Here is a 50,877-nt window from a genome sequence, read left to right on the forward strand (position 1 = left end):
GAAACGCTGGAAGAAGAGAAAGCGACCGATCTGAAGCTTTCCCAGTTCGCCGAGAGAGCGGGCAACGTGAAGGCGAAGGCCGCCTGACCACCCGACGTCGTCGGGCCGATGCCGCGCCCACGACGTCGCACGTTAATCGCAGAGGAGCTGGCTGCGGCTTCGGCAGCAGCCAGCTTGATTGCGCATGCCGGGTGGTCGCCCGTCGCAGCCGCAACTTTCCATGATGCTGGCCACACACTGATGTGCCCGGAGCCGGTGTCGCCTCCTCGATTCGATTCGATTCGCTTCGCTTCGTCCGGCCGGACGATGGCTTTGGCGAGAGCCGATTCAACGAAAAAGCCCGATCATCGGGCCGTTTTTCGCTCGAATTACCGCCCCGCATTCTTAAAGAACCCCAGACCATTGTCGTTAACCGGAAAGTCAAGGTAGTCTCGACATCAGGCACCAAGGCACTGTCCTTGCGTGCGTAGCCACCTTTCGCAGACTTTTCAGCGATTGCTACGCCCAATACAGGCAAGAATTGCCGGTAGGCCACCTTCAAAATGATGCGGTAAGCATGTCGGAGACTTCGTTTGGCCCGTCGTATCTTCAGTCGGCTCTCGCTTCCCATCCGGGTGACGTTGTTCCTCGTCGTCGTCTGTGCGCTGCTGATCGGCAGCGACGTATGGCGCGGCGTCGCGTCGCGCCAGGACCAGATGGAGGAAATGTCCGTCGCGACCGCGAACCTCGCGCGCGCCATGGCGCAGCACGCCGACGACACCATCAAGCAGGCCGACACCACGCTGGTCGACGTCGTGGAGCGCGTCGAGCATGACGGCGTGAGCACGGCCGCGCTCGACCGGCTGCACCGGCTGTTCATGCAGCGCGTGACGGAACTCCCGCAACTCAACGGCCTGTATCTCTACGACCGTGACGGCAACTGGCTTGCGAACTCGCAGCCCACGCTCGTCAAGACCTTCAACAACGCCGACCGCGAATATTTCGTCTATCACCGCACGCATGCCGATCGTGGCCCGCACATCGGCATGCCGGTGAAAAGCCGTTCGACGGGGCAATGGATCATCCCCGTATCGCGCCGCATCGACGGCCCGGACGGCCAGTTCGCCGGCGTCGCGCTCGCGACCATCGACATCGGATTCTTCACGCGCTTCTACGACAGCCTCGATATCGGCCGATACGGCGCGGTCGCGCTCGTCGCGGACAACGGCATCATGATCGTGCGCCGTCCTTTCGAAACGCGCTTCATCGGCAAGAACATCACCGATACGATGCTGTTCAAGGTGCATCAGCAATCGGGTGAAGCGGGTCGCTTCGTGTCGAAGTCGGCGCAGGACGGCGTCACGCGACTAAACAGCGTGCGCAATCTTCGCCAGTACCCGCTGTTCGTCGCCGCGGCGCTCGCGCAGGACGAGATTCTCGCGCCGTGGCTGTCGGATACGTTGTGGCACGCGGCGGGCACGACCGTGCTGGTGCTGATGCTGGCCGTGTTCGGCTGGCGGCTGGTGCGCAACGCCAACGCGCGCACGCGCATCGAGCGCAAGCTGGCTGCGAGTCTCGAAACCACCCGCGCGATTCTCGACACGGCCGTCAATCCCATCCTCACGCTCGACCGCTCGGGCGTCATCCTGACGCTCAACCCGGCGGGCGAGAAGGCCTTCGGTTATGCGGAGCGCGAGATCGCCGGCAAGGACGTGCGCGTGCTCGTGTCGGGCACGGTCAGCGAACTGTTCACCCGCTATGCGTCGCAATTCGCCGAGAACGGCGACAAGGACGCGCGCGACATCGCCAGCGAATGCGAGCTGGCCGGCTTGCGCAAGGACGGCAGCGAGTTCCCCATCCATGTGTCGACGGGCACGATGGTGACGGGCGGCGAGCGCCGTTTCGTCTGCGTGATCACCGATATGACCGAGCAGATTCGCGAGCGCGCCGAACTGTCGGAAGCGCGCGACCAGTTGCTGCTGGCCGCGGATATCGCCGAACTGGGCATCTGGTCGTGGGAATTTTCGAGCGACGCATTGCGCTGGAACGCGCGCATGTTCGAGATTTTCGGTTACACCTCGACGCCCGCCGAAGGTTTGCGTTTCGATCACTGGCTGTCGCGCGTGTACGAAGAAGACCGCGCCCTGGTCGTCGAAAAACTGGACGCCGCGCTTGCCGGCGAACTCACGGCAAAGCACATCCATCTGCCGCTCTACCGGATCGTGCTGCCCGACGGCGAAATCCGCCATATCCAGACCACCTTCACGGTTCAGCGCGACGGTTCGGGCAAACCGGTCGGCGTGACGGGCGTGAATCACGACGTCACCGAGCCGCGCAATATCGAGCTACGGCTGCGCGACGCGAAGCAGCAGGCCGACGCCGCGAACGAAGCGAAGTCGGCGTTCCTCGCAAACATGAGCCATGAAATCCGCACGCCGTTGAACGCGGTGCTCGGCATGCTCGATCTCGTGCAATCTACGGGCCTCAACGAACGGCAGGGCGGCTATGTCGTCAAGGCCGAGACGGCGGCGAAGTCGCTGCTCGGCTTGCTCAACGACATTCTCGACTACTCGAAGATCGAAGCCGGCAAGCTCCAGCTCGACACGCACACGTTCGAAATCGAGCCGCTGATGCAGGATCTCGGCGTCGTGCTGTCGGGCAACCAGTACGACAAGGAAGTCGAAGTCCTGTTCGATATCAGCCCCGACCTGCCGCCCGTCGTGATCGGCGACAGCTTGCGGCTGCAACAGGTGCTGGTGAACCTCGCGGGCAACGCGCTCAAGTTCACCATCAAAGGCCAGGTGGTCGTCAGCTTCACGCTGCTGTCGCGGCTCGATAGCGGCGTGCGTGTGCGCATCGCGGTGACGGACAGCGGCATCGGCATCAGCGAGTCGCAGCTTACGCAGATTTTCGAGGGCTTCAGTCAGGCCGAAGTGTCGACTACGCGCCGTTTCGGCGGTACCGGGCTGGGGCTGGCAATCAGCCGGCGGCTCGTCGAACTGATGGGCGGCAAGCTCGAAGTGGCGAGCGAACCCGGCAAAGGCAGCCGTTTCTGGTTCGACATCAATCTCGGCATCAGCGACGATGTGCCCGCAGACCACTTCGATCTTTATCAGCCGCGCGACCGGCGCTTGCGCGTGCTCGTCGCCGACGACAACGGCATTGCGCGCGAAGTGCTGTCGCGCACGGCGCGCGCGCTCGGCTGGGAAGCGGACGTGGTGCCGGGCGGCATGTCGGCCGTCAAGCTGACGAGCGCCGCCGAGCGCGACAACGAGGGCTACGACGTGATCCTGCTCGACTGGCGCATGCCCGATCTCGACGGCCTGGCGGCGGCGCGGCGGATCGACGAAGCGCGTGCGGGCCGCAGCACGCCCGCTATTGTGATGATCACCGCGTACGGCCAGGAAGTGCTCGCCGCCGCGCAGGAATCCGACGACATGCCGTTCGATGCCTTCGTCACGAAGCCCGTCACGCCCAGGCAGCTTGCGCAGACCGTGCAGCGCGTGCTGACGGGCCAGAAGGCCGCGCACGTGAAGCGGGCGCCCGCGCCCGTGCCGGCGGGCGCGGGACGGCTCGCGGGTCTGACGCTGCTGGTCGTCGAGGACAATCCGCTGAACCGCGAAGTGGCCGAAGGCTTGTTGAGCCGCGAGGGCGCCCAGGTGGCGCTCGCCGAAAGCGGGCTAGAAGGCGTCGAGAAGGTGCTGACGGGCACGCGCGTGTTCGACGCGGTGTTGATGGACATGCAGATGCCGGATGTCGACGGTCTCGAAGCGACGCGGCTGATTCGCGCGCACGGCCGCTTCGCGTCGCTGCCGATTATCGCGATGACGGCGAACGCGACCCGCGCGGACCGCGACGCGTGTCTCGCGGCGGGCATGAACGACCATGTCGGCAAGCCGATCGACGTCGCGCAACTGGTCAACGCGCTGTTGTCCCATACGCGAGCAGGCGCGCCAGTGGCAGCGACGGCGAACGCGCAGGCCAGCCCTGAACCCGTCGCGAGCGAGTTGCTCGAACGAAAGGAATCGATCGTCGGGCGTTTTGGCGGCAGTGAAGATCTGATCCGCAAGGCGCTCGGTGTGTTCGTGAGCGAAATGGAGCGGCATCTCGACGGCTTGCGCGACGATGCGGAGCAGGGCGGCACGGGACGCAGCGCGGCGCTGCTGCATGCGATCAAGGGCAGCGCGGGAACGATGGGCGCCAAGGCGCTCGCCGATGCCGCGGCGACGCTCGAACATCGCTTGATCGAGGCGGACGGCGAAGCACCGGCATCCGTCTCGCACGTCGATGTGAACGGCCTCGAACGTCTGCTGCTCGACAGCGTGGCGCGCCTGCGTGTCGTGTTCGGCAGCAGGCCGGGCGCGCATGCGGCGGGCGCTACGCAACTGCCGGCGGACGAATACCGCGAGCGGCTCGGCCGCCTGCTCGAACGGCTGGAGTCGTCCAATCTGGAAGCGCTCGATCTCGCCGAAACGCTCGCGCCGCATGTGCCGCCGACGTTGCAGCCGCGTTTCGACAGGCTGCTCGCCGAGATCGAAGCGCTCGATTTCGTCACGGCTGCCGCCAGCACCCGTGAGATGCTGGATAACCTGACATGCTAGAACACATTCCCGGTGACTGGGCCCACACGTTCACGCGGCGTCCGAAGGTGCTCATCGCCGACGATCAGCCCGTGAACGTTCGCGCGCTGCATGCGCTCTTCAAGGACGACTGCGACGTGTTCATGGCGACCAGCGGCCCGCAGACCATCGAGCTGTGCCACAAGGTGATGCCCGACCTGATCCTGCTCGACGTCGTGATGGACGGCATGGACGGCCATGAAGTGTGCCGCCGCCTGAAGGCCGATCCGCTGACGCACACGATTCCCGTCATCTTCGTCACCGCGCAGACCGACGAAGCCGACGAGGAGTACGGCCTGTCGCTCGGCGCCGTCGACTTCATCACGAAACCCGTCAAACCGGCCATCGTGCGCGCGCGGGTGCGCGCGCATCTGTCGTTGAAAATGCAGGGCGACGTGCTGCGCTCGATCGCGCTCGTCGACGGGCTGACGGGGGTCGGCAACCGGCGCAAGTTCGAGGAGGATTTCGACGCCAGCTGGCGGCACTGCCTGCGGGAATCGACGCCGCTGTCGCTGGTGATGGTGGACGTCGATTACTTCAAGCGCTACAACGACCGTTACGGGCATCAGGCGGGCGACCGCTGTCTGCAAACCGTCGCCAGACGGCTGACGGAAACGCTGCGCCGCCCTTACGACACGGTCGGCCGTTATGGCGGCGAGGAGTTCGCCTGCCTGTTGCCGAACACGCCGCTCGAAGCGGCAACACGTATCGCGATGCAGATGGAAGAGGGCGTGCGCGCGCTCGGGCTCGAACATCTCGATTCGGGCTGCGCGGAAACAGTCACGATCTCGGCGGGCGTCGCGACGCTGCTCCCGACTGCCGACTCGCAGCCCGCCGAGCTGATCGATGCCGCCGACCGCCAGCTCTATGAAGCGAAGCACACGGGACGCGGCCGTGTCGCTTCGCCGATGCGCATGATGGAACGCTAGTGCCGCCTTTGGCGGCGCGTCACGCTCTGTCGCGCGGCATCGCCTGCAGCGTATCGACGATCTCGCGCATCAACGCCTTGCGGTCGTCCGAGGCCCGCTGCACCATGCCGACCGTGCGCAGCGCCGGCGGGCTGGAAATGGGGATCACGCGCAATAGCGGATCGTTCAGCCAGTTGCCGCGTATCAGCAGCGGCAGCACCGCGACGCCGACCTTCTCGCGCACCAGCGCGACGATCGTTTCGATCGAATTGAGTTCGAGATACTCGTTGACCATCAAGCCTGCTTTTTCCAGCGCCTGTTCGACGACCTGGCCGGTGCGCACGCGCCGGTCGAAACGCAGGAAGCCGTGGCTGCGCAGGATGCGCTGCGGATCGTTGTCGGCGACGTCGCGGCTTACTATCAGCATCATCGGCTCGGTGTAGAGCGTGGTCCATTTCAGCGTGTCGGGCAGTGTTTCGTCGGCGCGCGCCACTACGGCTGCGACGTCCACTTCACCCACCTCCACCATGTTTGCCAGTTCGTCGGAGCGTGCCGACAGCAGACGCACGTCGAGCCGAGGATGCGCTGCCTTCAGCCGCGCCACGGCGAGCGACAGCGCACCGATTACCGACACCACTGCACCGATCGTCACTGGCCCCTCCATCGCGTCAGCCGGCTTGCCCTCGAGTTCGGCCAGCAGATCGAGAATCTGCTCGACCTTTGGCCAGATCGACTGGCCATGCTGCGTGAGGGTAATCTGCCGCCCTCGGCGATCGAACAACTGCCGCCCCAACGCCTCTTCGAGCCCGCGCATCTGCAGACTGACGGCGGCCTGCGTCAGCGCGACCTTATCGGCGGCGGCCGAAAACGAGCCGGTGCGGGCAACGGCCTTGAAGGTCTTCAGCATGCGAAGTGTCGGCATGGGCGGTTCCGGGATCTGTGATGCATGGCCGATCGTACGATCGAATCATGAGAAAAACTTAAGTATCGAAAAGAAAGTTTAATATTTTTTGTGCGAGAGCGGCCAGTATGATCGTTCGATGACGATCTGCAAGAGCGAGCAACACGATGCGGAGTACCCAGGCATGACCGGTGCTGAACGCCGGCCGGTTCTCGATGTACGCGGCTTCTCGTTGAAGTTTTCGAACGCGCCCGATGTGCCGAATGTCGTCGATGACCTCTCTTTCCCGGTTCATGCAGGCAAGACGCTGTGCATGGTCGGCGAGTCGGGTTGCGGCAAGAGCGTCACGTCGCTGGCGCTGATGGGATTGCTCGCGAGCCCGCCCGCGCGGCGCGTCGCGGGCACTGCGCATTTCGAAGGCGTGGATCTGTTCGCGTTGTCGGAGCGCGAGCTGGCCGACATTCGCGGCAACCGGATGTCGATGATCTTTCAGGAGCCGATGACCTCGCTCAATCCTGCCTATACGATCGGCGAGCAGATTGGCGAGAGTGTCCGGCGGCATCGCGGCATCGGGCGTGCCGAGGCGCGCGAAGAAGCGCTGAAGATGCTGCGACTCGTCCATATTCCCGCACCCGAAACCCGGCTCGACACGTTCCCGCATCAACTGTCGGGCGGCATGCGCCAACGCGTGATGATCGCCATGGCGCTCGCCAACCGCCCGCGTCTTCTGATCGCCGACGAGCCGACCACGGCACTCGACGTGACCATCCAGGCGCAGGTGCTGTCGCTCGTCCGTACGCTTCAGGCGGAGACGGGCACGGCGATGCTGCTGATCACGCACGACCTCGGCGTGGTGGCCGAAGTCGCGGATCACGTCGCGGTGATGTATGCGGGCAGGATCGTCGAATACGGCACGGTCGCCGATCTGTTCGATGATCCGCAGCATCCGTACACGATCGGCCTGATGGGCGCGATTCCTTCCGTCGGCAAGCGCGAAGGGTCGCTGGCGACGATTCGCGGCTCGGTGCCGTCGCCCGAGCAGATGCCGCGCGGCTGCCGCTTCGCGCCGCGTTGTCCGTTCGCCGAGCAGCGCTGTATCGACGCCGCGCCGCCCGACCGGACGCTTTCCGGCGAGCATCGCGTCGCATGCTGGCTCGCGCCCGTCGAACAGTTCGTCAAGCCGGTGCAGCAGAAGGAGCTGACATGACGAGCCTGAAGCACATCGCCACACCCATTCTCGAAGCGAGCGCGCTGACCAAACGTTTCGGCGGCGAGCGGCAGATGTTCGCGCGCACGCCCACTGTGCATGCCGTCAATGAGGTGTCGTTCGCCGTGCAGACGGGCGAGACGTTTGCGATTGTCGGCGAGTCGGGCTGCGGCAAGTCGACGCTCGGCCGTCTCCTGCTGCGCCTGATCGACGCGACGCAGGGCCGCGTGCTCTATCAGGGCGAAGACATCACGCACTGGCAGGGCGCGAAGCTGCGCCGCTTGCGGCGCGAGATGCAGATCATTTTTCAGGACCCGTTCGCGTCGCTGAATCCGGGCATGACAGTCGGGCAGATCATCGGCGAGCCGGTGGCGTTTCATGGTCTCGCGCGCAATGCCGCCGCGCGCCGCGAGCGCGTTGCGCAACTGCTGAGCAAAGTCGGCCTGCAGCCCGCCTATGCGGAGCGGTATCCGCATGAGTTTTCGGGCGGGCAGCGGCAGCGCATCGGCATCGCACGCGCGCTGGCGGGCGAGCCGAAGCTGATCGTCGGCGACGAGCCGGTCTCGGCGCTCGATGTGTCCGTGCAGGCGCAGGTCATCAATCTGCTCGAATCGCTGAAGGCGGAACTCGGTCTCACGCTCGTCATGGTCGCGCACGATCTCGCCGTGATCCGGCACATGAGCGACCGCGTCGCTGTGATGTATCTCGGCGAAATCGTCGAACTGGCGCAGGTCGATGAACTGTTCGACACGCCGCTGCATCCGTACACCCAGGCGCTGTTGCGCGCGATTCCCGCCAGCAGCCCGCACGAGCGGCGCACCAGGCCCGCCTTGCAAGGCGACTTGCCGAGCCCGACCGCGCCGCCCCCGGGCTGCCGTTTTCATACGCGCTGTCCGCATGCGAAGCCGCGCTGTTCGCAGGAGCGTCCGCTTGCCGAAACGCTGCCGGGCGGTCGCCAGGTCGCCTGTCATTTCTGGCGCGACGTGCAGAACGCGGGCGGCGGCGCGCCGCTCGCCGCGAGCGTCAGCACGAAGCTGAACGAGCGCCTTGCGATCTACCGCGAGAAGCAGGCAGCGCTGACAGCGAACGCGAACCCATAGCACAACCTCCGATGGCAACCCGAACTGCAACAAGGACATAACGCATGCGAAGAATGTTGATTGCCGCCGCGCTCGCATTGGGCGCTTCCGCCGCGATGGCCCAGAGCACCATCCGCATTGGCTTGCAGGACGATATCGGCTCGCTCGATCCCGCCCGCAGCGTGCAGTTCGTCGACCGCATCGTGTTCGCGTCGCTGTGCAATTCGCTCGTCGATGTGTCGCCCGACCTGAAGATCGTGCCGATGCTCGCCACGTCATGGACGACGAGTCCAGACGGCAAGAGCCTGACGTTCAAGCTGCGCCAGGGCGTGAAGTTCCAGAACGACGAGCCGTTCAACGCGGCCGCCGTGAAGGCGAATCTCGACCGCTATCGCAGCCTGCCGACCAGCAACCGCAAGAGCGAACTGTCGTCCGTCGATCACGTCGACGTGGTCGACGACAGCACGGTGAAGATCGTATTGAAGCAGCCGGACGCCGCGCTGCTGGCCACGCTGTCCGACCGCGCCGGCATGATGCTCGCGCCGAAGACGCTCGCGGATGCCGCTGGCGTCGGCGCGCACCCTGTGTGCTCGGGTCCGTACAAATTCGTGCAGCGCGTGCAGAACGATCGCGTCGTGCTGGAGAAGTTCGCGGGCTATTGGGACGCGGACAAGTACCCGATCCAGCGCGTGGTGTTCCAGCCGATTCCCGACAGCACCGTGCGTCTCGCGAACCTGCGCTCCGGCTCGCTCGACATGCTCGAACGTCTGGCGCCTTCCGACGTCGCGTCGGTGAAGAGCGACGCGAACATGCAGTTCAAGCCGGTGACGGGCCTCGGCTTCTACTACGTGACCTTCAACATCAACAACGGGCCGCGCGGCAACAATCCGCTGAAGGACAAGCGCGTGCGCCAGGCGTTCGAACTCTCTATCGACCGCGACGCGATCGACCAGGTGATCGGCGCGGGCATTTTCTCGCCAGCCAACCAGGGCATTCCGAAGTCGAGCCCGTACTACAACACGTCGCTGCCGACCACGAAGCGCGACGTCGCCAAGGCGAAGGCATTGCTGAAAGCAGCAGGGCAGGAGCATCCGACCGTCGAGTTCGCGTATCCGAACAACACGGTCGCGAGCCAGATCACGCAGATGCTGCAGGCCATGCTGAGCGAGTCGGGCATCACGCTGAAGCTGCGCCCGAGCGACTACGCAACGGAACTGAACGCCGGGCATAGCGGCGATTTCGAGGCGATGTACACGGGCTGGTCGGGCCGCGTCGACCCGGACGGCAACCTGCATCAGTTCAACACCTGCGCGGGCAACCTGAACTACGCGCACTACTGCAACCAGCAGGTCGACTCGCTGCTGGACGCCGCGCGCACGCGGCTCACCCCGGCCGAGCGCAAGACGGACTACGACGCCGCCGGCAAGATCCTCGCCGACGACGACCCCATCGTCTATCTGTACGCGCAACCGTGGCCGTTCGTGCTGTCGAAGAAAGTGCAGGGCTTCACGCCTTCCGCCGACGGTCTGGTGCGTCTGCGCGGCGTGTCGGTCAAGGGCTGAGCGTCATGCTGCGGATCATCGCGAATCGCATGCTGGTGGCCGTGCCGACGCTGATTCTGGTGTCGGTGCTGATCTTCGGCCTGCAAAAGCTGCTGCCGGGCGACCCGGTGCTGGCGATGGCGGGCGAAGATCAGGACGCGCAGGTCATCGCGACGCTGCGCGTCAAGTATCACCTCGATCAGCCCGTGCCGACGCAGTACGCGCTGTGGGTGCGCGACGTCGCGCACGGCGATCTGGGCGCCTCGCTGCGCACGGACGTGCCCGTGCGCTCGCTGATCGCGCAGAAGCTGCCCGTCACGCTCCAGCTCGCGGTGATGGCGATGATCCTCGCGATCGGCATCGGCATACCGGCCGGCGTGATTTCGGCGGCGAGCCGCGGCGGGCCGCTCGATTACGCCGCGAACATCTTCGCGCTGTCGGGCATGTCGATACCGAACTTCTGGCTCGGCATCATGCTGATCTTCATCGTCTCGGTGCGCTGGCATCTGCTGCCGTCGTCGGGTTATGTGTCGCCGGGCGAGGACTTCTGGCTCAGCATCAAGACCATGCTGATGCCCGCGTTCGTGCTGGGCGCGGCGCTCGGCGCGCAACTGATGCGCCACACGCGCAGTGCGATGCTCGGCGTGCTGCGCACCGACTACATCCGCACCGCGCGCGCGAAGGGCCTGTTGCGCGGCGCCGTGGTCGTCAAGCACGCATTTCGCAACGCGCTGATTCCCATCGTCACCGTGCTCGCCTTGCTGTTCGGCGAACTGCTCGCGGGCGCGGTGCTGACCGAGCAGGTGTTCACCATTCCCGGCTTCGGCAAACTGGTCGTCGACGCCGTGTTCAATCGCGACTACCCCGTCGTGCAAGGCGTCGTGCTGGTCACGGCGCTGGCGTTCATCGTCGTGAATCTGTGCGCCGACGTGCTGTATATCCTGCTCAATCCCCGACTGAGGCGCAGTTGATGGCTACTTCAATCGATGCCCGTTCCGCAGCGGCCACGCTGCCGCGCCGCAAGCGCCGCGGTGTGGTGCGCTTCATGCGCAACCGGGCGGCCGTGTTCGGCGCGGTGCTGGTCGCGCTGATCGTCGTGATGGCCGTGTTCGCGCCGTGGCTCACGCAGTACGACCCGGTGCAGGCGAGCTTCATGACCGTGCGCCAGGCGCCGTCGGCGGCGCACTGGTTCGGCACCGACGAACTCGGCCGCGACGTGTTGAGCCGACTGCTGTACGGCGCGCGCGCGTCGCTGCTGGCGGGCGTCGTGTCGGTCGGCATCGCGGTCGTGCTGGGCGTGCCGCTCGGGCTGCTTGCGGGGTACTTCGGCAAGCTCGTCGACGGCGTGATCTCGCGCATTGCCGACGCGTTGCTGTCCATTCCGTTCCTGATTCTCGCGATTGCGTTGAGCGCGTTTCTCGGCCCGAGCCTGACGAACGCGATGGCTGCGATCGGTATTTCGGCGATGCCGCGCTTCATCCGCCTCACGCGCGGCCAGGCGATCAGCGTGAAGGCCGAAGAGTACGTGGAAGGCGCGCGCGCGATCGGTCTCGATCACCCGCGCATCATTCTGCGTTACATTTTGCCGAATGTGCTGCCGCCCATCATCGTGCAGGCGAGCCTCACGGTGGCGAGCGCGATCATCGCTGAAGCGAGCCTGTCGTTTCTCGGGCTCGGGCAATTGCCGCCCGCGCCATCGTGGGGATCGATGCTCAACACCGCGAAGGACTTCGTGAGCCAGGCGCCGTGGATGTCGATCTTCCCCGGCATCGCGATCTTCCTGGCCGTGCTCGGCTTCAACCTGCTCGGCGACGGTCTGCGCGACGCGCTCGATCCGCGCGAGTCCTGATTCTTTATGCTGCAGCGTTATACAAACAAGACGCCGCCGCCGCCGAACCAGCAAAACCCTAAGAGTGACATCATGACAAGCTTCAACTGGCAGAACCCGTATCCCACGCTGCGCATGCCCGTGTTCGCGCGCAACATCGTCTCGACCTCGCAGCCGCTTGCCGCGCAGGCCGGCTTGCGCATGCTATGGAAAGGCGGCAATGCCGTCGATGCCGCGATCGCGGCGGCTGCGGCGATCACCGTCGTCGAACCGGTGTCGAACGGGCTGGGCAGCGATGCATTCGCGCTCGTGTGGGACGGCAAGAAGCTGCATGGGCTGAACGCGTCGGGCGTCGCGCCCGCAGCGTGGAATGTCGATTATTTCAAGCGCAAATACGGCGAAAACAACGGTATCGCCACGCAGCCCGTGCGCGGCTGGGACACGGTGACGGTGCCGGGCGCGGTCGCCGGCTGGGAAGCGCTCCACAAGAAGTTCGGCTCGCTGCCGTTCGCGGACCTGATGGAGCCCGCCATCGAAATCGCCGAACGCGGGCATGCGGTGGCGAGCATCGTCGCGCGCAAGTGGGCGGCCGCCGTGCCCGAACTGAAGAACCAGCCCGGTTTCGCCGATGCCTTCATGCCGCATGGCCGCGCGCCCGAGGTCAGCGAACTGATCCGGATGCCGGGCCATGCGAAGACCCTGCGCCTGCTGGCCGAAAAAGGCCCGCGTGCTTATTACGAAGGCGAGATCGCCGAGCGTATCGCGGCGTTTGCGCGCGACGCCGGCGGCGCGATGACATTCGACGACCTGCGCAACTATCGGCCCGAGTGGGTCGAGCCGATCGGCAAGGATTATCGCGGCTACACCGTGCACGAGATTCCGCCGAACGGGCAGGGCATCGCCGCGCTGATCGCGCTGGGCATACTCGAACAGTTCGACGTGGCGTCGCTGACGCTCGACGGAATCGAATCGCAGCACTTGCAGATCGAAGCGATGAAGCTGGCCTTCGCGGATGTCTACCGCTATGTGGCCGATCCGCGTTCGATGGAAGTGACACCCGAGCAGATGCTCGACGACGCGTACCTGAAATCGCGCGCGAAGCTGATCGACCCGAAGCGCGCGACGCAGTTCGACTTCGGCATGCCGAAGACGGGCGGCACGATCTACATGTCGGCGGCGGACGAGCGCGGCATGATGGTCAGCTTCATCCAGTCGAACTACATGGGTTTCGGTTCGGGCTGCGTCGTGCCCGGCATGGGCATTTCGTTGCAAAACCGCGGTTGCGGCTTTTCGATGGACCCGAAGTCGCCGAATGTGGTCGAAGGCGGCAAGCGGCCGTTCCACACCATCATCCCGGCGTTCCTCACGCAGCAGGTGAACGGCCAGCAGGAAGCGGTGATGAGCTTCGGCGTGATGGGCGGCGACATGCAGCCGCAAGGCCATTTGCAAACTGTGGTGCGGATGCTCGACTACGGCCAGCAGCCTCAGGCCGCCTGCGACGCGCCGCGCTGGAAGGTCAACCGCGACTTCTCGGTCGACCTCGAGCACACGCTCGATCCGCGCACGGCGCGCGAACTGGAAGGCCTCGGCCACACGATCAAGTCGATCGACGATCCGTATATGGATTTCGGCTCCGGCCAGTTCATCTGGAAGCTCGACCGCAACGAGCCGGATCGCGGCTATGTCGCCGCGAGCGACAGCCGTCGCGACGGTCTCGCAGCAGGGTTCTGAGCGAGCGTTCGCGGCGCGGCAAGAAGCGCCTGTCAGGCGTCGCAAGCGTACCAGCGCTTGCGACGCCTTGTTCAATCGGGCACCGTCCCTTCGCCGTCCTTGCCTTCGACGCGCCGTGCGGCCTTCTCCACCGCGAGCCAATACTCGCGCATCGCGCCGATCCGTCTCTGGTCGGCATGCACCGACGCCATCGCATGCTTCACGCGCGCCTTGAGCACGGTGGGTTGTGCGTGATTCAGCACGCTGTCGGCGAGGCCGTTCAGCAGCGCGTGTTCATAGTCGGCGTTGTCACTGGCCGTGCCGTCCGTCATCAACAGCACGGGCACGCCTTCGAGACGCGGCTCTTTCTTCAACGCCGCGCATAGCTGCACGCCGTTCGTGTCCGGCAACGCGGCGTCCACCAGGATCACGGTCGGCAGGCTGTGCAACGCAAGTTCGAGACCTTGCGCGCCCGTGGTCGCCGACGTGCAGCGGCCCAGATCGTGCAGCAGGTCCTGCAGACGGCTCAACCGTCCCGTATCGCTATCGACCACCAGAATGTTGTCCGGCAACGCGCCGAGTGTGGGTGGCAGGAACAGGCCGGCGCGAAAGCTCTCCGACTGGTTCAGGATCTTGAGCCGTCTGCGCAGTTGCGTCTCGACGCGCGCACGCAATTGGGTGGCGTTCAGCGGCTTCGTCACGTAATCGGCTGCGCCGAGCCGGAACGCGTCGATTTCGAGCGCGGGCGCGTCGTGGCTCGTGACGAAGATCACCGGGATTTTCGCGAGCTCGCTGTCGGCCTTCAGGATTTCGCAGAAGTCGAAGCCCGTCATGCCGGGCATGCTCGCGTCGAGCAGAATCAGGTCGGGCGTGGATTGCCGCGCAAGCAACAGGCCCATTTCGCCCGACAGCGCAAAACGCCGTTCGCCGTAATCGGAAAGCATATCGCTCATGATGCGCACCGTCGCGACGTCGTCGTCGACGATCAGGAGCTTGAACTTGTACGCTGACATGTGATGCGTCACGCCTCGGAATGGTGTGCCAGGCGCGGCGTTCGTCGACGCCGCTTGCGATGCGGTAGGACCGCTTGCCGAACTCAAGATTAGGCGGAGATGCATAAAACGGGCAATAGCGATTTCCCGGTAAGGTTGCGATGACATAGTGCGTCCAATCGACTCACGACCTCGCGTGACACGCGCATGTCGAAGTGTTCGGAATTTTCCGCCTATCACTTCATGCGTTTGGCGATCAGTGTCACGAAGTCTTCGGCGACACGCGGCAAGGTGCGGCCACGCTTCTTGATCAACGCGATGGGCCGCACGAAAGCAGGATCGTCGATGGGTTTTGCGATCAGGTCCCGTTCGGCCAGCACCTCGCGGGCCGTCGCGGGCAGGATCGTCACGCCGAGCCCGCCGCGCACCATCGCGACGGCCGTCATCATGTAGGTCGGCTCGCAGGCGATCTCCGGCGCGCAGCCGGCCTGTTCGAGCGCCGCATCGACGACGCTGCGAACGCTCGTGCCTTGCGCCGTCAGCACGAGCGGCGACGCGGCGACATCGCTGACCGACACGCGACGCTTGCGGGCCAGCGCGTGGTCTTTCGGGCACACCACCACGAGCCGGTCGGTGCCTTCGACCAGCACTTCGAGCGCTGCGTCGAAGGTATCGCCGCCCGTCAGCCCGATATCGGCCTCTTCATTGCGCACGAGCGCATTCACCGTGCTCGCGACGACGTCGCGAATCTGGAACTGCGCCTGCGGCACGCGCTTTCTGAACGCCTGGATCAGATCGGGCAGCGCGCTCGCCGCGAACGTCGGCAGACACGCGAGGCGCACGGTACCGCTCGATCCGTCGCCGAGCGCGCGGGCATCGCGCAGCACGCGCTCCATGTCGTCGAGCGAGCGCTGCAGGAGCGGCAGCAGTTCGCGGCCCGTCTGCGTAAGCGCGACGGTGCGGCTATTGCGGTCGAACAGACGCGCGCCGACGGTCTCTTCGAGCCGCCGGATCTGCACGGTGAGCGCCGGCTGCGACAGATGCAGCCGCGCGGCGGCGCGCGTGAAATTGCCCGCGTTAGCGACCGTGACGAACGCGCGGATGTCGCGGAGATTCAGATCCATAACAGTTTGTGATTGCTGCAATCAAATCATTTCAATTGTGTTATTGCTGCGCCGAACTTACGCTCGAAGCCATTAAAAGACAAGACTTGGAGACACGCACATGCTGCCTTTACTGGGGCTCGTCACTATCGCCGTATTGCTCGGCGCCATTCTCTCGAAGCGCATGTCGCCGCTGGTCGCGCTGATCGTCGTGCCGATTGCGGCGTCGCTGATTGGCGGCTTCGGGCTGCAGACCAGCAAGTTCGTCGTCGACGGGTTGAAGAGCCTGGCGCCCGTGGTCGGCATGTTCGTGTTCGCGATCCTGTACTTCGGCACGATCACCGACGCGGGCACGCTCGATCCCATCATCGACCGGATTCTGCGGGCGGTCGGCACGCGCCCGACGCGCATCGTGATGGGCACGACGCTGCTGGCGCTGCTGATCCATCTGGACGGCTCGGGCGCCGTCTGCTTTCTGGTCACGATCCCGGCGATGCTGCCGCTCTACGAGCGCCTGCAAATGGATAAACGCGTGCTGGCGGCGGCCGTGTCGCTGGCGGCGGGCATCAACTTCCTGCCGTGGACGGGGCCGATGATCCGCGCGTCCGCGTCGCTGCATCTGCCCGTCTCGGCGCTGTTCAATCCGTTGATTCCCGTGCAGGCAATCGGCCTCGTGTTCGTCTTCGGCACGGCGTACTGGCTGGGGCGGCGCGAAGAGAAACGGCTCGGCGTGTCGGGCGCGGCCGGCGCGGTTCCGATGCCGCAACGCAAGCTCACACCCGAGGAACAGGCGCTGCGCCGCCCGCAGAACTTCTGGTTCAACATCGTGTTGACGGTGATCGTGCTCGGCACGATGGTCGTGATGGGCGAGAAGATCCCGCCCGCGATCATGTTCATGGTGGGCCTGTGCATCGCGCTGATGGTCAACTATCCGAACGTCGACATGCAACGCAAGCGCATCGACGCCCACGCCCGCGCCGCGCTGATGATGGCGGGCATTCTGCTCGCGGCAGGCGTGTTCACGGGGATCATGCAGGGCAGCGGCATGCTGAAGGCGATGGCGCAGTCGGCCGTCGGCTTCGTGCCGCCCGGCATGGCGGGTCACATTCCCGTCGTGCTCGGCCTGTTTTCGATGCCGCTCAGCATGCTGTTCGATCCCGATTCATTCTATTTCGGCGTGCTGCCCGTGATTGCCGAAGTGGCGGGGCAGCTCGGCGTGCCGTCCGTGCAGGTCGGCCAGGCGGCGCTGCTCGGCCAGATGACGACGGGCTTTCCCGTCAGCCCGTTGACGCCCGCGACGTTTCTCGTGGTCGGCCTGTGCGGGATCGAACTCGCCGAGCATCAGAAATTCACGTTCCCGCTGCTGTTCGGCGCGTCGATCGTGATGACGCTTGCGTGCGTCGTGCTGGGTATTTTTTCGTTGTGAGTGTTAGCGGAGGGTGGTGCGGCAATGACAGCAAATCAGCGCGAACGACGTGTCAGGCTCGGAGCGGGCGCAGGGTATTCGGGCGACCGTATCGAGCCCGCCGTCGAACTGGCGGAGCACGGCCAGCTCGACTTTCTCGTGTTCGAGTGCCTGGCTGAGCGGACCATCGCGATCGCGCAGCAGGCGAAACGCAAAGATCCGCAACTCGGCTACGATCCGCTGCTCGAAGCGCGCATGCGCGCCGTGCTGCCCGTTGCCGCCCGCAACGGCGTGCGGATCATTTCGAACATGGGCGCGGCCAATCCGCACGCGGCCGCGCGCAAGACGGCGCAGATCGCGCAGTCGCTCGGTCTGGGCGGCCTGAAGATCGCGGCCGTGAGCGGCGACGACGTGCTCGACGTCGTGCTGCAAGGCCAGTTCCGTTTCGAGGAATCGGGCGACGACGTCGCGGCGTATCGCGAGCGCGTCGTATCGGCGAACGCGTATCTGGGCGCGGCGCCTATCGTCGCCGCGCTCGACGCGGGCGCCGATATCGTGCTGACCGGGCGCGTCGCCGATCCGTCCTTGTTCACCGCGCCGCTGATCCACGCGTTCGGCTGGCGCATGGACGACTGGGCGACGCTCGGCCAGGCGACCGTCGTCGGGCATCTGCTCGAATGCGCGGGGCAGATCACGGGCGGCTATTTTGCCGATCCGGGCTACAAGGACGTGCCGATGCTCGCGCGGCTCGGTTTCCCGATCGGCGAAGTCACGGCGGACGGGGCGGTCACGATCACGAAAGTGCCGCACGCAGGCGGCCGCGTCAGCGCGGCGACCTGCAAGGAACAACTGATCTACGAGATTCACGACCCCGCCCGCTATCTGCAACCGGACGTGACCGCTGATTTCACGCAAGTCGAAGTTGCGCAAGAGGCGGTGGACCGGGTGCGCGTGACGGGCGGCAAGGGCACGGCGCGCACGGAGACGCTGAAGGTGTCGGTGGCTTACGCGGACGGCTACATCGGCGAAGGGCAGATTTCGTACGGCGGGCCGGGCGCCGTCGCGCGTGCCCGGCTCGCGCTCGACATCGTGCGCGAACGGCTGGCGCTGACGGGCGTGGCCGCGAGCGAACTGCGCTTCGATCTGATCGGCATCGATTCGCTTTACGGCGAGACGGCCGCCGCCGAACGCAGCGAGCCGTACGAAGTGCGCGTGCGGGTCGCCGGACGCACGTCGACGGCGGAAGAAGCGCTGCGCATCGGCAACGAAGTCGAAACGCTTTATACGAACGGACCGGCGGGCGGCGGCGGCGTCGCGAAATCGACGCGCGAGGTGCTCGCAGTGCAATCCGTGCTGTTGCCGCGCGGCGACGTGCATCCCGCATTTGCTTTCGTGGAGGCCTGACATGCAATTACGCGAACTCGCGCACTCGCGCACGGGCGACAAGGGCAATACGCTGAACGTGTCGGTGATCTGTCACGACCCGCGTCACTACGAGCATTTGCGCGCGCATCTGAGCGCGGCGCATGTGAAGGCGTGGCTCGCCGGTTTCGTGCATGGCGAGGTGACGCGCCACGAACTGCCGCGCCTCGCGGCGTTCAATTTCGTGCTGCGCGATGCGCTCGGCGGCGGCGTCACGCGTTCGCTCGCGCTCGATGCGCACGGCAAGTCGGTCAGCTCCGTGTTGCTCGGCATGACGGTGCCCGACCCGGACTGACACGGGGCGGGAAAATCGGCTTTCACCGAAATGACCGTGAAATCCGCTACTTTTCGCATGGAAGGACAGGCGGCGCGTTGTACGGCAGGAACACGTGCTCGCGCAATCCCGTCTAGAATCGCCGGGCGTCGCTGGCCGGCCGGGTGCGTTTCCGGCTTCGGCATGGCGGCGCGCCATACCGTTTCGACGGGCGCCGTTCAGCGCGAACGCAGCCCGCTCCATGCTTGAAAGGACCGCTGTCGTGTGGCATTTCCCCACCGCTATCCCCGCTTCGCTTGGCCCGTGGGCCGTGTTTCTCAGCGTGCTGGTCACGCAACTGGGCGTGCCCGTGCCGGCCGCGCCGATGCTGATGCTCGCCGGGACGATGGCGGCGATGGGGCAGGTGTCGTACGCGGCCGTGTTCTGCGCGGCCGTCGGTGCGACGCTGCTCGCCGATTCGCTGTGGTTCTTCGTCGGGCGCGTGCGCGGCCGGCGGCTGCTGAACGGTCTCGTGCGCTTTTCGCTGTCGCTCGATACGACGCTGCGCACGGCGCGCGGCGTCTTCGAGCGCCACGGCGCGCCGATTCTCACGCTCGCCAAGTTTTTGCCCGGCGTCGGCCTGATTTCCGCGCCGCTGCTGGGCACGACGGCGATCTCGCCCAGCGTGTTCCTGCTTTGGGATGCCGTCGGCGCGTCGCTGTGGACGGGCGCGTATATGATCGGCGGCGCTGCGCTGCATGACCAGATCGTGCAGGCGATGCTGCTGGTGCGGCACAACGGCGGCACGATTTTCGACGCGTTCGCGGCCATCTGTGTGACGGTGCTGCTGTACCGCTGGGTGCGGCGCGTGCAATTCCGGCGCTTGCTCGCGAAGCGGCGTATCAGCCCCGACCAGCTCGACACGATGATGCGTTCGGACGCACCGCCGCTGATCTTCGATGCGAGACCGCGCAGCGTGCGCGACAAAGAGGCTTACCGGATCGCGGGCGCCTATCCGCTCGATCTCGATTCGCCGGACAAGCTGGACGCCATGCTGCTCGCGCATCCCATCGTCGTGTATTGCGTCTGTCCGAGCGAGGCGACGGCGCGGCGCATCATTGCGCAGTTGCATCGCAAGGGCATTCGGCACGCGCACGCGTTGAAGGGCGGTCTGGATGCGTGGGAGAAGCGCGGCTATCCCGTGGAGCCGCTGCCCGCCGATTTCTACACGTCGCTGGAACGGCTCGCGGTCGCCGTGCCGGAAGGCGAATACACGGTTCGCGCGACAATGGCGGGCTGAGGCTTGGGCGAGCCGCTGTCGTTGCCGGTTCCGTTTGCCGTTGCCGTCGCAGCGGTTTGCGCATAAACGGCACGACCGTTCACAACCCTGCGACCGCTGCAATTTTTCCCCTTCCACGGCCATTTTCCGGGACTCGCGAAAACGCCCGAAAGGCCCGTCCCGCAAGGCGCCGGGCGCCGTGACATAGGGTGAAATAACTTCCGCATAGCCTGTAACGGCGGCCATCACTACAGTGCGCATATCGGATGCGATGCACTGACTGATCCAACACCACCGCAGACGATACCTCCCGCCACAACCGTTATGGCATCGTCATGGAACACTTCGGAAAACTCCCTCTTTACGTCTCGGCCGTCATCGTCTTCGTGTCGTTGATCGAGGCCGTCGTTCTCAGCAGAAAGAACCGCAGCACCGCGACGCCGTTCGCGTGGTACGAAGTCTGGATTTCTCTGTTTGACCTGGTTGGCCGCAAGCTGCTCGCGTTGTTGCCGCTGTCGCTCGCGACGCCGGTTTTCGCGCTCGCGTGGGACCATCGTCTCTTCACGGTGTCGATCAATAGCGCGCTGATGGTGTTCGCGCTCTTCATCGGTCAGGAGTTCTGCTACTACTGGTATCACCGCGCGTCGCACCGTATGCGCTTCTTCTGGGCCACGCATGCCGTGCATCACTCGCCGAACCAGTTGACGCTGTCCACTGCCTATCGGCTCGGCGTGACAGGCAAGCTGACGGGCTCGGCGATCTTCTTCACGCCGCTCGTGTTCCTCGGCGTGCGCCCTGAAGTCGTGCTGCTGACGCTCTATATGAACCTGATGTACCAGTTCTGGCTGCATACGACGTGGGTGCCGAAGCTCGGCTGGCTCGAATACGTGTTCAATACGCCGTCCGCGCACCGTGTGCATCATGCATCGAATGTCGAGTACCTCGATGCGAACTACGGCGGCGTGCTGATCATCTTCGACCGTCTGTTCGGCACCTATGTCGAAGAACGCGCCGACGAACCCTGCCGCTACGGTCTCGTCACACCGACCACGTCGCGTAACCCGTTCGTCGTCGAGTTCGAGCACTGGGCCACGCTGATCCGCGATGTCGTGAGGGCGAAAAGCGTGTGGATCGCGATCAACCACGTGATCCAGCCGCCGGGGTGGCTGCCCGATGGCGGCGGCGAAACGACGGAAGAACTGCGCCGCAAGAGCAAGCCGGTGCGTGGCGAGGTCGAGACCGTCAACGGTTGAGGCAGGTTGGAATAGCGGGGGCGCGCAGTGCGATGCGCGCCCCGTTTGTTTTTGCCATGCGGATCAGGCGCTGCGCTTGCTGATCTCTCTCGCATACGGCTATTCATTCTGGATACCCGCATGCGTCGTCTTTCAATTGAATGACGTCGGCCGACGCGCCTGCACGCCATGGGCCAATGGAGTAGTCTATCAACCTCATCATTGCGCCCGCATCGAAGCTTGCGAGCGATCCGCATCGTTCAACCGATTCATCAACGAGGCCAACATGGAATATCGTCACCTGGGCGCGTCGGGATTCAAGGTGCCCGTGCTCAGCTTCGGCACGGGCACTTTTGGCGGCAAAGGCGAATTCTTTCAGGCGTGGGGCGCGACGGATGTCGCCGAAGCACGCAAGCTCATCGACGTCTGTCTCGACGCCGGCGTGACGATGTTCGACACCGCCGACATCTATTCGAACGGCGCGTCGGAGGCGATTCTCGGCGAGGCCCTGAAAGGGCGTCGCGACAAGACCATCATCTCGACGAAGGCCACGTTTCGCTTCGATGAAAACGATCCGAATGCCGTGGGCTCGTCGCGTTTCCATTTGATCCAGGCGGTCGATGCGGCGCTCAAGCGTCTGCAAACCGACTATATCGATCTGTTCCAGTTGCATGGCTTCGACGCGAAGACGCCCGTGGAAGAAACGCTCTCCACGTTGAACGATCTCGTGCGCGCAGGCAAGATCCGCTACACGGGCATGTCGAACTTCTCGGGCTGGCATCTGCAAAAGTCGCTCGATGTCGCGGACCGCTATGGCTATCCGCGATACGTGGCGAACCAGACTTATTACTCGCTGATCGGACGCGACTACGAATGGGAACTGATGCCGCTCGGCATCGACCAGGGCGTGGGTGCCGTCGTATGGAGTCCGCTGGGCTGGGGCCGTCTGACGGGCAAGATTCGTCGAGGCCAGCCGCTGCCGGAACAGAGCCGCTTGCACAAGACAGCCGACATGGGCCCGCCCGTGCCCGACGAGTATCTGTATCGCGTGGTGGATGCACTGGACGCGATCGCCGAAGAAACGGGCAAGACGATTCCGCAGATCGCGTTGAACTGGCTGCTGCAACGGCCCACGGTTTCGACGGTGCTGATCGGCGCACGCAACGAGGAGCAATTGCGGCAAAACCTCGGCGCGGTGGGCTGGAATCTCACGCAAGCGCAGGTCGCGAAGCTCGATGAAGCGAGCAAGGTCAGGCCGGCGTACCCGTACTGGCATCAGGAAGGTTTCGCGGAACGCAACCCGTTCCCGGTGTGAGTCGAGTTTGAGTTGCATCGCAGGGCCGGCGCATCATCGGGTTCGAGACGGAACGCGGCGCTGGCTTTTGGTTTGCTTCGACAGCAATGTATCCAGGCGCGCTCGAACGTCCCGAAGCGGACGCGAGCGCAGTGCATCGAATGGTCATGAGCGAGGCCAGATATGCCGACAGTGCTGCTTGTAGACGACGACGTTGAAACGCTGGACGCATGGCAATACGTGTGCGAAGCGCATGGCTATGCGACCTGTGTTGCCGAAGATGGGCGCGCCGCGCTGGACATGCTGCGCGAGCGCGATGTGGATATCGTCGTCGCGGACTGGCGGATGCCGGTAATGTCGGGCAGCGTGCTGTGCCATCACGTGCGCAACGAGCGGAACCTGGCGGAGATCGTGTTCATTCTGGTGTCGGGCGAGCCGAGCCCGCCCGCGTTCGTCTATTACGACGGCTTTTTGCGCAAGCCGCTCGACCCGACGGATCTGCTGTCGGCAATGGACCGGCTGTTGCTCGAACGCGCCGCCGACGGTCGTCGCAAGCGAAACGTTTCCACCGCGCCGAAGAACGGCTAGCCAGTCCATGCCAATCACGTGCAATGCGTGGTTAGCTTGCAATACGCTTATCGTTTTTGAGCACATGTCAGTGCTCACGAAAGCATGTGTATCTGTCTGAAAGCACTCCGGCATAGGACGCGTTGCTTTAGCGCCGCGCGACGGTGCGCTTGAGCGCCGGATATTTTTGACACTCCTATGATGAAGACGCTGTCGAGTCTGGCGCGCGCGAGGTTGCCAAACCATCGTCGGTTCTTTTATGATCGCGCGCCACAAAACGCTTCACCGCTACATCACGGAGCCGAACCAACATGAAGAAATCTTTACTCGCCCTCGCAACACTCGGAGTTTTTACCGCTTCCGCGCATGCGCAAAGCAGCGTGACGCTTTATGGTCTTATCGACACCGGTCTGGTGTACACCAATAACCAGCAGGGCCACAGCAACTGGCAGATGGTGAGCAGCTCGACGCAGAATACGGTGTTCGGGCTCAAGGGCTCGGAAGATCTGGGCGGCGGCTTGCATGCCGTATTCAAGCTCGAACAGGGTTTCCTGCTGAACAACGGCGCGCAGGCATTTTCGGGCAGTGCCTTCGGTTCGCAGGCGTGGGTCGGCCTGCAAAGCGATCCGTACGGCACCTTGACGTTCGGCCGCCAGTTCGACGCGATGAACGACCTCGTCGGGCCGCTGACAGCCGAGTTCAACACGTGGGGCGGTAGCATGGCCGCGCATCCGTTCGAGAACGACAACCTCGCTGCGAACTCCGTCGTCATCAACAACTCGGTCAAGTACACCAGCCCGACGTGGAGCGGCGTTACGGTCGAAACGATGTATAGCTTCAGCAACAAGGCAGGCGACTTCGCGAACAACCGCTCGTATGGCTTCGGCGTGTCGTATGCGATGGGCCCCGTCAATCTCGCCGCCGGTTACCTGCAGTTCAACAATGCGGGCAACGGCAGCGGCGCGACCACGTCGTCGGATACGAGCGCGAACTTCATCGCGGAACGGCAGCGCATCTGGTCGGTTGGCGGCAACTACACGTTTGGCCCGGCGACGGTTGGTCTCGTGTGGAGCCATTCGCAGATCGACAACGCCGCGGGCGTGTTCTCGTTCGGCACGGGCACCTATCTCGGCGCCAACGATTCATCGGCGGGCACGCTGGCCGGTTCGTTGCGACTGGATAACTACGAAGTGAATGCGAAATATGCGCTGACGCCGGCCTTGAGCGTGTCGGGCGCCTACACGTACACGCATGGCGCGTACAACGGCTCGTCGCCGGGATGGAACACGGCGATGCTGCAAACCGACTACGCACTCAGCAAGCGCACCGACTTCTACCTTGAAGGCGTTTATCAGAACGTGCATGGCGCACCGGCGGATTCGGTGCTGTCGCACGCGATGATCAACACGCTGTCGCCGTCGTCGACGGATTCGCAGGTTGCCGTGACGGTTGGCCTGCGTCACGCGTTCTGATCCGTGTGACGTAGCGAACGGGCGTCAGAACAGATGCCGCAAGCCAACGCGCACGGCAAGCTGCGAATTGGCGCCCGTTCTCGAATCGTTCGGACTGGCACATCAGTGCGTGCCCTGCATCTTCCAAAGCAGCGGCATTAAACAAAACGTATCTGCGGCGCAGACGCTATCACGGGCTTTCTCGAAGACGCAGCGGCTCGAGCCGTTGCCCGATTCTTCATATCACGCGTGTCCCGTCTACCATCCTGGTAGCGTATCCATGGCAAACTTCGGCTTTGTCATCTCCGCTCTGTCATGTCTCGCCCTCTTTCATTCGATGAGAAGGGCGAGGCCACGCACCTTATGGACGCCGACGCCTACGCCTTCGACCAGCTTCGCCCGCGCCTGCAGAAAATCGCCTACCGGATGCTCAGTTCCGTCGCCGAAGCCGAAGACATCGTGCAGGACGTCTGGTTGCGCTGGCACGCAGCCGACCACGCGAGCATCGACAACGCCGAAGCGTGGCTGGTTTCCGTCACGACGCGCATGTCCATCGACCGTCTGCGTGCAGCGAAAATCCAGCGCGAGCACTACACGGGCATCTGGCTGCCCGAGCCTGAGATCAGCGATTCGCCCGCGACGCCCGAGGAGATGACCGAGCGCGCCGACGACGTGTCCGTCGCATTCCTGATGCTGCTCGAGCGGCTCACGCCCGAAGCGCGCGCCGCCTTCCTGCTGCGTGAAGTCTTCGACGCGGACTATGACGAGGTCGCCGATGCGATCGGCAAGACGGAATCCGCATGCCGTCAGCTGGTGAGCCGTGCGAAGGCGCAACTGCGCGACGAGCGTCCGCGTTATGCCGTGCCGCGCGAGAAGCATCGCCAGTTGTTGCAGGGCTTTGCGCAGGCGCTCGCGAGCGCGGACTTCCACGCCATCAACGCGTTCCTCGCCGAGGACGCCACGCTGATCGGCGACGGCGGCGGCAAGGTGAAGAGCTTCCCGAAGCCGATGATGGGCGGCCGGCGTATTGCGCAGCTGTTCTATGCGGCATTGCGGCGTTTTCCGGGCGGGGTTCACGTCAAGCTCGTGACGCTCAACGGGCAGGGCGCGCTGTTGCGGTATATCGAAGGCAAGCTCGAATCGGCGATGTCGTTCGAAACGGACGGCGAGCGTATCGTCAGCATTCACGTTCAACGCAATCCCGACAAGCTGGCGCGCATCGCCGCCGCCTACGAACCCTGAGTGCGACGACGATCGCGGCGCCCATGACCGGCTGACAGCGGCTGACCGCGGGATTGGTGCCGGATGGGCAACACGGTGAGCCCGTCCGCAGGTCTACCGCGGCGCGCGTCACGAACTTACCATGGCTTCGTGCGGTTCACTACCGCGAACGGCATCCGTCCCGCACGGATGCTTCCGTCATCGTCGCCAGGAGAAGTCATGACTCAGCGTATCAACTACTTCCATCAATCGCCCGAGCTAGCGAAGAAGTTCATCGAGCTCAGCAATCTGCTGAAGGATTGCGCCATTGAAGAACCGATCCGCGATCTCGTCAATATCCGCGCTTCGCAGATCAACGGTTGCGGTTTTTGCCTCGACATGCACGTGAAGGAAGCGACGATTCACGGCGAGCGCGCGCTGCGTCTCCATCATGTGGCGATCTGGCGCGAGTCGACGCTGTTCTCGCCCCGCGAACGCGCCGCGCTCGCGTGGACGGAAGTGCTGACCACATTGCCCGAGCACGGCGTGCCCGACGATATCTACGAGCGTGTGCGCGGCCAGTTTTCGGAAAAGGAACTGTCGGACCTGACATTCGAAGTCATGGCCATCAACGCCTGGAACCGTGCGAACGTGGCGTTCAAGTTCGTGCCGGGATCGTCCGACAAGGCATTCGGCCTGGACAAGGCGAACCTCGCCTGAGCCGGGGCGCCGTTCCCGTTCAACCTCGGCCTGTGCGGGCCGCCATGTGAGGAGCGCATGATGTTTTGCTCGAAGAGAATTGTCGCGGCCCTGCTCGTCATGGCGGGCACGTTGACGAACCAGGCCCGCGCCGAGCCGCCCGCGGCCATCGTGACACCCGTCATGACCAGGCCGCTCGACGACTATCCCGGCAAGGAAGCGTTGATGATCCTGGTCGAATATCCGCCCGGCGCCGTGGACCCGGTGCATCGGCATCATGCGCACGGGTTCATCTACGTGCTCGAAGGGTCGATCGTGATGCAGGTCAGAGGCGGCAAGGAAGTCACGCTGACGCCGGGCCAGTCCTTCTATGAAGGCCCGAACGATGTTCACACGGTGGGCCACAACGCGAGCCAGACGAAGCCCGCAAAGTTTCTCGTGCTGCTGCTGAAGGACAAGGGCGCGCCCATTCTGGTGCCGGAGAAATAGGACGCGCGAGCGGCCTTGCGCGAGGCCGCAAAAGAAAATTCGCGGACCACGTCACAAACGCAAGCGCTGAAACGTCTAGTCGGATATGGACTTCACTCTTCGCGCTTCCATGTCAGACTACGCACCGCGCCGCTCCGTGACGGGCGCCGACGATCCGATTGCCAGCACGTTTGCAACGAGTTTCGCCGGTGTTGTTTCCTTTCTTGCCGTTGCCAACGAAGGCAGTTTCGCCAAGGCGGGCGATCGCCTCGGCATTGGCCGCTCGTCCGTCAGCAGGAACGTGCAGAAGCTGGAGGCCCAGCTGGATACGCGCCTCTTTCTGCGCACCACCCGCTGCACGTCGCTGACGCGCGAAGGCGAACTCTTCTTCGAGAACTGCCAGGCGGGCGTCAAGCGTATCGTCCAGGCGCTCGAAGAGATGCGCGAGCTGCGCAGCGGGCCGCCGCGAGGGCGGCTGCGCATCTACTCGACACCGGGCTTCGGGCGCAGGATCGTCGCGCCGTTGCTGCGCGGCTTTCATGCGCAGTACCCGGATATCTCGCTGGAACTGCTGCTCAACGACCGTCCCGCCGACTTCACGGCCGATCGCATCGACGTGTCGTTTCGCGACGGACGCATGGAAGACAGCGAGATCGTCGCGCGCCAATTGATACCCATGCAGATGATCGTCTGCGCGTCGCCCGCGTATGCGGCCGCGCACGGCTTGCCGCGCCATGTCGACGAACTGGCTGATCATCGCTGCATCAACCTGCGTACGGCGACGGGGCGCGTGAGGGAGTGGGAATTCAAGGTCGACGGCCTGCCGGTGCGCCGCCAGTTGCATGCGCCGCATACCTTCAACGACCCGGATCTGATTCTCCAGGCGGTGCTGGACGGACTAGGCATCGCGCAACTGCCCGGTTATCAGGTGTGCGATCTGCTCGGCGAAGGGCGTCTCGTCACCTGCCTCACCCAGTATGCCCCGGACGACAGCCGTCATTACATCTGCTATCTGAGCCGCAAGCATCTTCCGGCGCGCATCCGCGTGTTCGTCGACTACATGACGGAGCACACGCGCGCGCTCGACCTGCATTGCCTGACCACGATGGATGCGATGGCAACGGTCGACTGAGCGCGGCGGGGGTTCGAATCCGCGTCTTCGCACGTTGAACTCGACGCGTGCCTCTCGCAATCGCAAGCTGCGTCACCGCGACGGCATTTCACGCTCGCCGGGACATGACGACGGCACTCGCCCGTCGAACAGCACGGCCATGCCGCATTCGGATGTCAGCATGCGTCGCGCGTCGTGTCCCGCGCCGGGCACTTCGACCACGCGCTGATTCAGCCCGACGGGATAACGCCGTTGCAGATAGTCGAAGTACGCAAGCCCACGCGCGAGCCTGAACGGACCTTGCGCCATCGCCGCGCAGGAGCGGTCGATAAAATGCGTGCGCGGGTTCACGTCTTCCATTCCGAGCAGATACACGACATCGCGCTTCGCGTAGCGCGCCTCGATTTGCGCCGCGTCCTGCGAGGCGACATAAGCCGGCGGGTCGGCCATGCCGTACTTCCATTCGACCGCGCGCGGACAGGCCTGTGTATCGACGTGCTGGAAAACACCGCGCGTGACGGGACGTTCATCGTCGAAGTACAGATAGCTCGACGGATTCGCGACGACGTACCGCACATGGATGCCGTCGCGCGCCAGCGCTTCACCGGCGCGTCCCGCCACGGCATAACGCTGCACGACCTGCGCACCCGCCGAATGCCCGATCACCGTCACCGAAGATAACGCGGGATAGCGCTGCCTGTCGTCGAAATGTTCGAGCAGCGCATCGAGCGCGGCGAAGGAACTCACCGGCGCGGGGCGGCGCGCGGGCGCGCCTTCCTTCCATCCGGCTTCGGACCACGCGAGCGTGCTTTCAGGCATCGGGAACGCGCGCAGATCGCGCGTCGTCAGAAACTGCGGCGCGACAATCATGGTTCGTGTTGCATCCGGCCCGGCAGCGGCGAGCACTTGCTGCCCGGTGGCGAAGTACTGGTCGGCGTTGCGCAACGTGCCGTGAACGATGATGAATACGCGCGTGACGCCGGGTTGTGCGGCGTCGATGTTGCGATCGGCGTAGAGTGGCAACGTGCCGTCGCCTTCGGGCGTAACGACACGCATGGCCTGATCGGCGACATGCGCGACGGGCGCGTTCTGTCGCGACGATGCGGTGTCTGAGGCGGCGTGCGCGCGGTTTGCCGCCGCCAATGCCAAGGCGATCCATGCCGCGGCGAGCCACGGGCGCCGTGCCGGTTCTGAAAACATATCGAATGTCTCGTGAGGTACGTGCGTATTTAACGCGCGACGCGGCGTTATCCGTCGCATGAATCTGGCGCGTCGCGGAACGCAAATTGCTCAGTTGCAATGCCGGAATTTCGCCGACATGCGACTTTCGACACCTGCAAGGCCGACAATCTATGCGGTCGCCCGACCGCCTGGGAGACGTCCATGAACCGCTGGCAGCGTTCGTTCTCCAATCTGCGCAGTTCCCGGCATATCGCGATTTTGGGCCTCGTCGCGGCGATTTGCATATCGTGCAGCGGGGGCGGCTCGTCGAACAACGCGAGCACGAACGGCGGGAGCGGCGGCTCGGGCAGTCCGGGCGGCTCGGGGGGCTCGGGCAGTTCGGGCGGCACGGCGGCGGCAGTCACCGACGTGCTCACCTTCCACAACGATGTGGCCCGCACAGGGCAATACCTCGCGGAAACCACGCTCACGCCCGCGAACGTCAACGCGGCGAGCTTCGGCAAGGTGGGCTTTTTGTCCGTCGACGGCAAAGTGGACGCGCAACCGCTGTACGTCGGCAACGTGCAGGTGAACGGCGCGGCGCACAACGTCGTGTACGTCGCGACCGAGCACGCGAGCGTGTACGCATTCGACGCCGACAGCAACGCCCAGCTCTGGCAGCGCTCGCTGCTCGGCGCGGGCGAAACGACCAGCGATCCGCGCAACTGTGCGCAGATTTCCCCTGAGATCGGCATTACGGCGACGCCCGTCATCGATCGCGGCCGCGGGACGAACGGCGTGATGTATGCGGTGGCGATGAGCAAGGACGGCGCCGGCACGATTCATCAGCGCCTGCACGCCATCGATCTTGCCACAGGCGCCGACGCGCTCGGCGGACCCACGGACATAACGGGCCGCTATCCGGGCAGCGGCGCGAACAGCAGCAACGGCGTGACCGTCTTCGATCCACAGCAATACGCGGAGCGGCAGGCGCTGACGCTGGTCAACGGCAACGTCTATCTGGCGTGGACCTCGCACTGCGACCAGGGGGTCTACGGCGGCTGGGTGATGGCCTACAACGCCGATACGCTCGCGCAGACGGGCGCGCTGAACCTGACGCCGAACGGCAGCGGCGGCGCGGTATGGATGGGTGGCGGCGGCATGGCGTCGGACGGCACGTCGCTCTATCTGCTCGATGCCAACGGCACGTTCGACACCACGTTGAACGCGCAAGGTTTTCCATCGAATGGCAATTTCGGCAATGCGTTCATCAAACTCCAAGCCGCGCCGAACCTCAGTGTGGCGGACTATTTCGCCACTTTCGATACCGTGTCGCAATCCGCGCGCGACGCCGACCTCGGTTCCGGCGGCGCGATGGTGCTGCCCGATCTCGTCGATGCGAGCGGCGTCACCCGGCGTCTTGCGCTCGGCTCGGGCAAGGACTCGAAGATTTATGTCGTCGATCGCGACAACCTGGGCAAATTCAACGGCTCCAGCAATGCGATCTGGCAGGAGATCGACGGCCAACTGATAGGCGGCGTGTTCACGACGGCGGCGTTTTACGGCAACGTCGTGTACTACGGCGCGGTCGGCGATAACCTGAAGGCGTTCCCGGTCAGCGGCGCGCGTCTCGCCGCCACGCCCGCATCGCAAAGCGGCTTCAAGTTCCCGTATCCGGGCACGACGCCGAGCATCTCGGCGAACGGCGCGCAGAACGCGATCGTGTGGGCGGCGGAAAACGGCGCGGTGGCGGCGCTGCATGCGTTCAATGCCGCGAATCTCGCGCAGGAGCTGTACAACAGCAATCAGTCCGGCTCGCGCGATACGTTCGGCGCGGGCAACAAGTACATCACGCCGATGGTCGCGCATGGACGCGTGTATGTCGGCACGACGAATGGCGTCGCGGTGTTCGGATTGTTGAAATAGCCCGGCCGCGCGGCGCGCCCGCTAACACGCGGCCCGCGCCTCGGCCAGCAGACGATGGATCTGCGCGACCACGCCCGCGCCTTCGCCGACTGCCGACGCGACCCGCTTGGTCGACCCCGAGCGCACGTCGCCGATCGCGAAGACGCCCGGCACGCTGGTCTGCAATGACATCGATTGCAGCCCGGCGCCGGGAATGTCGGGCCCCGTCAAGACGAACTCCCTGTCGTCGAGCGCCACGCCGCATGTCTTGAGCCAGCCGGTGTTCGGCTCGGCGCCGATGAAGACGAACAGATGATGCGTCGTCATGCTGCCTTCGATGCCGCCCGCGCCGCGATAGTGCACGCGTTCGAGCCGCGCATCGCCTTGCAGCGCCGTCAGTTCGACGCGCGTGTGGAGCGTCACGTTCGGCAGCGCGAGAATCCGTTCGATCAGATAGTGCGACATGCTGTGCTCGAGGCTCGCGCCGCGTATGAACATGTGCACATGCTCGGCATGCGACGCGAGAAACACGACTGCCTGTCCCGCCGAGTTGCCGCCGCCGATCAGCAGCACGGGCTCCTTGCGGCACAGACGCGCCTCGATCGGCGTTGCCCAGTAGTAGACGCCGGAGCCTTCGAAACGCTCCAGCCCGTCGACGTCCGGGCGCCGATACTCCGCGCCGCTCGCGATCACGACGGTACGCGCAGTGATGCGCCGGGCGTCGGTGAGTTCGACGACGGGCGGCTGTTTGTCGCAATACAGGGCCTGCACCTCGCACGGAATGCCGATGTGCGCGCCGAACTTCTGCGCCTGCACAAATGCGCGGCCCGCTAGCGCGTGGCCGGTGATGCCCGTCGGAAAACCCAGATAGTTTTCGATGCGCGAACTGGTGCCGGCCTGGCCGCCGGGCGCGCGGCAATCGAGCGCGGCCACCGATAGCCCTTCCGAAGCCGCGTACACGGCCGCCGCCAGTCCCGCCGGACCCGCGCCGACAATGGCGACGTCGTACACATGCGCCGGATCGAATTCGGGAATCAGCCCGAGACACGAAGCGAGCTGTCCTTCGTCGGGATTGCGCAGCACCGTGCCGTTCGGGCACAGGACGAGCGGAAAGTCGTCGGGTTGCGGGGTCAGCCGTGCGAGCAACGCGATGGCTTCGGCGTCCTTGTCCGCGTCGAGCGTCAGGCTGGGGAACACATTGCGGCGCAGGAAGTTTTGCAGCGCGATCAGCCGCCCGTGGTTGGACGGGCCGACCAGCACCACGCCGTGTCCGCGCTCGATCACCAGAACGCGCCGCAGAATCAGCGCGCGCATGATCTTCTCGCCCAGATCGGCTTCGCTGATCATCATCGCGCTCAGTTCGTCGGGCCGTAGCAGGATCGCTTCGACGTCTTCGACCACGTGCGCGTCGACCACGGCCGGTTTGCTGGAGAGCTGCGTGACATCCGACGTGAACTCGCCGCGTTGCGTGTAGGTATGAATAATCCGCTCGTGGCCGAGACCGTCGCGCCCGACTATCCGCACCTTGCCCGACAGCAGCACGAACACGCCGGGACACAGGCTTCCCGCACGATAGAGCAGGGCGCCCGTGGTGTAGCGCGACGGCGCGCCGAAGCGGCGTATCCGATCGATTTCCGCTTCCGAGAGCACGGGAAACATCTGCTGGTGCCGCGGATGATCGCGCACGCTCGGGTCTTCGAGGAGATCGCCGTCAAAGAGGTTCGCGTCCGTGGCGGGCTCACGGGCGGGCGCTGCGTCTGACGGCGTTGACTCGTTGCTCATCGCGGACTTCCTCCGGCGCATGACGGGGTGGCGCGTGGGCGTTGCGCAAGTGTTGGCTGCCCGTCAGCCAAGCATACTTCCATCATTCGATTCTTGCGTGCGATGGGCCGGTTTGGGTGTTTCCTGGCCGCGTGTTTCATTCGACCACGTTGCGTCGCTTCGCTGATCACTATCGAAAGCGTGTGAGCGATTAAATCGTATGCGATTGACATGGCGGGGCGCTTCCATCAATATGCATCGCATGCGATCGAATCGCATGAGTTGTATAAACCGATCTCCACTTTCGACTTAGGATTCGCAATGACCAGAATTGAAAAAGTCCTGTTCACGGGCAAGACGCACACAACGGCAAGCCAGCACGCTGGCGCTTCGCGCGGCCACGAAGAGCGGCTCGACCTGAGACTGTCCGCGCCGGGCAACGACGCACATCCGCAGCATGTGTTCGAAGCCGCCGATCCGCATCCGACGGCGGAGCAACTGTTCGCGGGCGCGTGGTCGGCATGTCTGATCACCGCGATCGGGTTGGCGGCCAAGGCGAAGAAAGTCGCGCTGCCTTCCGACCTCGCGCTCGACATCGAGATCGATCTCGGCATGACGGGCAACGCGTACTTCCTCGGCGCGCGGATCGACGTGAGCATGCCGGGCGTGCCGCGCGAACTCGCCGAAGCAGTCGTGCATGCCGCAGACGAACTATGTCCGTACTCGAAGGCCACGCGCGGCAACATCGACGTCGCGATCAACGTGATCTAGGCGTTCGTCACGTGCGCGCACGCGTGCGCGCGTGCGCAAGCGGATGCCGTGCGTCTGGCCCGAAAGGGCGCGCTAGAATGAAAATCTGCGCCCTTTCATCGACGGCAGACGGCCATGAACCTGTGCATCGCCCGCTTCGTTCGCCCAACGGTGTCTGCCCTCTGTGCTGCGTCGCTCGCCGCGATTGCCGGGTGTGGCGGCAGCGTGTGCATCGGCTTCGACGGCTGCACGGGCGCAGTCGTGGTGCAGAACCTTGCGCTCGCGGGCACGGCGGCCACCGGCAAGGCCCTTGCGAGCGCGAACCTCAACGTGGCCTGCGCGCAAGGCTCGGGGGCCACGTTAACGGATGGCGGCGGACGCTACAGCCTCGCATTCAATGCGACGCCGCCATGCGTGATGACCGTGACGTCCGGCGGCACGACGCTGCATTCGCTCGCCTTCGCTGGCGGCACCTTCAACACGACGCCCGAAACCGAACTGATGCTCGTCTACCTCGCCGCGCAACTCGGCACTAGCGTGTCCAGTCTGATTGCGAATTTCGCCAGCAACGCGCCATTTCAGCAGGCGCTTGCGAACCAGAGCAATGTACTGAATGCGCAATCGGCGGTGGTCGCGAATCTGCAGCAACACTATGCCGTCACGCTCGCTGCACCCGCGTTCCTGACGACGCCATTCACGGTCGGGCAGGCAGGCGTCGATAGCGACCTCGATGCGCTCGCGAAAGCGGGCGCCATCGACGCCAACGGCATGCCCGATTCAGCCGCCGTTGCGCTGATGGCGCAAGCGGGTGCCGCGCATCCGCTTGCGAAAGCATCCGCGCCTTTACCGGGCGGTATGTAAGTCGCGCGTCACGCGATCGGTTCTGTCGTCAGCGCGCGTGTCAGGCCGTGCATCGGACGGCGCATCGCGACATCGAACGGATTCACCTGCGGGCCGATCAGATCGGCCTGGCGCTTGAGAAGCTCGACGACCATCGGCAAACGGTCTTCGCCCAGACGCGCCGACAGTGTGCCGACGCTCAGCGCCGCCACCGCGCAGCCCGTCCGGTCGATGATCGGCACGGCCACGCCCGCCATGCCTTCCAGCACGCCGCTATTGCGCCCCGCGTAGCCGAGTTGCCGGACGCGTTCGATTTCTGTGCGCAAATAGACTTCGTCGAGCACGCCATAACTGCGCAGCCGCGGCACGTTGAAGCGGATGATCTCTTCGCGCTCGGCTTCAGGCAGGAACGCGAGAATCGCAAGGCTGCCTTGGCCGACGCCCAGTGCGACGCGGCCGCCGATATCGCCTGTGAACGAGCGGATCGGAAACGGGCCTTCGCACATGTCGAGACACACGGCATCGAAGCTGCTTTTGACGAGCAGGAAGATCGTGTCGCCGAGACTCGCGCACAGTCGCAGCAAGGCAGGGCGGCACAGTTCGCGCATGCCGCTCGGATTGCCTGCCTGCGAGGCCAGCGCAAAAAAGTCGACGCTCAGCCGATAAAGCTTCGTACTCTGATCCTGCTCGACGACCCCTTCGGCAATCAGCGCATGCAGGATGCGATGCACGGTGGCCTGCGTCAGCCCGACGGCTTTCGCGATGCGCGTGACGCGGCCGCCTTCGGGTTGAATTTCTCCGAGCGCCCGGATCACCGCGAATGCGCGCTGCAACATGCCGGTGCCGGGAGCTTCGGCTTCTTTCGAAGAAATCATTGGCGATCTCGATTCGGATTCCATTGAACGGAATACTAGCTGATGTTCTTCCTGAAAAACAAACTGTTGTCTCCAAACGCCTTGAAAGCGACAGTACACGCGCGCTTCAGTATTTTCACTGACGGCACGCAGCGGAACATAACGCATGAGCATGGGACAAATATTCCACTCAACGGAAGAAATAGAATCTTTATATCGTTGATTGGAATTTGACATTGACGCTCTGGAATTTGGCTAGCTAGAGTCGGCTCAACAGACACCCGTCGATTCAGCCGGTGCCGTGCACCGAAAGGCCAGACCATGTCGTTCCTCACATTGACTGACGTTTCGAAGACGTTCGGCGATCTGCACGCCGTGACGGGCGTCAACCTCGCGGTGGAAAAGGGCGAATTCGTTTCGCTGCTCGGCCCGTCGGGCTGCGGCAAGACGACCACGCTGCAGATGATCGCGGGCTTCATCGAAACGACGCGCGGCCGCATCATGCTCGACGGCCGCGACATCACGCACATGAAGCCGAACCGGCGCGGCCTCGGCATCGTCTTTCAAAGCTACGCGCTGTTTCCCCATATGAGCGTTGCGCAGAACGTCAGCTTCGGGCTGGAAATGCGCGGCGTCGATAAAACCGAGCGCGCCGACCGTGTGCGCGAAGCCCTCGCGCTGGTGCGGCTCGATGCGCTCGCGCATCGCTTTCCGCGGGAATTGTCGGGCGGTCAAAGGCAGCGTGTCGCGATTGCGCGCGCGATCGTGATCGCGCCGCCCGTGCTGCTGCTCGACGAACCGATGTCGAACCTCGACGCGAAGCTGCGCGAGGACATGCAGTTCGAACTGCGCGCCATTCAACGCAAGATCGGCACGACGACCATCATGGTCACGCACGATCAATCCGAAGCGCTGTCGATCAGCGATCGCGTGGTCGTGATGGAAGCGGGGCGCATCACGCAGATCGACACGCCGTATCGCGCGTACGAGCGGCCCGAGAATCTGTTCGTGTCGCAGTTCATCGGCAAGGCGAACATGCTGGCGGGCAAGATCGTATCGCGCGACGGCGACGCGATCGGCATCGACCTGGGCCACGATCTCGCGGAAACGGGCAGCGTGGCGCAGCTGGCCGCGCAAGGCCAGGCGATCGGCGTCGGCGACGCCGTCACGCTGTGTATTCGCCCGGAAAAACTGCGGCTCTGCGCGCCCGACAAAGGGCGTCTCGCGGGCAACGTGACGAGCCGCTTCTTTCTCGGCAGCCAATGGCTTTACCGGCTCGACAGCCGCGTCGGCGAGATGCTGGTGTGCTGTCAGAACGAAGGCAACGAACCGTTTTCGGAGGGCGCGCAAGTCGGCATCGACTGGCATAGCGATTCGCTGCGCCTGATCGGCCAGGAGCGCGCGCATGGATAGCACGCTGCCCGCCACGCAAAGCGCGAACGCCAGCGCGGCGCGCGCGCCATGGCGCGCCTTCGTGCCGCTCTGGCTGATGAGCGCGCCCGCGTTGATTCTGTTCGCGACGCTCGTGCTCGTACCGCTCGCCATGACGCTCGCGCTGACCTTCTACCGCTTCGATCCCGCCAGCGGCCCGATCGCCGCATTCGACTTGCACAACTACGTCGAAGTGCTCGGCTCATCGTATTTCCACACGATCTTCCTGCGCACCTTCGGCATCGCCTTGCTGACTACCGTGCTGTGCGTCGCGATCGGCACACCCGAAGCCTATGTGCTGTCGCGCATGCGCGACCCCTGGCGCTCGCTGTTCCTGCTGGTGATTCTCGCGCCGCTGCTGGTGTCGGTAGTGGTGCGCGCATTCGGCTGGAGCATGCTGCTCAATACGAACGGTCTCGTGAATCAGGCGTTCGCGCTGTTCGGCCTCGGACCGTACAAGCTCGAATACACGACCTTCGCCATCGTCATTGCGCTCGTGCACGTGATGCTGCCGTTCATGGTGATTCCCGTGTGGACCGCGTTGCAGCGGCTCGATCCGCAGACGGAGAACGCGGCGTTGTCGCTGATGGCGTCGCCTGCGACAACGTTGCGCCGCATCGTGTTGCCGCAACTCGTGCCCGGCATTCTGTCCGGCAGCCTGATGGTGTTCGGCCTTTCGGCGAGCGCCTTTGCGATTCCCGGCCTGCTGGGCGGACGCCGTCTGAAGGTGGCGGCGACGGCTGTCTACGACCAGTTCCTGAGCTCGATGAACTGGCCGCTCGGCGCGACGATCGCGGTGCTGCTGCTGGTCGCGAACCTGGTGGTGATGCTCACCTACTACCGCGTGCTCGAGCGGCGCTACACGCGCAGCATGGGCTGACGCGAACCCGACAGGCGAAACATCATGCGCAAGAACGGCCCCTTTGCACTCGCGTTCCACACCATCGTGATTCTGTTCGTGCTCGCGCCACTGGCGATCGTCGTGCTGGTTGCCTTCACGCCCGACGAAACCTTGACGCTGCCCACGCATGGCTTCTCGCTGCGCTGGTTTCGCGCGATTCTGGACTATCCGGACTTCATCACGGCGTTCTTCAACAGCCTGAAACTGGCCTTCGCTTCGGCGACGCTGTCGCTCGTCGTGGCCTTGCCTGCGGGCTTGGCGATTGGCCGCGCGCGCTTTCCGGGGCGCAATTTTCTCAATGCGTTGCTGCTGTCGCCGCTCGTGATTCCCGGCCTCGTGCTCGGCATCGCGATGCTGCGCTTCTTCGCGCTGATCGGCGCAACGGGTTCTTTCGCCTGGTTGATTCTTGCGCACATGGTCGTGATCACGCCGTTCGTGATGCGCCTCGTGCTTGCGTCGGTGAGCGGGCTGGACCGCAGCATCGAGCACGCGGCGTCGTCGCTCGGCGCCGACGCGTGGACCACGTTCCGCCGCATCACGCTGCCGATGATCGTGCCCGGCATCACGGGCGGCTGGCTGCTTGCGTTCATCAACAGCTTCGACGAACTGACGATGTCGATCTTCGTCACGTCGCCGCAGACGGTGACGCTGCCGGTGCGGATGTACATGTACGCCACCGAATCGATCGATCCGATGATGGCGTCCGTCTCCGCGCTCGTCATCTTCATCACGGCGGGCGCGATGCTGCTGCTCGACCGTGTCTACGGTCTCAACCGCATTCTGATTGGCCAGCACTGATGGCTTCTTGCTCTCCCGCTCACATGTCCCGTTCCCACAGCCAGTTGCTGCGCGTGGCCGAAGCCGAACGCGCGCCGGTGTCGTTCTTTCTCGACGGCGTCGAAGCCGGCGCGCTGACGGGCGATACCGTGCTGACCGCCATTCTCATGCAGCAGCGCCACGTGCGTCACAGCGAATTCAGCGGCGAGCCGCGCGCGGGCTTTTGCATGATCGGCGCGTGCCAGGACTGCTGGGTGCGTTGCGAAGACGGCGCGCGGATTCGCGCATGTTCGACGCTGGTGAAAGAAGGCATGCGGATCGTGACGAAGGGCGCGCCATGACGCGTGGCCAACAGGTGGTGATCGTCGGCGCGGGGCCTGCGGGGATTCGCGCGGCGCAGACGCTGGTGGCGGCCGGCATCCGGCCCATCGTGCTGGATGAAAACGCGCGCTGGGGCGGACAGATCTATCGTCAGCCGCCGGCCGATGCGGGTTTCCGCCGCAGCAAGGCGACGCTCTACGGCTTCGAGTGGAAGAAGGCCGATGCCGTGCACGAAGCGATGCGCGCGCTTCTGCCGCATATCGACTATCGGCCGGAGACGCTCGTATGGTCGTGCGAAGGCCGCAGGCTGGACACGATGTGCAATGGCCGCGAGGCCAGCGTGGCGTTCACGCAGTTGATCATCGCGAGTGGCGCGACGGATCGCGTGTTGCCCGTGCCCGGATGGACACTGCCCGGCGTCTATACGCTGGGCGGCGCGCAGGTCGCGCTGAAGGCGCAGGGCAGCGCGATCGGGCGGCGCGTCGTGCTGGCGGGCACGGGGCCGTTGCTGTATCTCGTCGCGTATCAATACGCGAAGGCGGGCGCGCGGATCGAAGCCGTGCTCGACACGAGCGCGTGGTCGAAGCAGGTCGCGGCCGTACCGAAGCTTATCAGTCAGCCGTCGACGTTCGCCAAGGGCGTCTATTACGTGGCGTGGCTCAAGGCTCGCGGCGTCAGAGTGGAGCGCGACGTGACGCTGGCCGGTATCGACGGCGAGGACGGCGTGGCGGGCATTCGCTTCAAGGCATCGCGTGATAACGGGCGCATCGAGACGATTGCCTGCGATGCCGTCGGTCTCGGCTTCGGCTTGCGCCCGGAAACGCAGCTCGCCGATCTCGCCGGATGCCGCTTTCGCTTCGATTCATTGAACGGCTGCTGGCTGCCCGAGCGCGACGCGGCAGGGCGCAGCTCGGTGGCCGGCATCTATCTCGCAGGCGACGGCGCGGGCATCGCGGGCGCGGATGCGGCTGAACTCGCGGGCCGGCGTGCGGCGCTCGCGCTGCTCGACGATCTGCGCATCGCGCATCCGGCGCAGACGGATGGCCTCGATGCCGCGACGCTGGAGCGCCGCCTGCAACGCATTGCCGTGTTTCGCGCTGGTATCGAAGCGGCCTTCGCGCCACCCTCGCAACCCGCGAAGCAATGGCCCGACGACATGACCGTCTGCCGTTGCGAAGAAGTCGATGCGGGTACGTTACGGCGCTGCATTCGCGGCGGCGAGGCGGGCGAGATCAACCGGCTCAAGGCCTTGACGCGTGTCGGCATGGGCCGCTGCCAGGGACGGATGTGCGGCGAAGCGGCCATTGCGCTGCTGAGTGAGGAAACGGGGCGTCCGGTCGAAGGCGTCGGGCGTCTGCGCAGCCAGGCGCCCATCAAGCCCATTCCCATCTCGCCGATGCTGTTCGACGACGACGTCGCCGCGATTCCCGAGGAGGCACGCGATGAGTGACGCTGTTCACTATCAGGTCGTGATCGCGGGCGGCGGGCTGGTCGGCGCGTCGGCGGCACTGGCGCTCGCGCGGCGCGGCGTGCGCGTCGGACTGTTCGAGCGGCGCTATTGCGGCGCCCAGGCGAGCGGGGTCAACTACGGCGGCGTGCGCTGCCAGGGGCGCCCCGCCGAACAGATGCCGCTTGCGATGCGCGCACGGCGCGTCTGGGACCGCTTGCCGGAACTGATCGGCATCGACGGGGAGCTCGTGGTGTCGGGTCATCTGCGTCTGGCGCGACGCGACAGCGATTTTGCCGTGCTCGAAACATGGGCCGCGATGGCGCGCGAACATGGGCTCGAAACCGGGCTGCTGGCGGGCGCGGCGTTTCGCAAGCGCTATCCGTGGCTTGGCGGCGCGGCGTTGGGCGGCTCGCTATGCATGAGCGACGGCCACGCGAATCCGCGCCTCGTGTCGCCCGCCTTTGCGCGCGCGGCGCAACGCGCGGGCGCCGTGGTGCGCGAGCAAACCGCGCTCACCGACATCGCGCATGACGGCACGCGCTTCCAGCTTCGCGCCGGCGACGAACGCATCACCGCCGACTGGTTGATCAACAGCGCGGGCGCGTGGGCGAACACCGTTGCGGGCTTTTTCAACGAAGCCGTGCCGATGAAACCGATCTACCCGAACATGTGGGTGACCGAGCCGCTGCCGCGCTTCATCGCGCACAACCTGGGCGTCGTGGGCGGCGGCGTGTACGCGCGCCAGGTCGAACGCGGCAACTGCGTGATCGGCGGCGGGCGCGGCCATGGCGACGGCGAATACGCGCAACCGTCCACGCAGACCACGCGCGCCGTGATGCGCGACGCGTGCGCGCTGCTGCCCGCCTTGCGCGACGCATTGCTGATCCGCACGTGGAGCGGCGTCGAAGGCGAGACGCCCGACAGCAACCCCGTGATCGGCGCGAGCCAGAAGGTGCCGCGCCTGCTGCATGCATTCGGTTTTTCGGGCGGCGGCTTTCTGCTTGCGCCCGGTATCGGCGAGGTGCTGGCCGACCTCGTGATCGACGGCGAGACTTCGACGCCGCTCGATGCGTTTGCGATCGGCCGCTTCAACCGAAGCGCGATCTCCGCTGTTCTTTAATCCTGTCAAGGAGACCCACAATGAAGCTGTCAAGCACGGTCGCGGCGCTGGCCGCCGTGTGTGCGATCGGTGCGGCTGCGCCCGCCTGGTCGCAAACCAAAACGATTTACATCGGCATGAACGGCGGCCCGATGGAGAAGGCGTACACGAGCCAGGTGCTGCCCGACTTCGAGAAGGCGAACAACGTGAAGGTGGTCGTGGTGCCGGGTACTTCGTCCGATGTGCTGGCGAAGCTGCTGGCCAATCGCAACAGCCCGCAGATTCACGTCGCGTTTCTCGATGACGGCGTGATGGCGCGCGCCGTCAGCATGGGCGTGTGCCAGAAGCTCGACGATGCGCCGGTGCTGAAAGAGCTGTATCCGTTCGCGCGCATGAAGGATGACGTCGGCGCGGGCGTGCAGCTCGGCATGACGGGCATCGGCTACAACACGAAGCTGTTCGCGGAGAAGGGCTGGGCGCCGCCCACCTCGTGGATGGATTTCGCCAATCCGAAGTACAAGGGCAAAGTGGTGTTCCAGTCCGCGTCGAGCAGCACGTTCGGCCTGCACGGCTTTCTCGCGATCAACCGTTTGATGGGCGGCAACGATCAGAACGTCGAGCCGGGTTTCAGCAAATGGTCGAGCACGGTTGGGCCGAATGTCGTCGAGTACATTCCCAATTCGGCGAAGCTCTCGGAGATGGTGCAAACGGGTGAAGCAGGTCTTTTCCCGCTGACGCCGACGGCTGTCGGCGATCTGCAGGACAAGGGCATTCCTGTCGGCTACGCGAATCCGAAAGAAGGCGCAGTCTTGCTGCTGGTCGATCTGTGCGTCGTGAAGAACAACACCGATCCGCAGCTTGCGCAAAAGCTCGCGCAGTTCCTGTTGTCGGCGCCGGCTCAATCGAAGGCAGCGGCAGCGGGCAAGCAGATTCCGACCAACGAGCACGCAACGATGACGCCCGCGATGCAGAAGAGCCTCGGCAATCTGGATGATCTGGTGAAGAAGGTGACGGTCGTCGATTGGGATTCGATCAACGCGCACCGTGCGCAGTGGGATCAGCGCTGGAACCGGCAGGTCGAACAGTAATGGTCTGATGCGCGGCGAGCGGACCGTGCCCGCTCGCCGCCGTGGCGCGCGACCTCTCGCGCGCTCTCTATCCGTGCCGTAACGAACAGACGGGCATGAAAAAGCCTGCGCGCTGACAAACTGCACACGAAACGTGTAATTTGTTCTACGCTATAAAAGTTACCTGCTGCGCATTCACGCTCGTCTTGCGTCGGTGCCGATCGGGAGCGGTCGCGACCGCTTGCGCTCCCGCCAGGTCGTGCGGCATCATGGCCGGCTGCTAACGTCAGAAGCTCTCTATGCTGATTCCCGATAACCCGCCGGCCGTCGTTACATCGACGGTGGCGGCATCCGACGCATCGGTCGGAACCTGTTACCACGGAGGAAGAAGATGGCGATTCGACTAGGAGAAGTAGCGCCCGATTTCACGGCGGAAACCACGGAAGGCACGATTCGTTTTCACGAATGGATCGGCGATAGCTGGGCAATCCTGTTCTCGCACCCCAAGGACTTCACGCCCGTCTGCACGACGGAACTGGGCTATATGGCGGGACTCAAGCCGGAGTTCGACAAGCGCAACACGAAGATCATCGGACTGAGCATCGACCCCGTCAGCGATCACCAGAGATGGGTGAAGGACATCGAGGAGACGCAGGGCAACGCGATCAATTATCCGATGATCGGCGACGCCGATCTGAAGGTCGCGAAGCTCTACGACATGATTCACCCGGAAGCGAGCGGCGGCCCGCGCACGGCCGTCGACAACGCGACGGTGCGTTCGGTGTTCCTGATCGGGCCGGACAAGAAGGTGAAGGCGATGCTCGTCTATCCGATGAGCTCGGGCCGGAATTTCGACGAAGTGCTGCGTTTGCTGGACTCGCTGCAACTGAACGCGAAGCACACGGTCGCCACGCCCGTGAACTGGAAACCGGGCGAGGACGTGATCATTCCGACGTCCGTTTCCGATGACGCTGCCAAAGAGAAGTATCCGCAGGGCTTCAAGACGCTGAAGCCGTATTTGCGTTACGTGCAGCAACCCAAGTGAGACCTTGAGCGACGGTCCGGCGCGCTTGTGCCGCGCGCCGGCGTGATTTCCATTCGCATCAGAGACATTTTCCGACACACGTTGAGAGACCGTGAGCGTGCTGATCTTCCGACAGCTGTTCGACCAGCAATCGTCTACCTACACCTATCTGCTCGCTGACGGTGACACGCGCGAAGCCGTGCTGATCGACCCCGTGTTCGAGCAGACGCGCCGCGATGCCGCGCTCGTCGACGAACTCGGCCTGCGCCTGCTTTATACGATCGACACGCATCTTCATGCGGATCACGTGACGGGCGCGTGGCTGTTAAAAAATCGCACGGGCAGCCAGATTGCGATATCGGCGGCGAGCGGCGCGGAGGGCGCGGATCGCTATCTGAGCCATGGCGATTCGATTGCGTTCGGCGCACGGCAACTGCGTGTGCGCGCGACGCCTGGTCATACGAATGGCTGCATCAGTCTCGTGCTCGACGACGAAACGATGGCCTTCACGGGCGATTGTCTGCTGATTCGCGGTACTGGCCGCACGGACTTTCAGAACGGCAATCCGCATGCGCTGTTTCGCGCGGTGCACGAGCAGCTTTTCTCGCTGCCCGAGAACTGCCTGCTGTATCCGGCACACGATTATCGAGGCCTCACGGTGACGAGCGTGGCCGAAGAGCGGCGGTTCAATCCCCGGTTGGGCGGGGAGCTTTGCGAAGACGATTTCGCGGTCTACATGACCAATCTCGGCCTTGCGCATCCGCGGCAAATCGATGTCGCCGTGCCTGCCAACCTGAAATGCGGCGTCGCGGCCAGCGATCCGTCGCTCACGCCGCAATCCGAATGGGCGCCGCTGACTTACACGTTCGCGGGGATTTGGGAAATACATCCGCAATGGCTCGAAGAGCATCTGCAATCGGTGCAGATCGTCGACGTGCGTGAGCCCGACGAATTCGACGGCCCGCTTGGGCGGATTCCCGAGGCGAAGCTGATTTCGCTCGGCAGCCTGGCGAAACGCTCGGCGGAACTCGACAAGGAACGTCCAGTTGTGACGGTCTGCCGCGCGGGCGGCCGGTCTGCGCAAGCGACCGTGATGCTTCGCCAGGCGGGTTTCGAGGATGTCGCGAATCTGGCGGGCGGCATGTTGCGCTGGCGCGCTGAAGGCCGGGTCGTCGAGAACGGCAGTCTGTAGGCGCCATTCAAACGCATTGCTCCCTTTCGTCTGACCCGTCGCCTCGACACTGCGCGATGCGGAAAGAAATGCGCGGTCGCTCTGCGTCTCTTTCGACTGTCAGGTAGGTTCTTCCCATTGAATGCACGCTGTAAAGATGCACATGCTGCGAATGTGTAGGGAGTACTTTTTATATCGTTCCCCAGGTAGAAAGGACCAGATTGATATCGTTAAGGGCGGCGTTTAATAATTCGGCGTGCTTATCAACGTAAAAATCACGCACATTGCTGTTTGATCCCGCCCTTGGACAACACATCATGGATTTCGGACAATCCTCTCGCGCCATCTCGCCATGCGCCGTTGCCGCAGATCATACGTGCTAGCTTTAATCGAGCCGTCCATGCATGTCGCGACAACGGGAGAGATGATGGAGAGCGTGATGGAGCTTCGCACTGTCGACGCGATGAATGAGCTTGACGCGGCACGTGTCGCAATCGTCATCGCGACGAAAGGACGTCCCGACGCAATACCCAACGCGCTCGCATTTCTCGCGCGTCAAACCTTGAGGCCTTGTGTCGTCATTCTTTCCGCTACGAACGAAGCTGACATCGGTGAAAAGTACCCGACGCCGTTTCCCGTGATGCGCATCTTCGGGCCCGCCGGTTTGCCCGCGCAAAGAAATCGCGCGCTCGATGCGCTTCCGGCCGATATCGACGTCGTCGTATTCTTCGACGACGATTACGCGCCATGCCGCGACTGGATCGAACAGTGCGTGCGGATGTTCGAGTCCAATCCCACCGTGCTCGGCGTATCGGGGAATACAGTGCAGGACGGCTCGAAAGGGTGTCCGCTGACGTGGGGCAATGCCAGTCGCATCGTAGCCGATGCGGAAAGTGCGGAAAGCGCGCCGCATGCGCTGATGCCTTGCATTTCACTCTACGGCTGCAACATGGCATGCCGCATGAACGCAATGAGCGGCCTGCGTTTCGATGAGCGTCTCGTGCTGTATGGCTGGCTCGAAGACAAGGACTTTTCGTGCCGGCTGGCGAGCCGCGGCCCCATCGTGCGATGCGCGCAGATGCGCGGCGTGCATCTGGGCATCGCATCGGGCCGCGTGTCGGGGAAGCGCTTCGGCTATTCGCAAGTCGTGAACCCGAACTATTTGCGGCGCAAGGGCGAGATGTCGCGCAGCGAAGCGGTGCGTTACATCGCCAGGGCGCTTGTGATGAACGCGCTCAAGTCATTGAGACCCGAGCCGCATCTCGACCGTCAGGGACGCCTGATCGGCAATGTGCTCGGCCTGATCGCGATTGTGTCGGGGTCGGGCGATCCGGAACAGGCCGCGAAACTGTAGCGCAAGGCGGGCAATCAGATCGTGCCGAACAACGCACGCGGGCGATCGCGCAACGCTTGCGCCAGCGTTTGCAGCGCGCTCACCAGTTGCTCGCGCGAAGACGCGCACGCGAGATTGATCCGCACGCCGTGCTCGACCTCGGCGCGGTCGACCGCAAAGGCCGACGACGGCATCACCACCACGCCGCGCGCTCTCGCATTCGCGGCGAAATCGTCGGCGCGCCACGGCGGCGGCAGCTTGAGCCACACGAACATGCACGCGGGGTCGGACTCCAGCCACTCTTGCGGCAGAATCTGCCGCGCAAGATCGTGCCGCACGCGGATTTCCGCGAGTTGCGCGTCCATGATGCGTCGCGCGGTGCCGTCCTCGATCCAGATCGTCGCGATCAGCATCGACATCGGCGCAGGCATCCAGGCTGTGGTACGCACGGCTTCGGCGGCGAGCGCGGCGCGCTCGGGCGGACTCAGCAGATAGCCCAGGCGCAGCCCGGGTGCGAGTATCTTCGAGGTCGCGGCGATGTGAAACGTCAGCTCCGGGCACAGACTGGCAAGCGTAGGCAGACGCTGCGAAACGAGCGGGCCATACACGTCGTCTTCGATGATCGCCACGCCATGACGCCGCGCGATATCGACGAGCGCCACACGCCGTTCCAGGCTCATCGTCGTCACGGTCGGGTTCTGCAGATTCGGCACCGTGAAAATCGCCTTGACGGGCACGCGGCTGCAAATGCGTTCGACTTCATCCGTGATCAGCCCGTCGCGGTCGCTCGGCACGCTGACTATCTCGAACTGGAACACGGGCGCAAGCGCCTTCAGGCCGTAATACGTGAGCCGGTCGGCGACGATCACCCCGTCCGTGCCGATCAGGCTGTTGAGCACGGCATAAAGGCCATGCTGCGCGCCGCTGGTGACGACGAGATGTTCCTGCGACGGCATGAAGCCCGGCCCCGCCATCCACTTCGCGCCCGCTGCGCGCGCCCAGTCGGGACCCTGCGGCGGCTGGTATTCCTGTAGCGACGCATAGCGCGGATCGCGCGGCAGATCGGCGAGCGTCGTTGCGAGAGACGCAAGGAACTCACCCGTCGCGGGCCGGTTGACCGTCAGATCGATCGCGCCGCCCGGCGCGGCATTCGGCGCGCTCGCGGTTTCGACACGCGGCATGGCGCCGCCCGTCACGAGCGAGCCGCGCCGCTTGCTGCCGATCACGAGGCCGCGCAGTTGCAATTCCTTGTACGCGCGCGACACCGTCGACACATTGATGCCGAGCTCGGTGGCGAGTTGACGCTGCGGCGGCAGACGGCTGCCGGGCGGATAGACCCCGCCGCGAATCTCGTCCTCGATCGACGCCGATACCTCGATATAGGTCGCGCGTTTTGTCTGGACGGCATCACCGTTTGTCTGGTCTGCCCCGGTTGCGGCGCCGTTGCTGCGTGCTGCCTTGCCTATGCTGGAAGCCATCGTCTCGCCCTGTCTCCATACAAAACAGGCTTTGTCTGCCTGTTTGTGCCAGTTTGCCGGATTTTATACCAGATAAGCGGGTATGCCACGGTTTTCAAGCCCAGCAAGGAGCACGCCCGGAAGGGCCAGGGAAAGTCCTGGACCACACAATGAGGTTTTTAATTGCACACAAAAAATTGTTGTGTGATTCTTTGAATCATATTTTGTGTGGTTTCCGAATTGCAGGATCGAGCCGAAAGGAGCTTTTGCATGGCAGAGAGCAGGACAAACGCCCGCGCCTCGCGCGACACGCAGGAGAGCGCGACGCCCCGTTCCCGCTTGGCATTGCGTCAGCGGCAGTTGAGCAGCGTGGTCGGCTATGTGGCGGTCATTGCCGCCATCGTGTCGCCGCAGGGCGTGTTCCTGTTCCTCGTCAACGCGTCGGGCGCCGTGATGTTGTTCGTCTGCCGAAGCCTGCACCGCAACGGCGAGCAGCCCTCACTGCCGATGTGGCTCTTCCTATGGCTCTCGTATGCGGTTGTGGCGGTGATCGTCGGCGTGCTGGTCTCGATGGGCGTGGACGCCGAACTGCGGCCGCAATTGATGGCGAGCATCGCGAGTCTCGCGTTCGCCTCGGCGGCATGGCTGCCGGCGGCGAAGCGGCGCAACGCGGATGACGGCACGCGCACGGGTATTCTTGCCGCGGCCGATGTACGCGCATTGTCGGGAGAGCGTTGATGGCAGAGATCGGCATTGTCGGCGCGGGTTTCATCGGGCTTGCGAGCGCCGGCTGGCTGATGCGCGACGGGCACCGCGTCACGCTGTTCGATCCGTCCGGCGTCGCGCAGGGCGCGTCGTTCGGCAACGCGGGCACGTTCGCGCCGTATGGCTGCATTCCCGTGAACAACCCTTCCGTGTTCCGCGATCTGCCGCGTTTCCTGCTGTCGAGCGAGAGTCCGTTCCGTTTGCGCTGGAGTTATCTGCCGCACGTGTTGCCGTGGCTCGCGCGCTTCATGATCAGCTCGACGCGCAAGCGTTATGAGGCGAGTGCCGGCGCGCTCGCGGCATTGCTCGCGCAGGCGCAGGACGGCTATGCGCCGTTGCTGGAAGAGCGGGAGCTTGCGAAATACGTGAGACCGCGCGAGTGCCTCTATCTGTATTCGAGCGGTGCGTCGTTCGATGCATCGCGCGCTTCGCTGAATCTGCGCAAGCAACTCGGCGTGTCGTTCGACGTGCTGTCCGCCGCCGAGGTGCGCGAGCTGGAGCCCGCGCTTGCACCGATCTTCGAGCGGGGCGTGCTCTTCCGCGACAGCTGGCATTTCTCCGATCCGCAAGGCTTTCTGCTGTCGCTGCATGAACTGCTTGCGGCGCGTGGCCTGGAACTCGAACGCAAGAGCGTGAGCGCCATTGCTCCGGCGGCAGACGGCGTCACGTTGACGACCGACGACGGCACGCCACGCCGCTTCGATCATGTCGTCGTCGCGACGGGCGCGCGCTCCGCGAAGTTTGCGGCGCAATGCGGCGACCGCGTGCCGCTCGATACTGAGCGCGGCTATCACGTGCGCTATCGGGGCGCCACGCACCTGATTTCGCGGCCGGTCGGTTGGGCCGAGCGCGGCTTCTACATGACGCCGATGGACGACGGCGTGCGTGTTGCGGGGACGGTCGAACTGGGCGGCTTCAGCGACGTGCGCAATCGTTCGTTGCTGGACCTGCTGACGTTTTCTTCGAAGCGCGCATTGCCGGGGCTGACGCAACCCGACAGTACGTGGCTCGGCTTTCGGCCCACGCTGCCCGACGGCGTGCCTGTGCTGGGCCGTTCGAGCGACAGCGAGCGGGTGATTTACGCATTCGGGCATCAGCATCTCGGGCTGACGTTGGCGGGCGTGAGCGGGCGCATCGTGGCGGATCTGGTTGCGCGGCGCGCACCGCCGCTCGATCTGTCGCGCTACGCGCCGACACGGTTCTGAGGCGACGCATACGCATGTTTCAAGGACGACTTCGAGGCGTCGCGCATCGGGTCAGTCGACAGGCAAAGAGCGCGACATTTTCTAATGACAGGAGCGCATCATGAATCGACGTACATGGCTGATGAGGTTAGCGGTTTGCGCTCTGGCGGCGCATGCTTCATTCGCATTCGCTGCGGACCCGGAAATCGTCAAGATAGGTTTTGTCGGGCCGTTGACGGGGCCCGTCGCGCGGGTCGGCAAGGATCTGCAATACGGCGCGCAACTTGCGCTCGATGAAGAAAACGCGAAGCATCCGACCGTTGCTGGCAAGCCGGTCAAGTTCGTGCTCGACGTGCAGGATGACCAGGCTGATCCGCGCGTCGCGATTCAGGTTGCGCAAAAGCTGGTCGATGAAGGCGTGGTGGGTGTGATTGGCCACTACAACTCGGGGTGCAGCATTCCGGCTTCGACTGTGTATCACAACGCGAATGTCGCGATGATCACGCCGGGTTCGACCAATCCGCAATTGACCAAGCAGGGCTACAAGAACGTGTTCCGCACGATGGGGCATGACGGCATCGGCGGCGTGGTGGCGGGGCATTTCGTCGTCGAGCAGATGAAGGCGAAGCGCATTGGCATCATCGACGACCGCACGGCGTTCGGGCAAGGTCTTGCCGATGCATTCGAGAAAGGCGTGAAGGAAGCGAACGGCAACATCGTGTCACGCGAATTCACTAACGACAAGGCCGTTGATTTTCGCGCGATTCTCACTTCGCTGAAGAGCAAGAATGTCGATGTGATTTTCTTTGGTGGGTTGGACGAGCAGGGTGCGATGCTGGTGAAGCAGATGCGTTCGCTGGGGATGCAGGCACAACTGTTTGGTGCGGGCGCGTTGAAGAGTAATGCGTTTCTGCAGATTGCGGGTACTTCGGGTGAGCGCACCCAGGATCTTGAACCGGGACCCGCGCTGGATAAGTTGCCTGCGGCGCAGGATTTCGGCAAGCGGTATAAGGCGCGATTCAATCAGGATGTCGAGCTGTATGCGCCCTTTGCATATGATGCTGCGCTCGCTATGTTGAAGGCGATTCATGATGCTAATTCGCTCGATCGTGCGAAGATCGTTGAGAGTTTGGCTAAAGTTTCGTTGACGGGTGTTACTGGGAAGATTACTTTTGATCCTTATGGGGATCTGATTAAGCCGCCATATACGCTCTTCGAGGTGCAGCAGGGGCAGTGGAAGAGTGTTAAGACTGTGGGTGGGGGAGTGTGATTGCTTTTGCCTTTGCCTTTGCCTTTGCTTTTGCTGCGCTGGCATCCGCGTCGCGTTAGCGTGCTTCAGGCGTCGCCCCTGTGCGGGGCGGCACCTACTTTTCTTTGC

At 64.3% G+C, this 50,877-nt stretch carries 42 protein-coding genes and 1 pseudogene; 36 read left to right on the forward strand and 7 right to left on the reverse strand.

Annotation, left to right across the window (positions count from 1 at the left end; all coding sequences use genetic code 11):
- The first annotated feature begins 572 nt into the window (after positions 1-572).
- Together KFO72_RS25320 and KFO72_RS25325 are read left to right on the forward strand one after the other, a co-directional pair.
- Entirely contained in the window at positions 573-4,580 is a 4,008-nt protein-coding gene (locus KFO72_RS25320) for a response regulator (RefSeq protein WP_225033309.1), read from the forward strand.
- Complete coding sequence (locus tag KFO72_RS25325; RefSeq protein WP_060610138.1) at positions 4,574-5,527, forward strand: diguanylate cyclase domain-containing protein; 954 nt, start codon at positions 4,574-4,576, stop codon at positions 5,525-5,527. Before KFO72_RS25320 ends, KFO72_RS25325 begins: the two co-directional genes overlap by 7 nt.
- Positions 5,528-5,546: 19 nt before the next feature.
- Here the strand turns inward: KFO72_RS25325 and KFO72_RS25330 are convergent, their stop codons facing one another.
- Positions 5,547-6,428 carry a LysR family transcriptional regulator gene (locus tag KFO72_RS25330; protein WP_054931700.1) on the reverse strand — a complete coding sequence of 294 codons (882 nt, stop codon included), beginning with the start codon at positions 6,426-6,428 and terminating at the stop codon, positions 5,547-5,549.
- Positions 6,429-6,591: 163 nt separating this feature from the next.
- Between KFO72_RS25330 and KFO72_RS25335 the strand changes: the two genes are divergently transcribed.
- The 6 genes from KFO72_RS25335 (at position 6,592) to KFO72_RS25360 (ending at position 13,793) form a co-directional block, all read left to right on the forward strand.
- Positions 6,592-7,614: an ABC transporter ATP-binding protein gene (locus KFO72_RS25335; RefSeq protein ID WP_224099835.1), complete on the forward strand. Its 1,023-nt coding sequence runs from the start codon at positions 6,592-6,594 to the stop codon at positions 7,612-7,614.
- On the forward strand, positions 7,611-8,714 hold the full coding sequence (locus tag KFO72_RS25340) for an ABC transporter ATP-binding protein (RefSeq protein ID WP_225033310.1): 1,104 nt from the start codon (positions 7,611-7,613) through the stop codon (positions 8,712-8,714). Before KFO72_RS25335 ends, KFO72_RS25340 begins: the two co-directional genes overlap by 4 nt.
- A gap of 44 nt (positions 8,715-8,758) precedes the next feature.
- Positions 8,759-10,255 (forward strand): ABC transporter substrate-binding protein, encoded by a 1,497-nt coding sequence (locus KFO72_RS25345; protein ID WP_054931702.1) that lies wholly within the window; start codon positions 8,759-8,761, stop codon positions 10,253-10,255.
- Positions 10,256-10,260: 5 nt separating this feature from the next.
- A complete protein-coding gene (locus KFO72_RS25350) occupies positions 10,261-11,205 on the forward strand; it encodes an ABC transporter permease (RefSeq protein WP_060610144.1) in 945 nt (314 codons plus the stop codon).
- Entirely contained in the window at positions 11,205-12,083 is an 879-nt protein-coding gene (locus tag KFO72_RS25355; RefSeq protein WP_176054005.1) for an ABC transporter permease, read from the forward strand. The genes KFO72_RS25350 and KFO72_RS25355 overlap by 1 nt, the downstream gene beginning before the upstream one ends.
- A gap of 72 nt (positions 12,084-12,155) precedes the next feature.
- Positions 12,156-13,793, forward strand: coding sequence for a gamma-glutamyltransferase family protein (locus KFO72_RS25360; protein WP_225033311.1), 1,638 nt, complete (start codon positions 12,156-12,158; stop codon positions 13,791-13,793).
- A gap of 71 nt (positions 13,794-13,864) precedes the next feature.
- Here KFO72_RS25360 and KFO72_RS25365 read toward each other — a convergent pair whose 3' ends face one another.
- Both KFO72_RS25365 and KFO72_RS25370 read right to left on the reverse strand, forming a co-directional pair.
- Positions 13,865-14,785 (reverse strand): response regulator, encoded by a 921-nt coding sequence (locus KFO72_RS25365; RefSeq protein ID WP_060610753.1) that lies wholly within the window; start codon positions 14,783-14,785, stop codon positions 13,865-13,867.
- Between the two features lie 215 nt (positions 14,786-15,000).
- Entirely contained in the window at positions 15,001-15,888 is an 888-nt protein-coding gene (locus tag KFO72_RS25370) for a LysR family transcriptional regulator (RefSeq protein ID WP_225033312.1), read from the reverse strand.
- 100 nt (positions 15,889-15,988) lie between these two features.
- Here KFO72_RS25370 and KFO72_RS25375 point away from each other — a divergent pair, with 100 nt between their 5' ends.
- From KFO72_RS25375 to KFO72_RS25430, 12 genes are all read left to right on the forward strand, one after another.
- Positions 15,989-17,293 (forward strand): CitMHS family transporter, encoded by a 1,305-nt coding sequence (locus KFO72_RS25375; protein ID WP_225033313.1) that lies wholly within the window; start codon positions 15,989-15,991, stop codon positions 17,291-17,293.
- Positions 17,294-17,317: 24 nt separating this feature from the next.
- On the forward strand, positions 17,318-18,676 hold the full coding sequence (locus KFO72_RS25380; protein WP_225033314.1) for an acyclic terpene utilization AtuA family protein: 1,359 nt from the start codon (positions 17,318-17,320) through the stop codon (positions 18,674-18,676).
- 1 nt (position 18,677) lies between these two features.
- Positions 18,678-18,989 carry a hypothetical protein gene (locus KFO72_RS25385; RefSeq protein WP_035995791.1) on the forward strand — a complete coding sequence of 104 codons (312 nt, stop codon included), beginning with the start codon at positions 18,678-18,680 and terminating at the stop codon, positions 18,987-18,989.
- A gap of 241 nt (positions 18,990-19,230) precedes the next feature.
- A complete protein-coding gene (locus KFO72_RS25390) occupies positions 19,231-20,247 on the forward strand; it encodes a VTT domain-containing protein (RefSeq protein ID WP_062918809.1) in 1,017 nt (338 codons plus the stop codon).
- Between the two features lie 314 nt (positions 20,248-20,561).
- The gene (locus KFO72_RS25395) at positions 20,562-21,479 is read left to right on the forward strand and encodes a sterol desaturase family protein (RefSeq protein WP_107201861.1); all 918 of its coding nucleotides are present in this window, start codon (positions 20,562-20,564) and stop codon (positions 21,477-21,479) included.
- A gap of 265 nt (positions 21,480-21,744) precedes the next feature.
- Positions 21,745-22,773, forward strand: a complete 1,029-nt coding sequence (locus KFO72_RS25400; RefSeq protein ID WP_060610160.1) for an aldo/keto reductase — start codon at positions 21,745-21,747, stop codon at positions 22,771-22,773.
- Positions 22,774-22,935: 162 nt separating this feature from the next.
- Positions 22,936-23,340 (forward strand): two-component system response regulator, encoded by a 405-nt coding sequence (locus KFO72_RS25405; protein WP_054931714.1) that lies wholly within the window; start codon positions 22,936-22,938, stop codon positions 23,338-23,340.
- A gap of 290 nt (positions 23,341-23,630) precedes the next feature.
- Positions 23,631-24,791, forward strand: coding sequence for a porin (locus KFO72_RS25410; protein WP_054931715.1), 1,161 nt, complete (start codon positions 23,631-23,633; stop codon positions 24,789-24,791).
- 342 nt (positions 24,792-25,133) lie between these two features.
- Complete coding sequence (locus KFO72_RS25415; RefSeq protein WP_054931716.1) at positions 25,134-26,012, forward strand: RNA polymerase sigma-70 factor; 879 nt, start codon at positions 25,134-25,136, stop codon at positions 26,010-26,012.
- Between the two features lie 198 nt (positions 26,013-26,210).
- The gene (locus KFO72_RS25420; RefSeq protein ID WP_060610166.1) at positions 26,211-26,690 is read left to right on the forward strand and encodes a carboxymuconolactone decarboxylase family protein; all 480 of its coding nucleotides are present in this window, start codon (positions 26,211-26,213) and stop codon (positions 26,688-26,690) included.
- 60 nt (positions 26,691-26,750) lie between these two features.
- Positions 26,751-27,158 (forward strand): cupin domain-containing protein, encoded by a 408-nt coding sequence (locus tag KFO72_RS25425; RefSeq protein ID WP_054931722.1) that lies wholly within the window; start codon positions 26,751-26,753, stop codon positions 27,156-27,158.
- Positions 27,159-27,267: 109 nt separating this feature from the next.
- Complete coding sequence (locus KFO72_RS25430) at positions 27,268-28,269, forward strand: LysR family transcriptional regulator (protein WP_225033315.1); 1,002 nt, start codon at positions 27,268-27,270, stop codon at positions 28,267-28,269.
- A gap of 72 nt (positions 28,270-28,341) precedes the next feature.
- Here KFO72_RS25430 and KFO72_RS25435 read toward each other — a convergent pair whose 3' ends face one another.
- Positions 28,342-29,448, reverse strand: a complete 1,107-nt coding sequence (locus KFO72_RS25435; RefSeq protein WP_225033316.1) for an alpha/beta fold hydrolase — start codon at positions 29,446-29,448, stop codon at positions 28,342-28,344.
- Between the two features lie 183 nt (positions 29,449-29,631).
- Here KFO72_RS25435 and KFO72_RS25440 point away from each other — a divergent pair, with 183 nt between their 5' ends.
- Positions 29,632-31,335: a pyrrolo-quinoline quinone gene (locus KFO72_RS25440; protein WP_225033317.1), complete on the forward strand. Its 1,704-nt coding sequence runs from the start codon at positions 29,632-29,634 to the stop codon at positions 31,333-31,335.
- 21 nt (positions 31,336-31,356) lie between these two features.
- Here KFO72_RS25440 and KFO72_RS25445 read toward each other — a convergent pair whose 3' ends face one another.
- Complete coding sequence (locus KFO72_RS25445; RefSeq protein WP_225033318.1) at positions 31,357-33,096, reverse strand: FAD-dependent oxidoreductase; 1,740 nt, start codon at positions 33,094-33,096, stop codon at positions 31,357-31,359.
- A 300-nt stretch (positions 33,097-33,396) separates the two neighbouring features.
- Between KFO72_RS25445 and KFO72_RS25450 the strand changes: the two genes are divergently transcribed.
- Positions 33,397-33,846 carry an Ohr family peroxiredoxin gene (locus KFO72_RS25450; protein WP_054931721.1) on the forward strand — a complete coding sequence of 150 codons (450 nt, stop codon included), beginning with the start codon at positions 33,397-33,399 and terminating at the stop codon, positions 33,844-33,846.
- A 114-nt stretch (positions 33,847-33,960) separates the two neighbouring features.
- Entirely contained in the window at positions 33,961-34,686 is a 726-nt protein-coding gene (locus tag KFO72_RS25455; protein WP_225033319.1) for a hypothetical protein, read from the forward strand.
- Positions 34,687-34,694: 8 nt separating this feature from the next.
- On the opposite strand, the gene KFO72_RS25460 is transcribed toward KFO72_RS25455, so the two are convergent.
- The gene (locus KFO72_RS25460) at positions 34,695-35,540 is read right to left on the reverse strand and encodes an IclR family transcriptional regulator (RefSeq protein WP_054931725.1); all 846 of its coding nucleotides are present in this window, start codon (positions 35,538-35,540) and stop codon (positions 34,695-34,697) included.
- Between the two features lie 300 nt (positions 35,541-35,840).
- Between KFO72_RS25460 and KFO72_RS25465 the strand changes: the two genes are divergently transcribed.
- The 10 genes from KFO72_RS25465 to KFO72_RS25510 all read left to right on the forward strand — a co-directional run bounded on the left by KFO72_RS25465 (position 35,841) and on the right by KFO72_RS25510 (position 46,114).
- Positions 35,841-36,932, forward strand: coding sequence for an ABC transporter ATP-binding protein (locus KFO72_RS25465; RefSeq protein WP_054931726.1), 1,092 nt, complete (start codon positions 35,841-35,843; stop codon positions 36,930-36,932).
- Positions 36,925-37,830, forward strand: coding sequence for an ABC transporter permease (locus tag KFO72_RS25470; RefSeq protein WP_060610180.1), 906 nt, complete (start codon positions 36,925-36,927; stop codon positions 37,828-37,830). Before KFO72_RS25465 ends, KFO72_RS25470 begins: the two co-directional genes overlap by 8 nt.
- A 24-nt stretch (positions 37,831-37,854) precedes the next feature.
- The gene (locus tag KFO72_RS25475) at positions 37,855-38,649 is read left to right on the forward strand and encodes an ABC transporter permease (RefSeq protein ID WP_035995755.1); all 795 of its coding nucleotides are present in this window, start codon (positions 37,855-37,857) and stop codon (positions 38,647-38,649) included.
- Complete coding sequence (locus KFO72_RS25480) at positions 38,649-38,969, forward strand: (2Fe-2S)-binding protein (protein ID WP_054931728.1); 321 nt, start codon at positions 38,649-38,651, stop codon at positions 38,967-38,969. Before KFO72_RS25475 ends, KFO72_RS25480 begins: the two co-directional genes overlap by 1 nt.
- Complete coding sequence (locus KFO72_RS25485; protein ID WP_225033320.1) at positions 38,966-40,399, forward strand: NAD(P)/FAD-dependent oxidoreductase; 1,434 nt, start codon at positions 38,966-38,968, stop codon at positions 40,397-40,399. The genes KFO72_RS25480 and KFO72_RS25485 overlap by 4 nt, the downstream gene beginning before the upstream one ends.
- Complete coding sequence (locus KFO72_RS25490) at positions 40,392-41,519, forward strand: NAD(P)/FAD-dependent oxidoreductase (protein WP_225033321.1); 1,128 nt, start codon at positions 40,392-40,394, stop codon at positions 41,517-41,519. Before KFO72_RS25485 ends, KFO72_RS25490 begins: the two co-directional genes overlap by 8 nt.
- Positions 41,520-41,539: 20 nt before the next feature.
- On the forward strand, positions 41,540-42,586 hold the full coding sequence (locus KFO72_RS25495; RefSeq protein ID WP_062917684.1) for an extracellular solute-binding protein: 1,047 nt from the start codon (positions 41,540-41,542) through the stop codon (positions 42,584-42,586).
- Between the two features lie 370 nt (positions 42,587-42,956).
- Complete coding sequence (locus tag KFO72_RS25500) at positions 42,957-43,610, forward strand: peroxiredoxin (protein ID WP_054931732.1); 654 nt, start codon at positions 42,957-42,959, stop codon at positions 43,608-43,610.
- 100 nt (positions 43,611-43,710) lie between these two features.
- Complete coding sequence (locus KFO72_RS25505; RefSeq protein ID WP_225033325.1) at positions 43,711-44,781, forward strand: MBL fold metallo-hydrolase; 1,071 nt, start codon at positions 43,711-43,713, stop codon at positions 44,779-44,781.
- A gap of 379 nt (positions 44,782-45,160) precedes the next feature.
- On the forward strand, positions 45,161-46,114 hold the full coding sequence (locus tag KFO72_RS25510; RefSeq protein ID WP_225033322.1) for a glycosyltransferase family 2 protein: 954 nt from the start codon (positions 45,161-45,163) through the stop codon (positions 46,112-46,114).
- Positions 46,115-46,128: 14 nt separating this feature from the next.
- Here KFO72_RS25510 and KFO72_RS25515 read toward each other — a convergent pair whose 3' ends face one another.
- Positions 46,129-47,571: a PLP-dependent aminotransferase family protein gene (locus KFO72_RS25515; RefSeq protein WP_225033323.1), complete on the reverse strand. Its 1,443-nt coding sequence runs from the start codon at positions 47,569-47,571 to the stop codon at positions 46,129-46,131.
- Positions 47,572-47,830: 259 nt separating this feature from the next.
- On the opposite strand from KFO72_RS25515, the pseudogene KFO72_RS25520 reads away from it, so the two are divergent.
- The 3 genes and pseudogenes from KFO72_RS25520 to KFO72_RS25530 form a co-directional block, all read left to right on the forward strand.
- A pseudogene (locus KFO72_RS25520) lies at positions 47,831-48,288 on the forward strand (GABA permease); the annotation flags it as partial.
- Positions 48,288-49,520, forward strand: a complete 1,233-nt coding sequence (locus tag KFO72_RS25525; protein ID WP_060610197.1) for an NAD(P)/FAD-dependent oxidoreductase — start codon at positions 48,288-48,290, stop codon at positions 49,518-49,520. The pseudogene KFO72_RS25520 and the gene KFO72_RS25525, both read left to right, overlap by 1 nt.
- Before the next feature lie 100 nt (positions 49,521-49,620).
- The gene (locus KFO72_RS25530; RefSeq protein ID WP_054931737.1) at positions 49,621-50,769 is read left to right on the forward strand and encodes a branched-chain amino acid ABC transporter substrate-binding protein; all 1,149 of its coding nucleotides are present in this window, start codon (positions 49,621-49,623) and stop codon (positions 50,767-50,769) included.
- The last annotated feature ends 108 nt before the right edge of the window (positions 50,770-50,877 follow it).

Source organism: Paraburkholderia sp. XV (assembly GCF_020177535.1).
Lineage (GTDB): Bacteria > Pseudomonadota > Gammaproteobacteria > Burkholderiales > Burkholderiaceae > Paraburkholderia > Paraburkholderia caribensis.

Coding starts and splice junctions, on each gene's coding strand:
- KFO72_RS25420 (WP_060610166.1), top strand. CDS start 26,211: ATGACTCAGCGTATCAACTACTTCCATCAATCGCCCGAGCTAGCGAAG.
- KFO72_RS25380 (WP_225033314.1), top strand. CDS start 17,318: ATGACAGCAAATCAGCGCGAACGACGTGTCAGGCTCGGAGCGGGCGCA.
- KFO72_RS25490 (WP_225033321.1), top strand. CDS start 40,392: ATGAGTGACGCTGTTCACTATCAGGTCGTGATCGCGGGCGGCGGGCTG.
- KFO72_RS25360 (WP_225033311.1), top strand. CDS start 12,156: ATGACAAGCTTCAACTGGCAGAACCCGTATCCCACGCTGCGCATGCCC.
- KFO72_RS25480 (WP_054931728.1), top strand. CDS start 38,649: ATGGCTTCTTGCTCTCCCGCTCACATGTCCCGTTCCCACAGCCAGTTG.
- KFO72_RS25475 (WP_035995755.1), top strand. CDS start 37,855: ATGCGCAAGAACGGCCCCTTTGCACTCGCGTTCCACACCATCGTGATT.
- KFO72_RS25450 (WP_054931721.1), top strand. CDS start 33,397: ATGACCAGAATTGAAAAAGTCCTGTTCACGGGCAAGACGCACACAACG.
- KFO72_RS25365 (WP_060610753.1), bottom strand. CDS start 14,785: ATGTCAGCGTACAAGTTCAAGCTCCTGATCGTCGACGACGACGTCGCG.
- KFO72_RS25350 (WP_060610144.1), top strand. CDS start 10,261: ATGCTGCGGATCATCGCGAATCGCATGCTGGTGGCCGTGCCGACGCTG.
- KFO72_RS25470 (WP_060610180.1), top strand. CDS start 36,925: ATGGATAGCACGCTGCCCGCCACGCAAAGCGCGAACGCCAGCGCGGCG.
- KFO72_RS25510 (WP_225033322.1), top strand. CDS start 45,161: ATGCATGTCGCGACAACGGGAGAGATGATGGAGAGCGTGATGGAGCTT.
- KFO72_RS25400 (WP_060610160.1), top strand. CDS start 21,745: ATGGAATATCGTCACCTGGGCGCGTCGGGATTCAAGGTGCCCGTGCTC.
- KFO72_RS25435 (WP_225033316.1), bottom strand. CDS start 29,448: ATGTTTTCAGAACCGGCACGGCGCCCGTGGCTCGCCGCGGCATGGATC.
- KFO72_RS25330 (WP_054931700.1), bottom strand. CDS start 6,428: ATGCCGACACTTCGCATGCTGAAGACCTTCAAGGCCGTTGCCCGCACC.
- KFO72_RS25410 (WP_054931715.1), top strand. CDS start 23,631: ATGAAGAAATCTTTACTCGCCCTCGCAACACTCGGAGTTTTTACCGCT.
- KFO72_RS25385 (WP_035995791.1), top strand. CDS start 18,678: ATGCAATTACGCGAACTCGCGCACTCGCGCACGGGCGACAAGGGCAAT.
- KFO72_RS25405 (WP_054931714.1), top strand. CDS start 22,936: ATGCCGACAGTGCTGCTTGTAGACGACGACGTTGAAACGCTGGACGCA.
- KFO72_RS25500 (WP_054931732.1), top strand. CDS start 42,957: ATGGCGATTCGACTAGGAGAAGTAGCGCCCGATTTCACGGCGGAAACC.
- KFO72_RS25530 (WP_054931737.1), top strand. CDS start 49,621: ATGAATCGACGTACATGGCTGATGAGGTTAGCGGTTTGCGCTCTGGCG.
- KFO72_RS25395 (WP_107201861.1), top strand. CDS start 20,562: ATGGAACACTTCGGAAAACTCCCTCTTTACGTCTCGGCCGTCATCGTC.
- KFO72_RS25345 (WP_054931702.1), top strand. CDS start 8,759: ATGCGAAGAATGTTGATTGCCGCCGCGCTCGCATTGGGCGCTTCCGCC.
- KFO72_RS25340 (WP_225033310.1), top strand. CDS start 7,611: ATGACGAGCCTGAAGCACATCGCCACACCCATTCTCGAAGCGAGCGCG.
- KFO72_RS25370 (WP_225033312.1), bottom strand. CDS start 15,888: ATGGATCTGAATCTCCGCGACATCCGCGCGTTCGTCACGGTCGCTAAC.
- KFO72_RS25445 (WP_225033318.1), bottom strand. CDS start 33,096: ATGAGCAACGAGTCAACGCCGTCAGACGCAGCGCCCGCCCGTGAGCCC.
- KFO72_RS25495 (WP_062917684.1), top strand. CDS start 41,540: ATGAAGCTGTCAAGCACGGTCGCGGCGCTGGCCGCCGTGTGTGCGATC.
- KFO72_RS25355 (WP_176054005.1), top strand. CDS start 11,205: ATGGCTACTTCAATCGATGCCCGTTCCGCAGCGGCCACGCTGCCGCGC.
- KFO72_RS25375 (WP_225033313.1), top strand. CDS start 15,989: ATGCTGCCTTTACTGGGGCTCGTCACTATCGCCGTATTGCTCGGCGCC.
- KFO72_RS25415 (WP_054931716.1), top strand. CDS start 25,134: ATGGACGCCGACGCCTACGCCTTCGACCAGCTTCGCCCGCGCCTGCAG.
- KFO72_RS25325 (WP_060610138.1), top strand. CDS start 4,574: ATGCTAGAACACATTCCCGGTGACTGGGCCCACACGTTCACGCGGCGT.
- KFO72_RS25515 (WP_225033323.1), bottom strand. CDS start 47,571: ATGGCTTCCAGCATAGGCAAGGCAGCACGCAGCAACGGCGCCGCAACC.
- KFO72_RS25460 (WP_054931725.1), bottom strand. CDS start 35,540: ATGATTTCTTCGAAAGAAGCCGAAGCTCCCGGCACCGGCATGTTGCAG.
- KFO72_RS25465 (WP_054931726.1), top strand. CDS start 35,841: ATGTCGTTCCTCACATTGACTGACGTTTCGAAGACGTTCGGCGATCTG.
- KFO72_RS25425 (WP_054931722.1), top strand. CDS start 26,751: ATGTTTTGCTCGAAGAGAATTGTCGCGGCCCTGCTCGTCATGGCGGGC.
- KFO72_RS25525 (WP_060610197.1), top strand. CDS start 48,288: ATGGCAGAGATCGGCATTGTCGGCGCGGGTTTCATCGGGCTTGCGAGC.
- KFO72_RS25440 (WP_225033317.1), top strand. CDS start 29,632: ATGAACCGCTGGCAGCGTTCGTTCTCCAATCTGCGCAGTTCCCGGCAT.
- KFO72_RS25335 (WP_224099835.1), top strand. CDS start 6,592: ATGACCGGTGCTGAACGCCGGCCGGTTCTCGATGTACGCGGCTTCTCG.
- KFO72_RS25455 (WP_225033319.1), top strand. CDS start 33,961: ATGAACCTGTGCATCGCCCGCTTCGTTCGCCCAACGGTGTCTGCCCTC.
- KFO72_RS25485 (WP_225033320.1), top strand. CDS start 38,966: ATGACGCGTGGCCAACAGGTGGTGATCGTCGGCGCGGGGCCTGCGGGG.
- KFO72_RS25430 (WP_225033315.1), top strand. CDS start 27,268: ATGTCAGACTACGCACCGCGCCGCTCCGTGACGGGCGCCGACGATCCG.